The organism is Polyangium spumosum, assembly GCF_009649845.1.
In the GTDB taxonomy this organism is placed as follows: Bacteria; Myxococcota_A; Polyangia; order Polyangiales; family Polyangiaceae; genus Polyangium; species Polyangium spumosum.
In genome coordinates, this window is record NZ_WJIE01000009.1 from 230,686 (window position 1) to 288,356 (window position 57,671).

Below are 57,671 nucleotides of genomic sequence, written 5' to 3' on the forward strand. Positions count from 1 at the left end.
GTCTGGGACCACAAACCCTCCGCAGCAGAGATGCTCGAAGCGCGCCTCGCGCGTGGCTGGACCCCCACGCCCACCGCCACGCGGGACGGCCCCGTCATCCTCGGGTATGCCGCGTGCGCCGCGCCTCGTCGCTCTACGCCGCCCCGAGCAACGTGAGCACGGCCGTCTCGCCGAACTGCTCCCGCGCCAGCCGGGCGGCCTCCGCGTTCGACGGCACCTCGCGCAAGAGGCGCGTTTGTCCCTCCGGATCACGCACGTCCGCGCACTGCTCGCCGAGCAGCCCGAGCGCCGCGCGGAGCTCGTCCTCGAACGCGCCGACCTCGCCCGCGGCCCGCAGCGCCTCCGCCGCCGCGAGGCGCAGGTCCACCTCGATCGCGCCCACGCCGCCCGCCGCGCGCACCTCCACGAGCGCCGCGCGCGCGAGCGAGAGCGACTCCGCCCCCCGCCCGAGCCGCGTGAGGGCGCGGATCCGCGTCGCCGTCAGCGACAGGCGCCGGAGCCGCATCGGATCGACGAGCGCGAGCCCCCTGTCGACCTCCACGAGCGCCCGCGCCGCGTCGCCCTCCACGAGCGCCACCCGCGCCGCGATCCCCCACGCGAGCGCCACGTCGAACGGGTTGAGCCCCGCCTCCGCCACGAGCGCCTCCGCGAGCGCGCGCGCCTCCTTTTGCGCCTCCGGCGTCGACTGCTCGGCCAGGAACAAAGCACGCGAGAGCCGCACCGCGGCCTTCGTGCGCCTGTCATCGAGCTCGATCGCGAGCGCCTCCGCCTCCACGAGCCGCGCGAGGGCCGCCTCGTGCTCCCCGAGCGCCACGAGCGCCTCGCCCGCGCGCGCCGCGCAGACCACCTGCATCCGCGCGTCCCCCGCGGCCTCGAACGCGCGCATCGCGTCCTCGATCCGCTCGAGCTGCGCGAGCGGATCGTGCTTCGCGCTCCGACCGTACTCGTACGCCGCGAGCCGCGCCCAGCCGTGCGCGCTCGGATCCACCGCGCCCGTCTGCTCCAGCGTCTCACGCATCCGCGCGAGCACCCGGCTCGACGCGCCCCGATCGAGCCGCACCGCGAGCAGGCAAAGCAGCCGCCCGAGGCACTCGGCGTAGGCCCCCAGCGCCTCGAGATCCGGCGAGAGCGCGAGCAGCTCGTCGAGGTGACCCGCGAAGGCCTCCACGCCCGCCCCGAGCCCCGCGAGGGTACAGACGAGCCCGAGCACCCGGCAAAACCACGTCGAGCCCTCCGGCAGGAGCGGCAGCGCCTCCGTCCCCCTCCGGCGCGCCTCGTCCCAGGCCCCGTTCCAGTACAGGACGGAGCACGCCATGCCACGCACGAGCCCGAGCTCGGCCCCCTCCGCGCCGAGCTCCTCGGCCTTCGCCGCGTGCAGGCGTGTCCCTTCGAGGTCGTTCCTTTCGAACGCCTCGCGCGCCGCTCGCACGTGCAGCACCCGCGCGCGCGCCGCGTCGCCGCCGCGTCGCCAGTGGTCGGCGAGGCTCTGCGCGTCGCTCTCGCCCGCGGCCTCCAGGAACAGCGCCGCGCGCGCGTGCCCCAGCGCGAGCTCCTCCTCGCCGAGCAGCCCGTACGCCGCCTCCCGCACGAGCACGTGCCGGAAGACGTACTCCACGTCCCCCGCGAGCCTGCTCGTCCGTTGCTTCTCCAGAAGCTCCGCCCGCGTCAGCGCCGCGAGCGCCTGATCCACCGACGCCTCGTGCCCCTGCCGATCCATCAGCGCCACGACGCCGCCGCGCCAGAAGCGCGCGCCGAAGAGGCTCGCCGCCACGAGCGCCCGGCGCGCCTCCGGCCCGAGCCTGCCGAGCCGCGCTTGCAGCATCACCAGGAGCGTCGCCGGCGGCGCGCCCTCCTCGCCGCCCGTCGCCCGCGCCGCCCGCGCGAGCTCCTCCAGGAACAGCGGGTTTCCCGCGGCGCGCTCCACGATCCGCTCCACCACCACGTCGCTCGCGCCCTGCCCGAGCGCCGCCCGCGCGAGCTCCTCGGCGTCGCGGCGCACGAGCGGCGACAGCACCATCCGCTCCGCCCGATCGCCCCAGAGCCGCGGGTAGACGTCCTCGAGGTCCGGCCGCGCCAGCGCGAGCACGAAGAGCGGCTGGTCCGACAGCTCCACGAGCGCGCGCTCCACGAGCCGCACGCTCGGCGCGTCGCCGTGGTGCACGTCCTCCAGCGCCAGCACCACCGGCCGCTCCGCGCATACGCCGCGCAGGTCGTCGAGCAACACGCGCTCGAGCTGCGCGCGTGTCGCCGCGCGCCCCTCGCTCGTCGTGAGCTCGGCGAGCCCGCGCCCCCGGAGCGCGTCCGCCAGCATCGTGTAGGCCGGCGCTCCCAGCGGATCGCTGTGACCCACGAGGAAAAGCACGCCGTCCTCGCGCGCCTCGAGCCTCGCGCGGAGCTCCTGCAAGAGCCGCGACTTGCCCATGCCCGGCGGCGCCACCACCACGACCGCCCGCGCGAGGGGCTCCTCCCGCGTCGCCTCGAACGCGCGCAGCAAGAGGTCGAGCTCGCGCTTTCGCCCGACGAACGGCAGGGTTTCTCCGGGCCGGACTGCCCGCGTGAGCTCCTCGCCGGCGAGCAGGATCCGCCCGCCCTCGCGCGCCGTCGGGAACCGCCCTCCGACGAGCCCCGCCGTCACGGCGTCGACGATCACCACCCCACGCGGCGTGTCCTCCGCCGCGAGGGCCTCCGCCGCTTGATCCACGGCGCGCCCGATCGGCTGCTCCCCCGAGACGAACGCGGGCCCCGTCGCGAGCGCGATCGTCGCCCCTGGGGCGGCGGCCCGGATCACGAGCGCCGCGCGCGTGGCCGCCGTCGCTTGGTCCGTCGCGTCCCCGCCGAAACGCGCGAACGCCGCGACGAGGGTCCCGTCGGGCCTCTGGCCGCGCGAAAACGCCCCGTTTCGCGCGAGGATCGCCCCGATCTCCTCGGCGCCCGCGCCCTCCGGGAGCGAGAGCACGAGCACGCTCGAGAGCTCCTGCACGTCCCGCGCGAGGGTCGGGTAAAACGCCCCCTTGTGCGCCTCCAGATCGAGGTGCTCGGCGAGCCCTTCGAGGAGCGAGGCCGCGCTCGCCGGCCGCTCGGCCGGGTCTTTCCGCAGCAAGCTCTGCACGAGCGCCGCGACGGGCGGCGGCACCCCCGGGCGCGACGACAGGAGGCTCGGCGCCTCCGCGCTCAGGATCTTCGACATCACCAGCACCGGGTCCGTCGCGACGAACGGCGTCCGACCCGCGAGGCACTCGAACAGGATGCAGCCGAGCGAGAACATGTCCGAGGCCGGACCGACGGGCTCTTCGCTGCCCACCTGCTCGGGCGACATGTACTCGGGCGTCCCGATCGGCCGACCCGCCGCGGTGATACCCGTCGACGAGCCCATCGGCCGCGCGATGCCGAGGTCCACGATCGTCGCCTGGTCGATGTCTCCGCCGCGGAGGAGCACGTTCGAGGGTTTGAGGTCCCTGTGGACGATGCTCCTCGCGTGCAACGCGGCGAGCCCTTCGGTGATGCGCCGGAGCAGCAGCAAGGCCTCGCCCGTCGAGAGTGGCCCGCGCGCGAGCCGCTTTGCGAGGTCCTCGCCCTCCAGCCATTGCATCGCCAAAAAGTGCCGACCGTCCTCGTTCTGTCCGTGCGCCACGTACGAGACGACACGCGGATGCCGGATCAGGGACAGAATTCGTGCTTCCCGCGCGAAGCGCTCGGCGTCGACGGACGTCGCGTCCGTATGCAGGAGCTTCAGCGCGACCTCTTCGCCGGTCTCCTGATCACGCGCCCGGTAGACCTCGCCCATGCCGCCGCGGCCGGCGAGCGAGCGGACCACGAACCGCCGCGCGATCAGCGTTCCGGCGGGCAGGGGCTTGCTCCTCGGGGCCATGCGCGACCATTGGTTTCATACCCGGGCGCGCCTGCTGTCAAGCGCTTCGCCGCAGCGCGTCGGCCTTTGGCGCTTGCGAGAGCGTCGAAGCTTTGAGAAATTCATCGGCGTGTCGTGCCCCAAGCTCATCACCGAGCGCCTCGAGCTGGTCCCCATGTCGGTGGAGGTCGTCGAGGCCGTGCTCGATGGGCGCCGCAGCGATACCGAGGCGCTCCTCGGCGCGAAGATGCCAAACGCGTGGCCGGGCCGCGCGCTCGTCGAGCGGGCGTTCCTGGCGCGGCTCGACGCGGTCCGCGCCGATCCCGAGCATCGGCTCTGGGGTGATCGTGTGGCCCTGTCGCGCGAGGCTGCCCGGCGGGTCATCGGCAGCGTGGTATTTCACGGGGGGCCGGACGAGACCGGCCTCGTCGAGGTGGCCTACGGCATCGAGGAGGAATCGCAGCAGCAGGGCTTCGGCTTCGAGGCCGTGAGCGCGTCGGTGGCCTGGGCGCTCGCCGAGCCGCGCGTGCGCGCCGTGCGGGCCTCCACGTTCACCTGGCACCTCGCGTCTCGCCGCATCCTCGAGAAGCTCGGCTTCCGCGTGGTCGCCACGGAGGACGATCTGCTCGGCGAAATGCTCAAGTACGAGGTCGCCCCGAGCGCGTTCCGTCTTCGCTGACGCCTCCACGCTGGTTTTCCTGGGGAACCTTCCTGTAAGCTCCCCCGGAGCGGAGCGTTCATGCCGGACGACATGCTGATCTCGTATCCGAGGCGCGGGTGGCTCGTGGCTCTCCTCGTCGCGCTGGGCTCTTTTGCGGCGGGCGCGGGCCCCGCGTCGGCCCAGGAAGCCGCGGCCGCGCCGCCGATCGAGCCTGCCCCGATCCCGCCGCCGCCCGTCGAGGTCGCGACGGAGGAGCCACCGCCGCCGCCTCCTCCGCCTCCGCCGTACGTGCCGCCGCCTCCGCCGTACAGGCCGCCGCCTCTGCCGCCCAAGCCGAACCGCTGGTATTTCCTCCAGCCGGGCGTCTTTCCCGAGGCGGACCTCTTCGCGGGCATCGGGCAGCTCGGGCTCGTCACGCCCTCGGCGAAGCAATTTTACGGCGGCGTACAGGTGGGCCTCTTCGGCGCGACGGCCGAGCACTTCACGGGCCTCGCGCAGGTCGGCCTCGTGCACACCAACGCCGAGCGTGTCTTCCGGGGCGGCGTCGAGCTCACGCTCGGCAGGAACCTCGCGAAGGAGTTCTACGGCGGCGCGCAGGTCGCGCTCTACCGCAACGTCGTCAGCGATCTCTTCGTGGGCCTCGCGCAGGTCGCGGTCCTGCGCAACGACACGCGCCGCTTCGCCGGCCTCTTGCAGATGGGCGGGCGCAACGGGGCCGAGGCGTTCATCGGCGGCTTGCAGCTCGGCGCCTACAACGTCATCGGCGCCGGCCTCGACTGGGACGACGAATACGGATACGGCGGCCGCCGCGGCGGCGGCGGGTTCGTCGGGGCATTGCAGATCGGCGCATACAACAAGATCGACCACGGGAATTTCTCGGGCCTCCTCCAGATCGGCGGCGCCAATGCGGTGGAGGACGGCGCCTTCCGCGGCGTGGCCCAGGTCGGCCTCCTGAGCTACGTCGACGGCTCGTTTTACGGCGTCGGCCAGGTCGGCCTCCTGAACGGCGTCGACGAGTCGTTTCATGGGATCGGCCAGCTCGGCGCGGTGAACATCGCCGTCGACGATTTTTACGGCGTCTTCCAGGCCGGCGGCGCCAACGTGATCATCGAGGACGACTTCCACGGCGTCGGGCAATTCGGCCTCGCTTCGTACGTCGCCGAAGACTTTCGTGGCGTCCTGCAGACGAGCGCGATCTTCAACTACGTCGGCGAGGGCTTCGGCGGCGTCCTGCAGCTCGGCGGCATCTTCAACTACGTCGCCGACGATTTCCAGGGCGTCTTCCAGATCGGCGCCTTCAACGGCGTGCGCGAGGAGTTTTACGGCGTCTCGCAGATCGGCGTCGTGAACATGACCCGCGACGACCACGTCGGCGCGCAGCTCGGCGTGGTCAACATCGTCAAGGACCAGATCCACGGCCTCCAGGCCGGGTTCTTCTCGGGCGCCGACGAGGTCACGGGCGTGCAGCTCGGCGTGGCCAACGTGAGCAGTCGCCTCACGGGCACCTCGATGGGCCTCTACAACCGTACGAAACACGTCCGCGGGCTCCAGATAGGCCTCATCAACCAGACCGATCGCCTGCGTGGCGCGCAGATTGGCCTCATCAACCTCTCCAAGCAGGGCGGCCTCCGCTTCTTCCCCGTGCTGAACATCGGCCTCTGAGCCCGAGGGTGAGGACCAAAGGCCTCACCCGGCGCGGCGTCGAGGCATCGATGTAGGGGGGGCGCGCGACGCTCGCGGGCCCGCTCCTCGGCCATCTCGGGCCATTTGCGCATGGCATCTTCCTTGCTGTCGTGCCATGAACCGGGCGCTCCGCGACGAACGTCCGACTCGAATACCTCCGAGGAACCATGGCTCGACGTACACTTCTTTCGGCCTCGATGCTGGCCGCGATCCTCTCCGTGCCCGCCGCGTCTCACGCGCAGAACGTTGCCACCAAGCAATACGTGGACGTCGCCATTGCCGAGCCGCCAAAGCAGGACGGGCTCGAGATCACCATGAAAAACGGCGCCACCTTCTCGCTCGTGGATACCCGCGACGTGGTCGGCGTCACCCCCAATGGCTCGACCTTCACCGTGGGCCTCAAGTTCGACGGCGTGGCGACGTACCGGAGAGGCGGCCACGAGTGGCGCACGATGCTCGGCATCAACGAGGCGCTCACGAAGACGCCGGCCCTCGAAGACATCGTCAAGAGCGCCGACAATTTCAACGTGGAGAGCACCTATCTCTATTTCGTGCGCCCCTGGTTCGGCCCGTTCGCGCGCGTCACGCTGGGCACGCCGCTCTTCCGTGGCTTCGACGTCCGGCCCAACGACACGACGTACACGATCGCCCGCCTCTCCGGCGCGACCGAGACCGTCACCGCGCGGCGCCTCACGCTCACCGACCCCTTCCGTCCCCTCACGCTGAAGCAGACCATCGGCCCGTTCGCGCGCCCCGTCTCCGGCGATCGATTCAACCTGGAGACGCGCGTCGGCCTCGGCGGGTTGCAGACCTTCGCCGACGGGCAGCTCATCCTGAAGGACGACGCGGCCACGGCCGATCGCGTCGAGGTGCAGGAGCTCCGGGACGTGCTTCAGCTCGGCGTCGAGGGCTCGCTCGAGGTGTGGGGCGCGCTGAACGACAAGAAGATCGCCTACAAGCTCGGCGTCGGCGCGCTCATCCCGGCCTGGAACAACGACATGCCCGCGGCCGGAGAGGCCAAGAAGAGCGCGCTCTCGCTCACCAACCTGGACATCGGCGCGGCCATTTCGTTCAAGGTGGTCGAGTGGGCGACGCTCGATTACGAGCTCAAGCTCGTCCGCCAGCCCCAGCTCACCGAGCAATGGCAGATACGTAACGGAATGATGCTCACCCTCGGCCTCGGTTATTCCAGGAAGCCGCCTGCGCCGCCCGAGCCCGCGAAGCCCGCGGCCCCCGCCGCCGCGCCCGCCGCGCCCACGCCCGCTCCAGCGCCGGCCGCGAAATAGGCGTCATCGTTCGTGGCGGACGCCGGCCGGACCGCCGGGCACGTCGCGTGCAAACCCCCACCCGTCCGGGCACATCTGCGAAGCAGTGGGCCATGATCGACGGGGGGGAAACATTGAACTCCAACAAATACATCGTCCTCATCGCGGCGCTGCTCGCGCCAGCGTGCGCGCCTGACGAGCCTTCCACGCAGCCGGCGGAAAAGTCTCTCCTCGACGCGCCTGTCGGGGGTTCGGGCATTCAATACCGCATGACCTCCACGATCGCCCCGGGGGTCGAATCCTATGGTTGTCGCCTCTTCCAGGTGCCTCCCGAGGGGCTCGTGATCCGGGGCCAAGACGTCGCGTTCGGCCCGGGCGGACACCACGTCCTCCTGTACCGGACCCCATATCGACAGGTTCCGTCCCACGATGAAGAGGGCGTCGCTGTCGACGCGCTCACGGAGCACGATTGCTCCGAGGGCGCGACCGCGCGCTGGAAGGTCGACGCCGTGCTGGGCGGCTCCGAGAGCTTCGGCAGCGTGGGGCTGCTCCATCGATTGCCCGATGGCGTGGGCCTCGTCGTGGAGCCGAACGTGGTGCTCGTGATGAGCACCCATTACCTCAACACCACGAGCGCCCCGCTCGAGGTCGACGCCCGCATCAACGTCTACACCATGCCTCCCGAGGATCTCCGGATCGAGGCCGGCCTCCTTTACATGGACAACCAGGCCCTGCGCGTCGCCCCCAACAGCGAGGCCACGGCGCGCATGCGTTGCCCCGTGCCCGACGACGTGCACGTGGTGAGCCTGCAATCGCACATGCACGCGCGGGGCGCCTCGTTCGAGGCCACGCTGCTGCCGCCCGCCGGCGCGGCCACGTCCATTTATTCGACGACGTCCTGGCAGGAGCCGCCCGTACGCGAGCTCGACCCGCCGCTGCTCCTGCCCCGGGGGAGCACCCTCGAGATCCGCTGCGATTTCCGGAGCGGCGAGAGCCGGCCCATCACGTGGGGCCTCTCCTCGAACGACGAGATGTGCCAGCTCATCGGGCCGTACTTCCCGAAGAACCCCCATTTCGAGCGATGCGAGGACGAGAGCGGCGCGCCCGCCGCGACGTGGGTGGGCCACGGGAAGGCCGACGGCACGGAGACGGCCGCTTGCCTGAAGCAGGCGGTGTCGACCGAGGAGGGGGAGGGGTACGCGTACAACGATTGCGTGCTCGGCGCCTGCCCGGCCATCGCGGCCGAGGTCTCGGCGCTCGTGCGTTGCCAGAAGGCGAGTCGGGCCGGGGCTTGCGCGAATACGTGCCAGGGCGAGAGCCCCGGCGATTGCGCGTCTTGCCTCGCGGGGGCCTGCGCCGCGGAGGAGCAGGCCATGTGCGGCGCGAATTGCCCGTGACGTCTCGAGCTAGCGTTTCTTGACGCGCCCGACCGAGCCGTCGTAGTGGCCTTCCCTCCGGACGTAATACACGAAATAGAGCCACTGCTCGCCTTCCGCCGTACGGGCCAGGCTCGGCTCTCCGATGCCCACGATGTCGCCCGGCCCGTCGGGGGGCGCGTCGAGCCCGAGCGCGACCACGGGATCCCCGAACGAGGCCGGGAGCGCCGGATCGCCACCCGAATACGCGCTCGCCGCGATGTCGCGGAAGCCGCGCGAGAAATAGAGGAGCGAACTGGCCTCGTCCACGAAGGGCTGGAACTCCTCGACGTCGGGCTCGCTGATCGCCGCGACGACCGTCTCGGAGAACGAAGCCCCCGGGAAGGCGCCCGAGGGCCTGGCCACGAAGATGTCCTTTTCCACCGGCCCCTCGGTGTCGAACCAGACGTGGCCGTGACCAAACGCGGGATTCGATTGAAAGGGCTCCATCGGCGTGAGCGGGAGCTGCGTCGCGGGGAAGGGATCGGCGATCAGGAAGTTGTTCACGAACGAATACTTCCCGAGGCTCACGGGCGCGCCGAGCGTGATGTCCGCGTGATAAAGATCGGGCGCCGTGTCCGGGCCGTGCAGCGGGTCGAACGCGAAGAGCACGGGCGCCGCGCCGCCCTCCGGCGCGCCGAGGAAGGTGAACCCGAACGGCGAATACGTGAAGCCATTCATGTCGATGGCGATCACGAAAGGCTCGGCGAACGACCCGTCCGGCTGCTTGCGGAATCCATACGCGGCCACGGGCGGCAAGGCGAAGAGCGCCTGCGCGACGCCGAGCTCGGGGATGGTGTGGTCGATCTCGGTCGGCGAGAGGATCCGTCCGGCGCCGGGCATGTCGGGCCGCTCGGGAGCGGCGTACGGGCCGCGCGTCGTATTACATTCGGTCGCGGCCGGACTCGCGGCCTCGCCCGTGCAGCCGGGCAGATCTTTCCCGCCGATGCAGCAGAGCAGGTCGGCTGGCGAATACGTGCTCACGATCAGCCATTGCCCGTCCGGGCTCACCTCCGCCGAGTCCTCCGTGCCCGCGGTATTGACGAGCCCGGGGACCCGCTCCGGCTGGCCCCACGCCGCGCCCACGAAGGGCAAGACGACCGCCGTCCTCTCGGCCGAGAGATCCGCGACCTTCGCGCGCACCACCACTTCCCCCGCGTCCCCCGCGGCGATCGAGGGTTTCACGGTGGCCCGGTACGTGCCATCCCCGACGTCTTCGGCCGCGTCCGCCGTACCCCCCTCGGCCGTGATTTCCACCGCGAGCCCGGGCACGGGTTTGCCGTCGCTCGACGTCACGCGCACGGTGACCTCGATGGGATGCGGCGCGGGCCCGTCCTGCCGCGCGAGCTCGAGGGCGAGCGACGCGGGCGAAAGGGCCGCGGGGTTCGAGGGATCCGCCTCCGAACCGCAGGCGGCGAGGGCGAAAGGGACGAGGAGCGCGAGAGTCCGTCGGTATCGCATCGAGCCATTCTAGACGAGCTCGCCCCGTTTTGTCTTCGCCCGCGCCGCGGTGTAGAGTGCGCGCCATGAGGTTCGTCCGAATCGATGGTCTTCTCCGCTCTGCCCGCGTGTTTTTCGCGGGCCTCACCGTGTTCGCCGCGGGTTGCGGCGGCGCGCCTGCGCCCGAGCCCGGCGCGCCCACGCCGGCGAACACCACGCCCGCGACGGTCCAGACGTCCCCGTCCGAGGGCATGCAGGGCACGCTCTCCGAGGAGGCCTTCAAGGCGCTGCACCAGCTCAGCGCCGAGAAGGCCCCGCCGCCGCGCGGCGAGCGCGTCGCGATCGACGGCACGAGCGGCTACCTCAGCCTGCCCAGGGGGAAAACCGCGCCGCTGCCGGGCATCCTCGTGATCCACGAATGGTGGGGCCTGAACGAGCACATCCAGCACTGGACCGACCGCCTCGCGGAGGACGGGTATGCCGCGCTCGCCGTGGATCTTTATGGCGGGAAGGTCGCGAAGACGCCCGACGAGGCGATGGCCACGATGAAGAGCGTCGACAACAAAAAGGCGCTCGCCACGCTCGTCGCCGCGCACGATTTCCTGGAGAAGGATCCGCGCGTCCAGGCGACGCGCACCGGCGTGATCGGCTGGTGCTTCGGCGGCGCCTGGTCGCTCCAGTTCGCCATGCACGAGCCCGACCTCGACGCGGCCGTGATTTATTATGGCCACCTCGTCACGGATCCGAACGAGCTGAAGCCGATCAAGGCCGAGATCCTCGGCATTTTCGGGAACAAGGACAAGGCGATCCCACCCGAGGACGTGAACGCCTTCGACGCGGCGCTCGGGCAGGCCGGCGTCACGCGCACCGTCCACCGCTACGACGCCGACCACGCCTTCGCGAACCCCTCGCAACAATCACGGTACGACGAGAAGAGCGCGGCCGACGCCTGGGAGAAGGTGCGCGTGTTCTTGCGGCGGAAGCTCGCCGAGCAGAAATGACGCGGGACGCTCAGGGCGTGCTGCTGCGATAAAGGCCGTGCGCCCCGAGCGCGAATGTCGTCTCGCCGTCCGGGAGCCGCGCAATCTTGCGGAGCTCGTCGCCGCCGGGAAACTCGCGCGGCGACCACGATTGCCCACCGTCGTTTGTCATGACGAGGGAACGTGAGCCGCCTGGGGCCTCGACGACGGCGCTCGCGCGGGACGGCGTCGCGGCCGCGACCTCGACGATGGCGCCGCTCGACCCTCCCTCGAGCGATGACGCGGCCCAGGTCTCTCCCCCGTCCTCGGTGCGAAGCAAGAGCGGCTGCCCCGCGCTCGTGACGCCGCCGGCCCAGCCCACGCGGCTTTGGGGCGCGAAATCGACCGTGAGGAGCTTCTCCTCGTCCGGCCTCCCCCCGCGGCGGCTCGTGAACGATTGCCCCGCGTCGTCGCTCGTCAGAATGAGGCCGTTCTCGCCGACGGCGACGACGCGTTGCAAATCGAGGACACGCAGGTCGCGCACGAACGTCCCGGCCGGCAATGTCACCGCGTCGAACGTCGCGCCGCCGTCCGTCGACCGGTAGAGCGCGCGTGTATTCACCGCCCCGCGCGTGGTCGCGACGAACCCGAGGCCGCCCGGCCCGAGCGCGACCGCCGCGACCGGCTGCCCTTGTCCGGGAAAACCATCGGGCAGGAAGGTCCGGCCGCCGTCCTCGCTGCGCAGGAACGTCCGCTTCACGAATTCGCTCGGCAGCGCGAGCCACAGCCGATCTCCGTGCGCCGCCATGACGGGCGTCGGGATCCCTTCGTCCGTGAACGCGTCGAGATCACGCCCCTCGTCGAAATGAAGCCCGTCGTCCGTGCGGTGGAGCCGATATCGGAAGACCGCGGTCGTGTTCTGCATGGCGATCACGTACCCGCGCGCCTTCGTGGGGAAGAGCAAGGCCTTGTTTTCGTTCAGGCCGCCGGGCCAATCGGCCGCGAGGGCGTTTTCTTCGATCGGCTCCGAGCTCCGCGCGCCGTCGGTCGAGCGGAGCAGCCTGTGCGTGAGCAAGAGGCCGTGGTTCGGGGTCCCGAAGCTCATGCGGTTCGCGCCGCGCCATGAGCTCTCGAACTCGGCGCCCCAGGTGCCGCGCGTGAACGTCTCGCCGCCGTCGCGCGACGTCCAGACCTCGAAGGTGGTCGGCATGTCGACGGTGTTGCAATGCGTCATCACGTGAAAGGAGCCGGATCCACCCTCGATCTGCGGCCCCCGCGCGCATTCCGGCGCGATCGAGCCTCGCGCCTCGAACGCGCTCCCCCGCGACGTCGAGCAATGAATAACCATCCCGCCGACGTCCGTGTCCTCGGCCATCACGCAGGCGAGGAGCTCGCGGCGCGACACCCACAAGGAATCCACGTAGCCGGGGTAGCCGCCCGGCAAGACCGTATCTCCGTGAAAGGCGTCGAGGTCGGGGGCTTCCGTCGCGCGGATTCGCGTCGTCGATCCAGTCTCGGTCGCGACGACGAGATACCCGGGGCCGGCTTGCACGATCGTGCGCCCCGGATCGAGCGGCGCGTGTTCGAACGCCGCGGCGCCGAGCTCGAAATGGTACAGGCCGCCTTGCGCCGAGCCGCAGACCACGCGGCCGGAGAAGCGGAGGCAACGCGTGAGCTCGGCCGGCGCCTCGGGCGAAGGCTCGAACGTCCTCCCTTTGTCGAGAGAAACCCACGCGCGCCGCGCGGACGTCACGACGATCGCCGCCTCGTCCGCCCACACGAACGCGAGGTCCTCGCGGGTGCCGAGATCGACGCGCTCGAAGCGCTCGCCGCCGTCATCGCTGTGCAATACGAGCCCGCCTCGGCCCACGATCCACGCCTCGCGCCCGTCCACGTCCGCGACGTCGCTCATGCGCCGCGCGCTCGCGGGCAGCGGCGCGATCTCCGCCCAGAGAGGCGCTTCGCAGGCGTCGCCGCGCCGCACGAGCCCCGGGCCGCAGAGGGCCTTCGTGGGCTCGAGCGACAGGACGTCCTCGGATTCCCGGGGCTCGGGCCGGCAGGACGAGAGCGCGATCGTCGAAAGGACGATCCCGATAAACGCGCATTTTCCGGCGAGCATCGACGCCTCTCCTCGCCGGCGGGCGAGCAAGGCGCATGCCCTTGCCTTGCGCTTCGAGCCCGGCGATGATGCCGAGCATGAAGATCATGCTCAAGCTCGAAAACCTGAAGACAGGCGAGACGTCTTTCCAGGAGTTCCCGGACGAGGAGGCGACGACGGCGTGGCTCCGCGAGCGGCCGCGCTTCACGGACGTGCTCGGCGTGGTCTTCGAGGGCCTCTCGCGCGAGCAGAACGATCGCCTCAAGGGCGCGATGCGCCCGCTCGACGAGGAGGAGCGCGCGGCGGAGAAGGCCCTCGCCGAGGTGCGCGAGAAGGCCGCCGAGGCCGCGGCGCTCGCGCGCGAGAAGGAGAACGTGGCCGCGCGCGCGGCGCACCGCGAGGCGCAGAAGAACCTCGACCCGAACCGCCCGATGGAGGTCCGGTTCCGCTACGATACGGGCCTGCAGCTCGCCGATCCGGACGACCCGCGGGGCATCTCGGACGAGGTCCGCGCCGCATGCACCGCGTGGATCGAGGAGCGCAACGAGTGGGTCGCCTCGCGCGGGCAAATCGTGGGCGAAGCGAAGATCACCGTGCTCCCCGGCGCGCTGCCGAAGCCCGGCGCCGACCGCGTGCAACACGGCTCGTTCGTCCCGGTGACCGGCCCGAAGAAGGCCTGAGCGAGCGCCGTCCGCGGGAGGCGCGGGCCGTCCTCCCTGCAAGCGCGAATCCTCAGGCGACGCCGGATTCGACATTCAGGCTTTCGTCAGCTCGCGGTCGATTGCGTCGTCTGACAACATCCGTCGTTGCCTTCACCCAGGAAATCGCGCCGTCACGGCAAACGATGGAATCCGGGGGAGGACGCGGTCCTCGGGGCCTTCGTGTACGCGCTGCACGCCTGCAGGCGGCCGCGGGAGGTGGCGGCGGCGGTGGCCCGCGAGGGCGCGCGGGCCCTCGGGGCGACGTCGGGCGTGCTCGCGGTCCTCGTCGCCGACGAGCTCTCCGTCCCTGGTACGAATGATCCGGCCCCGCGCGGGCTCTCCGAGGCCCTCCGGGCGCCGGGGCCGACGCGGGTGCGTATGGCGGGGCGCGACGGGTGGGCCGCGCGGCTCGCCGTCGGGGACAGAGTCCTCGGCGTGATCGCATTCGAGGGGCTCTGCCCGCACGGGGCCACGAAGGCGCGTTTGTCCCGGCTGGCCAAGCATTGCGCTCCGGCCCTCTCGCGGGTGCTCGCGGAGGAGGCGGAGCTCTCGGCGTTGCGGCTCTCGCGGCAGCTCTTGCGCGCCGTCACCGAGGGGACGCACGACTGCGTCTTCGTCAAGGACCTGAACCTCCGGTACGTGATGATCAACTCGGCCGGCGCGCGTGTCTTCGGGCTCGAGCCGGAGGACGTCGTGGGCAAGGACGACAAGACGCTCTTCGCCCGGGAGGACGCCGACGAGATCGCGCAGCGGGACCGGGAGGTCATCACCCGCCGGCAGACGACGATCTACGAATGCTCGTCGACCACGAGCGGGGGGACCACGCGGTTCTGGCAATCGATGAAGGGGCCCTGGTACGACGAGGAGGGGCGGGTGATCGGCCTCGTGGGCATTTCGCGCGACGTCACGGCGCGCCGGCGCGCCGAGGAGGGGCAGCGGCTGCTCGCCGAGGTGAGCGGCGTCCTCGGCGCGTCGCTGGAATACGAGAGCACGCTCGCGGCCATGGCGCGGCTGCTCGTGCCGACGTTCGCCGAAGGGTGCACGATTCACGTGCAGGAGGCGGGCGAACGTTATTGCCTCGCGGCGCTCGGGCGAGGGGCCGCCTATGCCGAGCCATTGCTCGGCGTCGCGCCGCCAGGGCGTGCCTTCGGCTTGTCGGACCTCGACCTCGCCACGCGCGTGGAGCTCGAGGAGCGCGGCATTCATTCGCTGCTCATCGTGCCCATCGTGATGCAGGGGCACGCGTTTGGCCACATGACGCTGCTCGCCGGGACGCCGGGACGATACGTGACGGAGCCCGAGCGCGCGCTCGTGGACGAGCTCTCGCGGCGCGCGGCCATGGCGATCGATCGCGCTCGGCTCTATCGCGCGGTCCAGGAGGCGAGCCGGCTGAAAGACGAGTTCCTGGGGGTCATCTCGCACGAGCTCCGCACGCCGCTCACGGCGATCCTCGGATGGACCAGCATTCTGCGGCGCGACTCGGTGCCGGAGGCGAGCCGCGGCAAGGCCCTCGAGACGATCGAGCGGAACGCGCAGGCGCAGGCGCGGCTGATCGAGGATCTGATGGACACGACGAGCATGATCGCGGGCACGTTGCAGCTCGATTATGAGGACGTCGACCTCGTCGAGCCCCTCGGGCACGCCGTCCGGGTGATGCGCCCGCTCGCGGAGGTGAAGGGGATCGTGCTGAAGACCGCGTTCGAGGGGGGCGGCCCGCTGCCGGTCCTCGGCGACGACCTCCGGCTGCGGCAGATCTTCGAGAACCTCCTCGGCAATGCGCTCAAATTCACGCCGGCCGGCGGCACGGTGGAGATCGGCGGCCGTCGCGGCGACAAGGTGATCGTCTGGGTGAAGGACGACGGCGTGGGGATCCCGCCCCAGACCTTGCCGCACGTGTTCGAGCGTTTCCGGCAGGGCGACAGCTCGTCGACCCGCAGCCACGGGGGCCTCGGCCTGGGGCTCTCGATCGTGCGCTATCTCGTGGAGGCGCACGGCGGCGCGGTCGTCGCCGAGAGCCCGGGCAAGGGGCTCGGGGCGACGTTCACCGTCGAATTGCCATTACGCGTGGACACGAGCTTGGAGGTCTCCGCCGCGGAGGAGGCGCGCGCGCCGCGCCGCGAGGGCGTGCACGTGCGCGTCGTCGACGAGGCGCCGCAGCACCGCGAGCTCGTCACGGGGATCTTTCCGAGCGCGCGCCGCGGGGCGCCCGGGCCCGCCAACGACGAGCCCCGCGCGAGCAAGACCCGAGGAACCGTGGGGACATGAATCTCGATTCGTATCAAACCTCTTCGTCCGTGGGCGCCGCCTTCAGATAGGCCTGCCAGGCTTCGACGTCGTAGAGGCCGAGGTGCGCGATGGCCTCGCCGTATTTTCGGATGTCGTCCTCGAGCGAGGGGGCCGCGTCGTCGTCCTCCTCCTCCTCGTCCATTACGATCTGCATCCCGACCCAATCGACCCATTCGGTCTGGATGGGCGCGAATTCGCGGAAGTATGCCGTCTTCTCCTCGGCCGAGCGTCCTTCGGCCCAGTGCCACCAGATCGTCATGTAATCCTCGCCGTAGCCCATGCGCCAGCCGATGGAGTAGCGCGGGATCTCCGGATGGCGGATCCACGGGGGGAGGGGCGAGGTGCGCCCCTGTTCGCGGAGCACCCTCTCGAGGGATTCTTGACGGAACGCTTGCGGATCGAAGGAGTCATTGCGCGTCACGAGGACCTCCACCACGGCCGTTCGGGAGGGCGGCATTGTCGTCGCAGGGTCGTACGGCTGTCAAGCGGCGAGGCCCCGGCTCTCCAGGCTCCAGCGAACCCCGAAGACGCGGGTGAGGCAACCTTTCAAGGCAGGCGGACGCGCACGGGTTTCTCAGCGGATCGGGGTGGTCCTTGCTTTGCAGTGCCTGGAGGCGGTTGCCGTCATGGGCAGCCGGGAAAATCATAAGGACGGAGGGATTGGCCCATGCGTTCATTCACGATCGCGCGCGCCGCGGTTCTGCCTTTCCTCGGCCTCGCGCTCGCCGCTTGTGTGAGCGGTCCGGCGGAGGAATACGTGCTCGGAAAGGAGAGCGTGCCGAGCGTCGAGGAGGGCAAGGGGGCCCCGGAGGGCTCGCAGAGCGGCGCAGAAGAAGGCCTGCCGAGCGACGAGGCCGACGGGACGCAAAACGAGGCCGACGCGGGTCCGTCGACGGGCGAGCCGCTGGACGAGGGCAAGGAGATCGAAGCGCCTCTGCCGGGCGAGATCACGAAGGGGGAGATCTCGAAAGGAGAGATCTCGAAGGGCGAGGAGACGCCCGAGATCCCGGCAAAGGAGGGGCCGGAGGAGGGCGCGCCGGCCGAGCCCGCCGACGTCACGAAGGCGCCCGAGCCGACGGCCGAGCTCCCGTCGAAGGGCGAATTCGCGCCGGTCTCCCCGACCGCGCCGAAGGGCGAATTCGCGCCGATCCTGCCGAAGGGTGATTCCGGGGCCCTCACGCCGAAGGGGCTCGTGAGGCCCCGGATCGATCTCGGGGCGCGTCTCCCGCCGAGGCTCGATTACAGGCCGAGCGGCGATTCGCCGCCGAAGGGGGATCTCGCGCGCGGCGGTCGCGGCTGCCCGAATGCGCTGGCCCGGACGCCGGAGGTCGTCGGGGCGTGCGTGCAGGCAATCACGTACGCGAGAAACCCGGCGACGGGCGAATGCTGCGTGTACGCCACGCCTTGCGAGGTGCCGCACCGCTGGAACGCATCGTTCTCCCGGGACGACGTTTGCCGGTGACCTCCGGGCGCCGTCACGGTTGACGGAAGCGCGCATCCGCGCTTTCCTGGGCCGCGATGGAGCTCGTGAGCGTCGACGTGGGTGAGGAGAAGGTCGTGGAAGGCCAGCCGGGCCAGGCGTTCCTGGCGAGCGCTCGGGATGTCGATCGCGTGATCGAGGCCTCGTTTTCGAGCGGCGCGGGCTCTGCCCTCCTTTACGCGGCGAACCTGCCGGCGGCCTTCTTCGACCTGAGCTCGGGCGAGGCCGGAGAGATCCTGCACAAATTGAGGCTGTATCGAATCCGCCTCGCCGTCGTCTGCCCGCCGGGGAGCGTCAGCTATAGCAGCCGCTTCGGGGAGATGATGGCCGAGGAGCGGCGCGGCGCGTGGTTCGGGGCGTTCGAGACACGCGACGCGGCCCTCGAATGGATCGGCTCGCCTCCCTGAAGGCGCTCATTTCGACCCCACCCGAACGAACGACCCCCCCGTCCGCCCGAACGTCTCCGGCGCGTACATCTCCTCGATCCGCGTCGGCGGCGCCACGAATCGACCCACGTGGGCCGCGCGGGCGAGGTACCGATATCTCGAAATGCCCGCCGGCAAGGCGTCGATGAAATAAACGACGCGGTCGTCGCGCATTTCACGCCGCTCGGCCGGCGTCGCTTCGAGCTTCGCGAGCCAGGGGCCGCCCACGTCGCGGGCGAGGCGCAGCGGCTCGAGTCCGCCGGGGACCGGGTCTTCGAGGACGACGAAGCGGCGCGGCGCGGGCGTGACGACCTCGATCTCGCAGAGCACGACCTGCCCGGGATCAAACGCGGGCTCGCCGGAGAGAGGCGCGAGGACGGGGCCGCCGAGATCCGCGACGGGGCGGAAGGATTTTGTCACGTAAAACCCGGCGTCGAGCGGCTCGCGTGGCATGTCCTCGCGAGCGTAGCGGAGGACGGCCTCGTAATGGAGGTGGCCCCGAGACGTGGCCTCGAAGGTGAGCGGCGCGCCGCGGCTGCGGAGGAGATCGGACATCGAGACGAAGGCCGTCCGGCGGAGTTTTCCGGATTCGCCGCCGAGGCGCGCGTCCGCGAGCAGGGTATCTCCGAGGAAGACCCGCGCCTGCACGGGATCGGCGGGGGCGGGGTTTTTCTTGCGGAACGCGTCGAGCGCGAGCAGCGCCCAGCCGGCCTCGTGGGTCGTGCGGTAGGCGCCGCCGGCCCGCGCGTCCACGATGCCACGCGCGAGGCGGGCGGCGAGCGGGTGCGCGGGGTTCGTCGCGACGATCGCGAGCAGCCCCGCGGCATCGGTGCGCACGCCGGAGTCGAAATCACGAAATGGGGAGGGCCTCTCGGACGCGGCCACGAGGTGCGCCGCGGGGCCGTCGATCCGCATATTGGTTTCGAGGTCGCGGAGGAGCTCGCGGGCGGCGTCCTCGCCGCCGTGGCCCGAGACGGCGAACGCGTGGAGCAGGAGGGCGCGGGCGAACGGAGACATCCGGGCGCGCTCGTCGAAGAGGGCGCGCATGCGGGGTTCGTCGGGCCGGCGGGCCATGGCGAGGACGTCGAGCGCGAACGCGGATCGTTCGAGCGAGGAAGGGTTTGCCGCGGCGAACGGGGCCGCGAGGGCATTCGCGAGGGAACGAGCGGCGCGGTCGAGGGTCGCCTCGGGGACGGGTAGGCCGCGGCGGCGCGCCTCGTCGAGGCCCCAGAGCGCATACGCGGTGATGTAGGGGTCTCCCTCGGCCGAGCCGGGCCAGAGGCCGAAGCTGCCGTCCTTTTGTTGATGCGTGAGCAACCTGTCCACCGCGCCCCGGAGCGCGGCGTCGACCTCGCTGCCTTTTTGCGGTCCAGGTTGTCCGGGCACGAGAGGCACGCCGAGGGAATCGGCGAGGTCGCGCAGCGCGAGGAGCGGGACCATGCGGCTCACGGTCTGCTCGGTGCAACCATGAGGGTATTCGACGAGCTGCTCGATGCCGCCGGCGAGGCCCGAGAGCGGGGTCGAGGCGAGCGAGATCGAGAGCCCACCCGTATCCGCGCGGATCCCGGCGAGGTCCCCGAGGCGCTCGGCGACGGCCGCGGACGTCTCGCCGGTGAGGGCCGCGGTTTCGAGCGTCGTGGGCACGGAAATGTCCCTTTTGAGGTCGACGCCGTCGGTCTCCGGGCGGCCGCTCTCCTTCAATCGCGCCTCGAACGAGAGGTGGGCCTCTCCGGCGCGCTCGGCGCGGAAGGGAAAACGCAGGACGGCGGGTTCTTCGGGGTCGACCGTGGCCTCGCGGCGCATCGGGCCCGCAGGCGTGAGGCCGACTGCATTCGCGGTCACCACGGCCGAGCCGCGAGGGAGGTCGAGGGCGGAGAGGACGACGGAGGCCTCGAATCGATCTCCGGCGCGCAAAACCGCGGGGACGCTCGGGCGCGCCATGAGGGGCTTCGAGGTGACGACCGTCTCGTCATCGGAGCCCGTGCGGTCGTCCTCGGTGACCGCGACGGCCATGAATCGATAAGCCGTGAGGCCGTCGGGCAAGGTGACGCGGCGCTTGACGCGGCCCGCGGCGTCCGTGACGAGGTCTGGCAAGAAAAACACCGTTTGTCGAAAATCGCCGCGGTGGGGGGCGACGCTGGTCGCGCCCATGCGGACCTGGGGCGGCTTCGCGCGGTGGCCCCCCGAGAAGGTGCGGAGGAGGTCGTGGCGCGCGTCTTTCGTCCAGACGCTCGGATAACGTGTCGAATAGAGCGCAGCATGAGGCTCGGGCGTTCGGTACCACGTGAGCAAGAGCGAGCCCTCGTCCGCGGCCCACAACGTGATTTCGGCCCGCACGGGTTTGCCCGCGGCGTCTTTCGCGACGACCTCGACGTCGAGCGTCTCGCCGGGCGCCGCGTGGAGCTTGCTCGGGCGCACCTCGACGTCGAGCATGCGGGACCGAGCGCTGACCTCGATGGACGCGCGCTGTGACTCGGATCGAGGGCCCGAGAGCGTGGTGACCGTCACGTCGGCGTTTGGCATCATGGAGAACGTGATCGGCACCTCGACGGTCGTCTTTTTGCCGTGTGGTTCGAGGGTCACGACACGCTGGTAGAGCAGGCCCTCGCGCTCCATCGTGAAGAGGGCCGGGCTCGGCTTCGAATGCGGAGATTCGACGACGAAGCGGGCGGTTTGTCCGACCCGATAGTCGCTTCGTTCGAGGCGCAGGACGAGCTCCGGCGGAAGGGGCTCGGGGGGCGGCGGCGGGGGCGGCGGAGGCGGTGGCGGAGGAGGCGGCGCCGAGGGGGCGGGCGTGGTCGTGGGCTCGAGACGAATTGAATAGGAGGCCGCGGCGCGGCGGCCTTTGCCGTCCCGGGTGGTGGCGCGGACGATGAGCTCCACCTCGTCGTCGGCCCCGACGCCGAGCGTCGGGACCTGGAACTCACAGGAGACCGGCGTGGGGCCGGTCGTGACGTCGCAGGCGCTGATCGGGTGGTCCTCGACGACGTTGTTCTCGCGGCGGATGCGGCGCGAGAATTCGACGTGGACCGGGAGCGCGCGTCGCTCTCCTTTCGGCGTCACCACGAGGACCCGGGGCGCGAGTTTGTCCCCCGGCTTCAGCCAGTATCGCTCCTCCTCGGCGAGCGCGACGAGCACGTCGGCGGGGTAGACCGTGGCGCTCGCCTCGGCATATCGGCTCTCCCGGTTGAGGTCCATGATCTCGACCTTGCAGGCGACCGACTCGACCGTCGTTTGGCCGGGCAATACGGCGGGGACCCCGAGCGAGAAGGCGCCCTTCCCGTCGAGCTTGCCCGTGCCCTGCGCGATCTGCGCCTCGGACACCCGCAGGTCGTGCTCGCTGAACACGTGATCGTCGAGGCCGGGGACCTGGGCCTCGGCCGAGCGGCGGGTCACGACGAAGGAGGCGCGGCCGCCGGCCATCGGGGCGCCGTAGAGCATCTCGCCCCGCGCGGTGCAGGTCATCCGTTCACCAGGCTCGTAGACCGGTTTGTCGAGGCGCACGTCGGCCTTGCTCTCGACGGGGCGGTAATGGTCCACCGAGAAGCCCCAGTAGATCTTCTCGCCGTCGAGCTCGACCTCGACTCGATAACGCCCGAGCGGGGCCTCCTCGGCGAGGGGCACGAGCGTGGAGAACGTGCCGAAGCGCGAGAGCACGTGCCGCGAGGTGGTGATAGGGCGGCGCTCGGGATCGAGGACCCGGAGCGTGATCTCGCGGCCGCTCGGCGTCATGAGGCCCGCCGTGACGGGGACGCGGAGGATCCCTTTGAGCTCCACGCGTTCGCCGGGCCGATAGATTCCGCGGGCGGAGAAGACGCGGCCGACGGGCTCGGGCGCGGGCGGGGCTTCGAGGGTCTGGTACATCCAATCGTCGCCGCTCCGCGCGACGAGGGCGAGCGTGCCCGAGGGTCGCCCCGCCGCTCGAGGGGGCAGGCGCAAGGGAATGGCCGCCAGGCCTTTTTCGTCCACCTCGGCCGCGCCGAGGAGCGCGGGCGCGCCGCCGCGAGGCACGTGGTGGATCTCGACCCGCGCGCCTCTCGAGGGCGACGCATTCGAGAGGCGCGTGAGCCAGACGAGCGCCTCGTCCGGGGCGATCTTCGTCAGCGGTCCGAGGTCTGTCAATTGCATTTCCCGCGTGATCGTCCGGGGCGCCGCGCCGGGCGCGTCGCGATACGTGGCGCGGGCGAGCACGGGGCCGCTCTTCACGCCCGGGGGCAAGAGGTCCTCGACGACGAGGCGCGACCAATGGTCTTCGTTGCGTTTGCCCGCGGGGACCACGAAGCTCAGGGGAGCCGAGGGCGGCGGGAGCGGGATTTCATTGCCGGCGAGCCGCGCGAGGACCCCGCTCGGGTCGAGGGGGACCATCGAGATCGACGTATCGATCGCGTTCGTCACGCCGATCGGCAAGACGCGTTTTTCGGGGATCCAGTACGTGCCCGTGGCGCCGAAGACGACCTCGGCGGGCAGATCGCCGAAACGGACCTCGCGCCGCTCGTCGCGGAGGGGCTGGCCGTGGATGTCCTGGGAGGCGCGGCCGGAGGCGCGGGCGCGGAGCTCGACACGATAGGTTTGTCCGGGATCGAAGTCGGCGTGCACCTGAAAGCTGCGGCTCGCGTCGCCGTCCTCGTAGGAGCCGTGGACGGAGAGCGAGTCGGGGCGGGGATCGATGACGAGGGCGCGCTCGAGGACCTCGTCGGGCATGGGCGTCGCGAACGTGAGGGTGAGCGCGCGTTCGGTCGGATCGCAGCGGCCTTTTTCGACGGGGTGGGGGGGACAAACCAAAGAGGCGAGGCCGGCGGGGCCCAGGGTGCGGAATCGAATCTCCTCGGCCTTGCCCGCGGAGAGCTCACCCTCGGCGCCGCGGAGCGAGGCGTCGACGCGGACGCGGACGTCGGCGTCGCGCGGGAGCGGGGCGCGCGGGGAGAGGACGGCGCGATGGTCCTTCATCTCGGCGATCGAATACGCGACGGGGCGGCCTTTCGCCTCGATCGTGACGGCGCGCGAGAGCTCCGCGGCGCTGACGGGCTGCGTGAAAAACAGGGTGATCGTGGCGTCCGGGCGGATGCCGGTCGCGCCCTCGGCGGGCTCGCTGCCGGAGAGGGAGGGCCTCGGGGTCGAAAAAGAAAAGGCAAAGGGCTCGTCGAGGAGGCTGCCGTCGAGCGCGCGGGTGCCCGCGGGGACCTCGACACGAAAGGGCGTGGCGTGAGGCAATGGTTTTGCCGGGACGAACCGAAGCGCGGTCGAGCCGATCCAGGAGAAGGCCCCGGGGATCGCGGGGGTGAGGCGGACGGGGGCCTCGGGGGCGCGAGGATCCGATCCGAGCGCGCGTAGGGGTTTGTTGAAGACGATCGTGATCTCGGGGCGCTCGCCGGCCTCGCCGTTCGGGCCGGCGAAGACGACGCGCAGCGGGCCGGCCTCGGGCGCGCGCGGGGCGAGGGCCGGGCGAGGGGCGAGCTCGCCGCGGACGGGCGCCGAGGGCGGCCTGGGGGGGCGCGCGCCGGGCAAACAGGCCGCCGAGGCAGCGGCGAGGGCGACGAGCACGGCGGCGGCAGGCGAGGGGCGACGCAGACGCATGAGGAGGCCGGGATCGACAGGCGGGAATGTCGAAGGTTCCCCGGCTCATTCGTCTCTGGCAGGGCGGTAAAGCGCCACGCCCGACGCAGAGGTCATTCGTCGTCCTCTTCGTCCTCCGGCACGACCTTCCCCTCGTAGAGCGCAAAGGCGACCTCGAATCCATCGTCCTCGAACGACGTGACGACGTCGTCGAACGAGGCGTTCTCGTGATACCCGAAGCCGATCTGATCGGTCGGGCCGAGCACGGCCTGGAGCGCCTCGCTTTCGGCCGCGGCGAACGAGCGGAGGACGCCGAGCAGGGCCTCGGTGCTCGCGCGCGGCGCGGGCTTCTCGGGATGCCGCACGAAGAGCTCCATGAGGTCCGCGTCGTCCTCGATCAGGAACCAGACGGGCTTCTCGGCGTGCTTCTTGACGAGCGTGGCGTCGGCGAAGCCACGCAGATCACCGAATCGACCGAGGACGACCGTCGGGCCGAGCTCGTCGTCGTCCTCCTCTTCGTCCTCCTCGCCTTCGGCGAGCTCCTCTTCCTCGAGCGGCAGGGGCTCTGCTTGCTCGGGCGCTTGGCCTTTCGCCTTTGGGTCCCGTCGTTTGTCCATCGTGCTCTCCGGGGGCCTCTCTCTGCGTCGACGCTCGTGACGCGTGGGTCTCCCCGATGGCAGTGTCCATCGACACCCACGCGTGGCGTCGCTTTTTACCCCACCCCGCTCGCGTCCGCGACTAGAATGGTTCTTTGCCTCGCGCCGTCTCCTCGCTCCGCCGCGGAGGGCGTTCGCCGCGGGAGCCGCCCATGCGTTTCTCGCCTCTCGCCGATCCCCGCCTCGAGATCCTGGATTTGCTCGGTCACGCCGTGTGGATCACGGTCCCGGAGGAGGTCCGCATCGCGTGGGCGAACCACGCGGCCGTGGCCCTGTGGCGCGCCGCGGATCTCGACGAGCTCATCAACCGGGACCTGACGCCGTCGCCGACGATGCGCGCGACCGTGCAGCAGCTACGGGACCGCGTGGCGCAAGGCGAGCGCTTCGGGGCGGAGCGGACGATCTATCCGAAGGGAGAGGTCGTCCGTGTCTACATGAGTTACGCGCCATTCCCGCTGCCGGACGGCCGCGTATGGCTCCTCGTCGAGGCGACCGAGCTCCGGGACGCGCTGGACCCCGAGGTGGTGCGCGCCGCGGAGGCCGTGCGGTATGCGCCGCTCGTGGTGACGACGCACGCGCTCGATGGCTCGCTCTTGCAGGCGAATACGCGGGCGCGTGAGACGTTCGGCAATTCGTTTTCGTTCCAGGGGATCTTCGCCGAGCCCGGAGAGGGGGCGCGCGTGCTCGCAGAGGTCGCGGGAGGCGAGCCGTTCTTCGAGGACGTGGAGGTCGTGACGACCCAGGGGCGGCGGTGGTTCTCGGTGTCGGCGCGTCCCATCCCGGATCCGGTGACGGGCAACCCCGCCATTCTGGTGAGCGCGCACGATATGACGGCGCGTATCGAGGCGGAGCGCGCGAAGGACGAGCTCGTGAGCGTGGTGAGCCACGAGCTGCGCACGCCGCTGACGGCGATCCGGGGCGCGATCGGGCTCGTCGTGGGGGGCGTCGCGGAGGCGGAGCCGGAGCTGCGCGTCGAGCTCTTGCAGATGGCGTCGGAGAACGTGCAGCGCCTCGGGCGGCTCGTGGACGATCTGCTCGACGTACGAAAGCTCGCGGCGGGGGGCATTTCGTTGACGATGGCGGACACGGACCTCGCGGACGTGGTGCGGGGCGCCGTGGAGGCGCACGCGCCGGTGGCCCGCGCGAAGGACATCGCCGTGGAGACGGACGTGGCCGGGCCAATGCCGGTGTTCGTCGATCCGCAACGAATTCAGCAGGTGGTGCTCAATTTCCTGTCGAACGCGATCAAGCACTCGCCGGCCGGGGAGGTCGTGCACGTCCGCGCGCGCGTGATCCCGGAGGGGTTTCGCGTGGAGGTGGCGGATCGGGGGCCCGGGGTGCCGGCGGCATTTCGCGAGAAAATATTCCGGCGGTTCTCCCAGGCGGACGCGTCGAGCACGCGGAGCGTCGGCGGGACGGGGCTCGGGCTCTACATCGCGAAGACGATCGTGGTGATGCACGGCGGCCGCCTGGGATACGAGAACCAGGAGGCGGGGGGCGCGGTGTTCTTCTTCGAATTGCCCGCGAAGGCAGGCGATTAACGCGGGGACACGACGAGCTTCTCGGCCGGCGTTTTGTCGAGGAGCGCCTCGCGCAGGAAGGTGAGGAGGGCGCGTTTGTCGCCTTTGGACAAACCGAGCGGGCGCACGTCGGGGTCCTGGTTCGGGACGGCGATCCCGAGGGCCTTGCCGCCGCCCTTGTCGTAGAAATCGACGACCTCCTCGAGGGTGCGGAAGGCGCCGTGGTGGAAGTAGGGGGCGGTGCGGGCGAGGTTGCGGGTCGTCGGGGTCTTGAACGCGCCCTCGTCCAGGGCGCGCCCGGTGACCGCGCCGCGGCCGCGGTCGGGGTCGAGTTTGGCGCCGCCGGGTTTGTCGGGGACGCCGAGGACGGCGAAGACGGGGACGGCGAAATCGTGAGGACGGGAGCCGCCGAAGAAAGGCGGGATGTGGCAGCGAGCGCAGCGGCCCTTGCCAGCGAAGACGTCGAGGCCGCGGCGGCTCTCGGACGAGAGCGCGGCCTCGTCGCCGCGGGCGAACCGATCGATGGGGGCGTCGCCGGGGACGAGCGCCTCGGATTGAAAAGCGGCGAGGGCGCGGCCGACGTTGTCGGCGCTCACGCCGGGGGTGGGGAGCGCCTGGAAGAGGGCGCGTAGATCGGCGGCCGATTCGATCGCAAGGGCGAGCTCGCCGGGCTCGAGCCCCATTTCGGCGCGGGCATGAATGACCCCGAGGGCCTGGCGCTCGGGCGTGAGCGCGCGGCCGTCCCAGAGCTGCGCGGCGTGCAGGGGGGCATAAAGCAAGGTGGGGGTGTGGCGGAGCGTGACGGCCGGGTCGAGCGAGGGCGGGCGGGGGAGGCCGTCCGCATAACCCCGTTCGGGGACGTGGCAGGTGGCGCAGGAACGGACGTTGTTTTTCGACAAACGTTTGTCGAAGAAGAGCTTCTTGCCCAGCGCGGCATATTCGGCCTGGCTCGCGCCGTCCTTGCGGGGGCGGCTGCGCGGGGCGGGGAGGGTGAGGGCCGAGATGGGCTCGTCCGAGCCCCCGTTCGCGGCGGGGATCCGGGCATGATAAGGCACGCGGACGGGGAGGGCGGCGGCCGAGGCGAGGCGGCGAAGGGCGACGCCGAGGCGGCCGGCGCCGAGGACGAAGCTCGCGCGGTCGTCGAGGTCGTCGGCGGTCCTGGCGGCGTCGAGGCGGGCGCGGAGGGGCCGGGCGGCTTCCTGGACGGACGCGAGGGCGGCCGCGGCCCGGGCATTTCCCGTCGTCAGGAGGGCCTCGGCGGCATTCTCGATGAAATCGAGGGTGCCGCGGAGGTCGGCGAGCACGGCGGCGGAGCTCTCGGGGACGCCCTGGATCGATTCGAGCGCGAGGGCGCCGAGGTCGTACGCGGCGAGCGAGAGGGCATGCGCGACGGCCGGAGGGGCAGGCGGGAGGCGGCGGGCCTCGCCGAGGAAGAGGCGCAAGGCGCGCTCGAGGGCGACCCTTTCGGGGCGCGCGGCGGCGGCGTCGCCGCGGACGAGGGCGGCGTCGAGGCGGAGGAGCGCGCCGCCGCCCTCGTCGATCGAGCGCGGAGGGCCGAAGACGACGTCGCCGCCGAGGCTCTCGGGCCTGCGCCAGAGCGGCGCGCCCGCGGCCAGGGCGCGGCGGAGGTCGAGGTAATGGGGATCGGAGTCGCCGCGGCCCTCGGGCATCGCGGCGGCGAGGGCTTCGAGGGCGGCGATGCCGCGGCGCGCGGGTTCTTCGACGATATGCGTGAGCGGAGAAGAGGGAGGCTCGGGCGGGAGGGCCGCGGACGCGTCGCCTTTGGCGCTCACGTCCGCGGGGCCGGGGGCCAGCGGCTCGTCCGGGCAGCCGGCGAGGAGCAGGGCTGCGAGGAGGACGAGCGCGGAGAGGTTGTCAGGGCTCGAAGATCGCCTGGCAGGCATCGAGTTTGTCTTGGGCGACCGTGGGAATGGTGACCGCCGGCGGATCGACGTGCGGGGGATTCTCGAAATCGAACATCTCCCAGGGCGCCTCGGCGTTCGCGTCGCGGTTCGTCAGGGCCGGCATCTGGAAGCGGGCCTCGATGAAGCGGACGATCGAGGTGTGATCGTAGGTGCGGTGATCGACGAAATGTTTCTTCGCGTAGGGCGAGACGACGATGAGCGGGACGCGGACGCCGAGCGTGTCGAACCCCGCGGCGGTGTCGCCCTCCTTCAGATCCGGGGCGATGTCGTCGGGCGGGCAGGCCTTCGGGGGGACGACGTGGTCGTAGAGGCCGCCGTGCTCGTCGTACGTGATGAAGAGGGCGGAGCGCGGCCAGGCCGAGCTCTTCGCGAGGGCGTCGACGACGGTGGCGGTGAATTGCTCGCCGAGCATGGCGATCGCGGGCGGGTGCTCGTCGTTCTGCGCGTAACCCTCCCGCGCGATGCCCGGATCGACGAACACGACCTGGGGCAGGTTGCCCGTCTCGAGGTCGTGGAAGTAATTGTCGATCGGGACGTAATGCTCGTGCTCGTCCTTGCTGTATTCGAGGTATTTCTCGACGAAGACCGCGGCGCCGGGGGTGGTGGAGACGTAGACGCGCCAGGAGACCTGCCGCTGCTCGAGGTAATCGAAGAGGACCTTGTCGGGCGTCACGAACTGGTTGTGGACGGCGCCGAAGGAGCTCGCGGCGTAGAGGAACATGCGGTTCGGCCAGGTGGGGCCGGCGATCGAGGAGAAGTAGCGGTCCGCGATGGCGAACTCGTTCGCGAGCCAGTAATAAAACGGCAGGTCCTCCTGGGTGTAGTAGCCGAGGGCGCGGCTGCCGCTCAGCATCTCCAGGGTGCCGCCGGCCGGCTGCTCGTGGAAGCCGTGGCTTGTCTTGTAAAACCCGTCCATCTGGCCGCCGTTGATCTGCTCGTGCGTGCCGGTCCACTCGTGGTTCGTGTCCACGAAGCAGAGCTGGGTGTCGCGGAACGGGGCGACGGGGTTCCCATTCTCGTCGGGGTTCGTGTAGTTCTCGGGCGCGACGTCGACGTCGGACTGGCCAGCCTCGGGCAGCTTCTGGAAGTAATGGTCGAAGGAGCGATTCTCCAACATGAGGACCACGATGTGGTCGACGGGGATGTCAGCGCCGTAGGGGCGGGACTTCCCTTGCGTCTCGGCCGGGAGCATGCCGGCCTTGTACTCGCAGGTATCGCGCTTCGCCGCGGCCTCGTCGTCGCTCGGGGGGACGACGTCGCGGTTCCATTCGGCGGGGCCGGGGAGCGGGGGCGGCTCGGGCGGGCCTCCGTCGTCGGTCGTGCAGCCGACGAGGGCGAGGGTCGGGAGCAAAGCGAGGAGCAGAGAGCTTTCGCGGCGCATCAGCTCCATCATCACCCGCAGCGCCCTCGATGGCTACGAGAAAATCAGGGCGCAGGGGGCGGGAGCTCGGCCGGGGGAGGCTCCTTCGGCGCCTTCGGTGGCGCGGACTCCTTCGGCTTGGACGGCGCCGCCGCGGCGGCGGGCTTGCTCTCGTTCCGGAACGTCGCGGGTTTCGTCGGCCCGTTGTCGTCGGGCTTGGGCTCGTCGAGGTCCTCGCTCGGGGCGGGTTTGTCCTCGACGGGCGGCGCGACGGCGACGGCCTCGGCCTTGTCGTCCGGGGTCTCCTTCGGGGGCGGCGGCGCGGCCTTGGGGGCGGCGGGCTGCGCGACGTAGACGACGACTTTGTCACCCGGGGCGAGGGCGCTCGTGCGCGAGCGGTGGTTGATGCGCTCGAGCATGCCGAGGCTGAGATTGTATCGCTTCGACAAACCCCGCCAGGTGTCGCCCTCGGCGGCGGCGATCTCCAGGCGCTTTCGGCCCTTCAAGTTCTCGAAATGCGTGAAGAACTCGGTGGAGCCGACGGGCAGGACGCGGGCCTCGGCCTCCTCCAGGACGAGGACATGGGCGAGGGCACGCTCACGCGGGACGAAGACCTGCAAGGTCATGCCGTCATGAAGGGAGGCCGAGGGGTCGATGGCATTCCAGCGAGCGAGCTCGGCGGGGGAGACGGAGAGCGCGGCGGCGACCTCGCGGACGGTGTCGCCGGCGACGACGCGATAAAAGACGCGCCGACGATCGGGGTAGGAGAAGGCCTCGGCAGGGACGACGATGACGGGCTTCTGGCCAGGGGCGCCGGAGACGACGCTGGCGAGCGTGGGTTTGTCGGAGACGGCCTCGGGGACAAAAAGGACGGTGCCAGGGCGGACGTGCTCGCCCGAGCGGAGGCCATTCAAGGAGAGCAAGGTGCTCTTCGTGGTGCCGCGGAGGGCGGCGATGTCCTCGATCGATTCGCCCCAGCGGACGAGGTGGCGCTCGAGTTTGTCCTCGCGCTCGAGGAGCCTGGCCACGGTCTTGGCGGCGCGGGCGCCGGTGCCGGGCGGGACACGGACGACGAAGGAGGCGGCCTCCTTGGCGTCAGGGCCGAGCGGAGGCGTGCGGCCGACGGGGAGCTGGGGGTTCAAGGCGAGGACGGCGTCGAGGTCGGCGCCGGCAGCAGCCGCGACGGTGCGGAGCGCGACGCCGGAGCCGACGGCGACCTTGTCGAAGGTGACGGCGGGCTCGAGCTCGAGGCCGTCGCAGCCGAAGACGGCGCAGTTCTTGGCGACGATCGCGAGGGAGACGATCTTGGGGACGTAGAGCGCCGTCTCGAGGGGGAGGCCGGCTTCGAGGCGGCTGAGCTCCCAGAAGTCGTTGGTGTTGTACTTGCGAATGGAGGCGAGCAGGCCACCATAACCCATGTTGTAGGCGGCGAAGGCGAGCTCCCAGCCCCCGAAGCGGCGGTGGAGGTCGGCGAGGTAACGGGCGGCGGCGAGGGTGGATCGCTCGGGATCGAGGCGCTCGTCGATCCAGCGATCGACGGTGAGGCCATAGATACGAGCGCCCTCGGGCATGAACTGCCAGAGGCCGGCGGCGCCGACGGGCGAATGAATGGTGGGATTGAAGCCGCTCTCGACGAGCGCGAGCCAGACGATGTCCTCGGGCAAACCCTGCTCGCGGAGGACACGACGAATGGCAGCGGCGTACTTGCCGCTCTTTTTCATCCAGATGGCGACCATGGAGCGGCCGCGGGGGTTGTTCTTGTAAAACTCGAGGTAACGGATGACGCGCGCATCCCAGCGGACGGGGATGTCGGGGAGGTCGAGCTTCTTGAGGAAGGAGAGGTCGCTCGTCGGTGGGGGCGGCGAGAGCGGCGCAGGCAGCGGCGGCGAGGGGGGAACACCCGTGGCGAGGAGGACGGGGCCGCCGCGATCGAGCGAGGGCAAATCGTCCGAGGGCCAGGGGGCGCCCGCATGAGGCGCCGGAGAGAAGAGGGCGAGGTCGAGCTCGCGGAGGGCGCGGAGCTCGGCGGACTCGTCCACGGAGGGATGAGGGTTCGGAGGCACGCCCGCGATGGCGCGGCGGACGTTTTCGTCGGGCTGGCCAGGCTCACCGGGCTTACGCGTGAGGGGCTTCTTGGCGGCCGGCTTCCTGGCCGCGGGCTTCTTGGCCGCGGGCTTCTTGGCCGTGGGCTTCTTGGCCGTGGGCTTGGGCTTGGGCTTGGCAGCGGCGGGCGGGGGCTTGGCCTCGACGAGGCTCGCATGGGAGACGAGCGCGCCGGCGAGGAGCCAGCCGACCGTGACGAACACGCGTGCGGCCTTTCGAAAGCGCATGACCCGAAGGCGGGTGTCTCATGGTGGGGACGCGGGGTCAACTTTCCGCGGGAGGCGCGGATGGTTGCACACGAAAAGTCATGCGCGCCTCACGACGCGCTCCGACCGGAGCCCCGCACCGTTCACGACAATGCAGCGACCCAGTCCACGATCTGCGGCAGCCCCATCACCTCGTTCACCACGCCCGCCTTCACCGCCGCGCGCGGCATGCCGTACACGACCGCGGTCTCCTCGCTCTCGGCGATGATCGTCCCGCCGCCGGCCCGGATCGCGCGGGCGCCGGCGACGCCGTCGTCGCCCATGCCCGTGAGGATGACGCCGTAGGCCCGCGAGCCGACGGGCGCGAGGCTACGCAGGAGGCGGTCGGCGCTCGGGATGTAACGGTCGTGCTGCGAGGGAGGTCCGACACGCAGGCGGATCTCGTTCCAGCCCATGCCACTCGGGTTCTGCGAGACGACCGCCTCCATGCACATCTTGCCCGGGCAGATGAAGGCCCGGCGCGCCGTGACGAGGTCGCCGTCGACGGCCTCGGTCACGCGGATCGCGCTCTTCCTGTCGAGGCGCTCGGCGAAGGTGCGCGTGAACTTCTCCGGCATGTGCTGGGCGATGAGGATCGCCCCGCCGAACTTCTCGGGGACGCGGCTCAGGATCTCGAGCAGCGCCGTGGGGCCGCCCGTCGAGGAGCCGATGCCCACGATGAAGCGCGCCGCGATGTTGGCCACGGAGCGCGCGCTCGGCTGCTCGGGTTGCGGCGTCGAGAGGACCGGCGGGGTGGCCGTGGAGCGCGGGAGCGGCGGGATGGCGCTGTTTCGTTGGCTCATGGCGGCGAGCGGGCGCAGGTACCGGACGAGGAGGACCTTCTGCAAAATCTCGCGGCGCAAGGAGGTGTCGGGCGCGAGCCTTTGCGTGGGTTTGGCGACGAAGTCGACGGCGCCGAGCTCGAGCGCCTTGAAGACGTTCTCCTTGTGGCTGTAGCTCGACACCACGATCACCGGCGTCGGCTGCCGGACCATGAGGATGCGGAGGAAGGTGAAGCCGTCCATCCGCGGCATCTCGAGGTCGAGCGTGATGACGTCCGGCTTGAGGCTCAAGGCGAGGCGCAGCGCCTCCTCCCCGTCGCCCGCCTTGCCGACGACCTCGACCTCGTCGCTGCCGGCGAGGATGTCCGCGATGTTCCTGCGGTTGTAGGCGGAGTCGTCGACGACGAGCACCCGCAGCGGACCGGTCTTCACCACCGTTTCACCTCTGCTGACTCCCTTGCCGAAGTGCTCATGGTTTCCCCGATCCGAGCGTCCCGCCGTCCAGACCCCCCGGGGCGAACCGCGAGGCCGTGATGGGCTTCCGATAGACGAGATCGTCGCGCAAATGGACGAGCTCGAACGCGGTCGACACGTTGAGGAGCGACTCCGAGTGGCCGAGGAGCAAGAAGCCGCCCGGGAGGAGCCGGTCGTAAAACATGTCGATCACGCGGCGCCGCGAGACGTCGTCGAAGTAGATGAGGACGTTGCGGCAGAAGATGATGTCGACGCGGCCGACGACCGAGGCACGGACGGGATCGAGCAGGTTCAGGTGGCCGAAATGGCACCAGGCCCGGAGGTCGTCCTGCACGTGCATGCCGTCGGGCTTCTCGACGAAGTACTTGCGCTTCAAGTCGGCAGGGATCGCGCGGAACGACGAGGTGCCGTAGACGCCGCGGCGCGCGTGGGCCACGCAGCGCCGGGAGATGTCGCTGCCGAAGATGCGGAGGTCGCGGCGCCCGGACAAACCGGCCTCCCTCGCCGTGATGGCGATGGAGTAGACCTCCTCGCCCGTCGAGCAGCCAGCGCTCCAGATGGAGAGGCTCTCGCGGGAGAGCGGCGGGCGGCGGAGCATGGGGAAGAGCTCGTTGCGGAGCGCCGTGAGCTGATAGTCCTCGCGATAAAAGTAGGTCTCGTTGATCGTGACGAGATCGAGCGCCTCGTCGAGCTCGGCCCGGCCCCGGTCCGGCGAGCGGAGGAGCTGGTAATACTCGCCGAACGAGTGCAAGCCATGCACGCTGAGGCGCTCGCGCAAGCGCCGCTCGATGACGGGGCGCTGCTCGGGGCTCAGCGCGATGCCGCAATGCTGGTTGATGAGATCCCGCAAGAGGCGGAACTCGTCCGGCGCGAGGCGGATCTCATCCGGGAAGCGCATCACGACCCGAAGAAGCCCCTTTCCCCGCGCCAGCGGATCGACGAGAGCGCACCCTCGAGGGTGTCGCGCACGTCCCGATCGAGCTCGTGCGAAGCGCGCTGCGCGAGGCGCTCGCGCAAGGTCGTGTTGTCGCTCGCCGCGATCGTCTCGGCCGCGAGGAGCCGGACGTCGGGCGAAGGATGGTCGAGGCAACGAAGCAGCGCCTCCCCCTCGGGGCCACTCGTCTCGAGCTTGAGCATCGCCGCCTTGACGACCGCGGCGTCGGGGTGATCGAGCGCCGCGACGAGCGCCGCTTGCCTGCCTGCCGCGCCCCAGGGCAGGCGCCCGATGGACTCGGCAGCCGCGATCGCCACGACGGCCTCGGCCTCGCGGGCGAGGGGCGCGAGGGCCTCGATGAGCGCGTCCGCGGCGCGCTCCGCGGCCTCGGGCGGGATCGTGGAGAGGGCCTCGCCGAGCGCGCGGATCGCGGTGGCCACGAGCTCGGCGTCCATCGAGCGGCCCGCGATGTCGAGGATGGTGCGCAGGCTCGGCGTCGCGTTCGTCTCGGCCGAGGCCTCGCGCCGCCGCGCCGCCGCGCCGAGGTAGCCGAGCGCGCGCGCCGCGGCGAGCTGGACCTCGCGCTCCTCGTCGGCGAGCGCGAGCGAAAGGACGTCGAGCGCCGAGTCGCCGCCGATCTCGGCGACGGCGCCGATCGCCGCACGACGCGTGCGCACGTCCTCGGCCGCAGCCGCGCGCGCGAGGAAGCCGAGGTCGAAGGGAGACGGCGGCGGGCTCGAGGGGCTACGCGTGGCCGCGAGGGCGCCGAGGATGATCGCGGCGGCGAAGGCCTCGTCGCCGGGCTCGCTGCCGGCGCGGGTGACGAGGGCGTCGCCGAGCGCGCGCGCGGCCTTCTCGTGGCGGGTCGCGAGCGAGGCGAGCGCGCCCTCGGCGGCGTGGGCGACGGGGCGGAGCGGCGAGGCGACGAGGCGCGCGGCGAGCGCGAGGTCCTCCTCGGTGCCGAGCTTCGAGAGGGCGAAGAGGGCGCTCGTGGCGACGCGGCGCTCTTCGTCGAGCACGGCCGCGCGCAGGGCCTCGAGCAGCGCCGTGGGCCGCTCGGGCGCGCCGGGCGCGAGGGCGATCGCCGCGGCGACCTCGATGAGCGCGGCGCGCACGTCGGCCGCGAGCGGCGTCACGCCTTTCTCGGGGGCGATACGCGCGACGAGGCCGGGCAGCGCGGCAGGCCCGAGGAGGAAGAGCGCACGTTCGGCCTGTTCGGTGAAGGTCTCCTCGGCGAGCGCGAGGGCGGCCGCGTCGACGACGCCGGGCGCGCGCGCGACCGCGGCGAGCAGGAGCGCCATGGCGCGGTGGTGCGGGGGGTCGGTGCCCTCGGCCATGGCGACGCGCACGAGGCGCTCGCCGAGCTCGGGGCCTTCGGCCGCGAGGGCGCCCGTGACGGCGGGCAGGAGCGGTCCGTCGGCGAGGCGCGCGAGCGCGCTGATGGCCTGCATGAAGGTGCCGCCGCGCGCCTTGTGGAGCATGCGGGCGAGCGCCGGGGCGGCCGCGGGGCTCTCGGAGGTGGCGGCGGCCGAGAGGGCCGCGCCGCGCAGGGAGGGGTGCTCGAGCAGCGGCGCGAGGCGCTCCCAGGGGATCACGGCGCCGAGGGCGTTGAGGCCTTCGAGGGCGGCGAGCTTGGCGAAGGGATCGGCGCTGTCGAGGCAGCGGAAGAGGAGGCGCTGGACCTCGACGGGGGCGATCGGCCCGAGCTGCGCGATGGCCTCGACGGCGCCCTGGCGGACGTTCTCGTCGGCGTCGCGCAGGGCGCGCTCGAGGACGGCGAGGGCGTGGGGATCTCGCGTGAAGCCGAGGGCCTGGACGGCGAGCTTGCGGCCGTCGGCGTCGAGGCGCGCGAGCGACGCTTCGAGGGGCGCGGTGGCGGCGCTGCCGCAGCTCGCGAGGACCTCGATCGCGGCGTTGCGCAGGCCGACGTTGTCGCAGGGCTCGAAGGTCTTGACCATCGCCGCGATGAGGCTCGGCGCGGGGATGAACGCGCGCGCCGCGTAGGTGGCCTCCTTGCGCACGCGCCAGTCGGTGTCGCCGAGCGCGCGGACGAGGAGCGGCAGCGCGTCGTAGAGCGGTAGCTCGGCGGCGAGGGCGGTGGCCTGGCGGCGCTCCTCGGCGTCCGCGGCGTCGAGGGCGGCTTCGATCAGCGCAGGCGAGACGGTGCGGGTCGAAGGGGGGTTCACGGCGCGCTCCTCACAGGTCGTCGATCGGCGGAAGGACGTCGGCGATGTCGTCGACGAGCTCGGTGAACCGCTTCGTGTCGAGCACGAAGACGAGCAGGCCGTTGTGGTTCGTGACGCCCGAGATGCCGCGCAGATCGCGGCCGCCGCCGACGGGGGGCGTCGGCCGGATCTCGTCGGCGCCCGTGCCGAAGACCTCGGAGACGGCGTCGACGACGAGGCCCACCATGCGCGCGCCGGCGTCGACGAGGATCCACTTCGTCGAGCGCGTCGGCGACGTCGGCGGCAGGCCGAAGCGGATGCGCAGATCGATGACGGGCACCACGTCGCCGCGGTGATCGGCCACGCCCGAGACATCGGGGGGCGTGTGCGGGAGCGGCGTGACTGGCAAGGGGTTCACGATCTCGCGCACCTGGCCGATCCCGATCGCGTAGTGGACGTCGCCGACGACGAAGCCGACGAGGCTCTTCTGGGGATCGGCGCGGTGTCTCTGGCCATAGTCGGGCATCGCTTTCGTCATCTCCGAACGGCGACCTCGGGGTCAGGACGCGAGCACCACCTTCAAGTCGAGGAGGATGATCACGGACGCGTCGTGGCGCAGGCCGCTGGCGTTCCTCGCCTGGGCCTTCGCGTCCGCCTGGTTCTGCGCCTGCGCGGGGCGCGCGATGCCGGCGATGTAACCGGCGACCTCGCCTCCGAGCGCGGACGCGGTCTGCTCGATGTCGCTGTCGGCGAGGCGGTAGACCTGGAGGACCTCGTCGACGAAGAGCCCGAGCGTCTCGACGCCCATCGGATCGACGAGCAGGATGCGCGCCTTGCTCGTGACGGGCCCCTCGGAGAGGCGGAGGCGGCGCCTGAGATCGAGCACCGTGACGAGCTGGCCGCGGACGCTGATGATGCCCATGATCGACGAGGGCGCGCGCGGCACCGGGGTGATCGGGCGGAGCGTCAGGATCTCGCGGATGAGCGCGACGGGCGCGGCGTAGACGTTCTCGGCGAGGCGGAAGGCGAGGTACTTGGTGCCCTGTCCGCGGTCGCGGAGCTGCTTCTTGTGCTTCTGGCCCGCGACGACGACGGCGGAGTCGCTGCGGCGAGCGAGGTTAGAAGCCATGGGTGCCTCCGTGGGTCATCCGAGCGCGCTCGGAGTGGGCGAACATCTCCTCGACGAGCGCGGGCGCGTCGAGCACGAGCGCGATGCGTTGATCCGCGAGCTGCGTCGCGCCCGCGAAGCCGGCGATGTTCTTCAGCGAGGGGCCGAAGCCCTTGATCACGACGTCCTGCTGCCCGACGAGGGAGTCGACGACGAGGCCGAGCCTCCGGGTGCCGACGGCCGTGACGACCACGAACTTGCGCTTGGACCGCGGCGCGAGCGCGTTCTTCATGGCGTTGCTCACCGTCGACGTCTGCGCGGGCCGGTAGGGGAAGGCCGGCGAGTAGCCCTGCTGCCGCAGAGGCTCGCCGCGGAGCGACGAGCGCGCCCCCGGCGCGATCTGGCTGAGCTGCGGGGCGTCGAGGCCGAAGCCGTCGGTGCCGCTCACCTCGCTCGTGTCGGCGAGCCCGAAGAGCCGCGCGAGGTAGCAGAGCTGGAGCGTGTTGCCGCGCAGCGTGACGGCGTCGCGCCCGTCGATCACGCGCACCGCGGAGAGGTCGAGCCACACGGCCTCCTGCACGTTGGCGAGCGGGATCGCGAACTGCTGATCGCTGACCTTCACGATGAGCGCCTTCAGGATCGCGAGCGTGATCGGCAGCGTCACCGTGAACTTGGTGCCGATGCTGATCTCGCTCTGCACGTCGATGACGCCGCCGAGCTTCGAGATGTTCGTCTTCACGACGTCCATGCCGACGCCGCGCCCGCTGATCTCGCTCACCGACGTCTTCGTGGACAGGCCGGGCACGAAGATGAGGTTCAACACCTCGCGGCGGCTCATCGTCCGCGCGTCCTCCGGCCCCACGAGGCCCATCCGGATCGCCTTCTCGAGCAGGCGCTCCATCTCGATGCCCTTGCCGTCGTCCTCGATCTCGATGACGACGTGGTTGCCCTTCTGGAAGGCGTTCAGCGCGATCGTCCCGATCGCGGGCTTGCCCATGGCCTCGCGCGCGTCGCGATCCTCGATGCCGTGATCGATCGCGTTGCGCATCATGTGCATGAGCGGATCGCTGAGCTCCTCGACGATGAGCTTGTCGACGTTGGTCTCCGCGCCCGTGATGACGAGGTTCACCTGCTTGCCCGCCTGGCGGCTGATCTGGCGCGCGACGCGGGCGAGCTTGTCGAAGACCTGCCCGAGCGGCACCATGCGCACCTCGAGGATGCCGTCGCGCAGGCGCTTGACGTTGTGCCCGAAGTCGCGCTGGAGCCTCCGGAGGTTGTTCTTCACCTCGTGGTTCGCCTGCGCGTCGCGCATCTTCTCGAGCAGCCGATCGAGCTCCGTCCGCACGATCGACAGCTCGCCGACGTAGTTCATCAGGACGTCGAGCTTCTGGATGTCGACGCGCACCGTCTGCGCGACGCTCTTGATCGTGCCGAGCTCCTGCGCCTTCGGCGGGATGCTCGCGCTCGTGTCGAGGTGCGGCGCGGGGAAGGGGTGCGGCGCCGTCATGTCGAGCGGCGCGCTGCCCATCGGCGGCATCGGGCTCGGGGGCTCGCTCGGCGCGACCGGCGGCGGCGAGGGCGTGGGCGTGGGGATGTTCGTGTGCGAGAACGTCGACGCCGACGAGGCCGAGGCCGTCGACGAGGTGGGCGGGGGCGGGGGCATGGCCGCATGCGAGGGCCCTCCGCCCTGCCGCGGCAGCTCCTCGACCTCCACGCCGAGGTGGTTGAGCGCGTTTCGCAGCGTCGTCGAAGGCGCGCGCGAGCCCATCAGGATCTCGAGCGTGATCGAGTCGATGTCGTCGGTGTCGCTCGCGGGCAGGTACGTGATGATGTCGCCGTGCGGCTTCGCGGTCGCCTTGAGCTCGTCGAGCCCTTGATCGATCGTCGCGAGCTGGAACCGCACGCGCAGCCGGTAGAGCGTGTTGCCCTGCGCGATGTTCGTCTTGAGCTTGTGCTCCTCGAACTCCGTGAGCACCGCGAGCAGGTTCGGGTCGATGATGGGCCCGCCGCCGCCGCCGCCCGCGCCTGCGCCCGCGCCTCGATCGAGCTGCGCGAGCAGCTTGTCGAGCTCGGGGATCGGCTGATCGCGGCTCTCCTTCTCGGCCTGGAGCAGCTTGCCGTAGAGCTGCACCGAGGCGAAGAGCAGGTCGAGCACGGGGGCCGTGACGTCGACCTTGCCGAGGCGCAGATCGTCGAGCAGCTCCTCGAGCTTGTGCGAGAGGCTCGACATCCGCGTCGCGCCGAAGAGGCCCGCCAGGCCCTTCAGCGTGTGCACCGCGCGGAAGACGTCGTTGATGAGGTCCGGGTCGACGTGGCCGGATTTCTGGGCCTCGTCGAGCGCGAGCAGATCTCGCCCGAGCCCCTCGACGATCTCCTGCGCCTCGGAGAAGAACTCCTCGCGCGCGCGTTCGCTCTCGCTCGTCAACGCGACCCCTCGCTGGTCTCGGCCGGGGGAAGGGAGCTGCGCGCTTGCAGGATCGTCGTGATGGCGCGCTGCAGCGCCTCCACCGTGAAGGGCTTCGCGAGGAACGCGTCGGCGCCGAGCGCGAGGCCGCGCGCCCGATCCTTCTCGGAGGACTGCGTCGAGATGATGATCGTGGCGACCTTGCGGTGACGCTCGCTGTCGCGCATGAACCGCAGGAGCTCGAGCCCGTTGATGTCCGGCATGTTGATGTCGGTGATCACGAGGTCGTAGTGCCCGCGCGGCAGGAGGCGCAACGCGTCGAACCCGCTGGCAGCCTCGACGACCTCCACCTCGCCTTGCGCGTCGTCCGGGCTCGTCGCGAAGAGCCCCGGCGTTTCCTCGAGCGCCGCGCGGATGAACGCCCGGAACGCAGAGGAGTCCTCGACGACCAGGATACGAGCCATGTCGGGAGGTTAGCGGAAACGCCTCTCGATCAGGAGGTTTTTGGGCGACCTCCCCGGCCCCGGGGGGCCGCTGCCGTGTCGTGAAGGGGCAGGCGCCGATTTCTTGCCCGTATTTGCGCCTTCGCCGGGGGGCCGCGCGGGGGAAACAGGCCTTTCACGCGCCCCGTGGGCCGGTGTGGCGCTCGTGGTCACGGCGACGCCCATGCGGCCGCGAATTGACAGGCCCGCCGTGGTCCTGCCCTAATGCGTTCCGTGAACGACAGAAACAAGGCCGCGCTCGGCGCGGGTATCTCTTCCCATGCCCGGCCCAAGTGTGGGCTCCGCCTGATGCTCTTCTCGCTGCTCGCGCTCATGCTCGTCGCGTGCGGGGGCGGCTTGAACGTCCGGCTGATCAACTCCGCGCAGAAGAAGCCCAACAACGTCTGGGTCTTCTTCACGGTCGACGCGGGCAAGGACAAGCCCGTCGGCGGCCTCGTCGCCGAGGACTTCAAGATCTACGAGGACGGCGAGCTCGTCTCGGCCTTCGAGAGCAAGCAGACCATCCAGAACCCGGAGGTCGCGGCCGTCATGTACACGATGTTGCTCGTGGACATGAGCGGCTCGGTCACCGAGTCCGGGCAGGCGGACGCGCTCGTCGACGCGGCCAAGGCCTTCGCGGATCGTGTCGGCAAGACGCAGAAGGTCGGCGTGTACGGCTTCGACGGCTCCGAGAAGATCTTCTCGGTCGTGCCCTTCACCGAGGCGGCAGGATCGGTCGAGGGGGGCCTCGAGGGGCTGCGCAGCTACAAGCCGAAGGACCCGTCGACGAACCTGCACGGCGCCGTCGTCGAGGGCCTCGCGACGCTCAAGAAGGAGCTCGACAAGGACAAGCGCCCGCTCAAGTTCGGCTCCCTCGTCGTCTTCTCGGACGGCACGGATCGCGCCGCGCGCGTGACCCGCGACGAGATGAAGGACGCGATGGACAAGGAGGAGTACGAGAACTACGAGATCTACGCGATCGGCGTCGGCGCCGAGATCGGCAAGGCGAAGCTCGACGAGATCGGGCGCGACGGGACCGAGCTCGCGACGGATCAGGCGAAGGTCAAGGAGGCCTTCGACAGGATGGCCGCGCGCATCGAGTCGCACATGAAGCGCTTTTATCTGCTCTCGTACTGCACGCCGGCCCGCAAGGGTGAGCACGAGGTCACCATCGAGGCCATCAGCAAGAAGGACCCCGAGGGCTCGGGCTCCGTCGAGTACAAGTTCAACGCCGACGGCTTCGGGCCTCCGCCGGACTGCAACCCCAACGCGCCGCCGGCCTTCGAGCTGAAGGAGCCGGCGCCGAAGCCCGCCGAGGCCGCCAAGTAACACGCAAACGGTTCGTCGACACGAAAGGCCCGCGCGCATCCTGTATGCTCGCGGGCCTCGGCTTTTTCGAGGGGAACCACGCATGGCGGTTTCGAAGGTGCTGCTGGTGGACGACGAGCCGCATATCCGGCGGATCGGAGAGCTCAGCCTGAAGGGCGTCGGCAAGTGGAAGGTCGTGCTCGCGTCCTCGGGGCACGAAGCGCTCGAGGCCGCGGCGCGCGAAGCGCCGGACGTGATCCTGCTCGACGTGATGATGCCGGGCATGGACGGGCAGGAGACACTCGTCGAGCTCCGCACGCGCGAGGAAACAGCCGCGATCCCGGTCATCTTCATGACCGCGAAGGTGCAGAAGCACGAGGTCGACAGGTACCGCGAGCTCGGCGCCGCGGGCGTCATCCCGAAGCCCTTCGACCCGATGTCGCTGCCCGGACAGGTCCTCGACATCCTCGCCTCGTACGTGGGCGCACGCTCTTGATCGTGGCTCGCCACGTGCAAGGGAGAGGGGCGGAGATTTGATGAAAGCAGCCCCTCCCCCGAGCGACGAGATCGAGCGCCTCGTGGCGCTCAGCGAAGCGGCGATCCTCGACACGCCCCCCGAGCCTGCCTTCGATGATCTCACGCGCCTCGCGGCCGCGATCTGCCGCACGCCGATCGCGCTGGTCTCGCTCGTCGATCGCGAGCGCCAGTGGTTCAAGTCGAAGGTCGGGCTCGACGCGAGCGAGACGCCGCGCGAGGTGGCCTTCTGCGCGCACGCGATCCTCGGCGAGCAGCTCTTCCTCGTCCCCGACGCGCACGAGGACGCGAGATTTGCAGACAACCCGCTCGTGACCGGCGGGCCTCACGTGCGCTTCTACGCGGGCGCGCCGCTCGCGACCGCGGACGGTCACAACGTCGGCACCCTCTGCGTCATCGACCACGGGCCGCGGCAGCTCGACGACGCGCAGCGGGCCGCGCTCACGGCCCTCGCGCGCCAGGTGGCCGCGCAGATCGACCTCCGCCGCGCGAACGGGCGGCTCGCGAAGCTCAACGGCGAGCTCGTGGCGCGGGCGCGCGAGGCGCAGGCGCTGGCCGAGGAGCGCAAGGCCGTCGAGCGGGTCAAGGACGAGTTCGTCTCGACCGTCTCGCACGAGCTCCGGACGCCGCTCACCTCGATCCGCGGCGCGCTCGGCCTGCTCGAAGGCGGCGTGCTCGGCCCCCTGCCCGACGGGGCGATGGAGCTCGTCCAGATCGCCCGCACGAACACCGACCGGCTCGTGCGGCTCGTGAACGACATCCTCGATCTCGAGAAGATCGTGGCGGGCAAGCTCGAGCTTCACCCGAAGCGCGTCGACGTGCGGCGGCTCGTCTCGGGCCTCGTCGACAGCCTCGGCCCCGTGGCCTCGGAGGCCAGGGTCGAGCTCTTCGTGGACGTGCGGGGCGAGATCGAGGTCGTGGTGGATGAGGACCGCATCGCTCAGGTGCTCACGAACCTGATGTCGAATGCCCTCAAGTTCTCGCCCCCCGAGGCGCGGGTCGAGCTCGGCGTGGAGGCGAAGGCCGACGGGCGCGTGTGCTTCGCGGTCCGGGACCGCGGCCCCGGGATCGCGGAGGCGGACCTCGGGCGGCTCTTCAAAAGGTTCGAACAGCTCGAGGGCGAGGGCCGGCGCGAGCAGCGCGGCACGGGCCTCGGGCTCGCGATCTCGAAGGCGATCGTGGAGCAACACGGCGGGGCGATCGGCGTCGCCTCGAAGCTCGGGCAAGGCAGCACGTTCTGGTTCGAGTTGCCCTCGCCAAATGGAGAGGCGCGTCGAAATCCCGGGGCCCCTGCCGTCGGTTTCGCTTAAAATCGAGAGGTTTCATGGCGCAGACGAAGGACGACGAGATCCGAGCGGCGCTCCTGGAGTTACGCAAGGAGTACCTCGCGGAGCTGCCGGAGCTCTTGCGAGAGCTCGCCGAGATCGTGGCCGCAGCAAAAGAGGGGTCCAGGCAGGACGCGATGCGCGCCGCCGTGTCGAGGGCGCACGCGCTGCGCGGGACCGCGGGTTCGTACCGCTTCCAGGAGATCAGCGACGCCGCGGGCCTCGTCGAGGACGGGCTGCTCGGCATCCAGGGCGGCTGGCTCTCGGCGGAGCAAGCGTGGCCCGAGATCGAGCGCGCGCTCGCGGCGGCGCGGGCGGCGTGTGATCGAGCGGTCGTCGATCTTCTCTCGTGACGCTCAAGCCCAGCCGGCGCGCTCGACGATGCCCTCGATCGTGTCGACGAGGCGCCGCAGATCGATCGGCTTGGCCACGAACTCGCGCACGCCGAGGACGGCGAACTTCCAGCGCTCCTGCGGGCCGACGCGGCCGCTGAGGACGACGACGCGGGCGTGATCGCCGCGCGGCAGGGCGCGCAGGTGCGAGAGCGTGTCCACGCCGTCGAGGTCGGGCATGTCGAGGTCGAGCAGGACGAGATCGGGGGGCTCTTCGCGCGCGGCCTCGAGCGCGGCCTGGCCCGAGCGCGCGACGCGGATCCGCATCGATCGGCCCTTCATGGCGAGCTCGGCGGCCTTGGCGGCGAACTTGCCGAACGCGGGGTCGTCGTCGACCGTGAGCACGCGGATCGATCGCGTGGCGCTCTCGGCGGGTTGCCTGACGCTCGCGGGCGGCGGCGCGCTCGGCGACGCCTGGGCCTTGGGTGAGCCGGCGAGGACGAGGTCCCGCGCGAAGGCGCCGCAGCTCGTGTATCGATCGGCGGGGTTTTTCGCGAGGGCGCGCGAGAGCACGGCGTCGAAGGGCGCGAGCTCGGGGCGCACCGACGAGGCGAGGGGCACGGGCGCGCTGAAGTGCGCGTGCAGCAGCCGCACGAGGTCACGCTGGAGGTACGGCGTGCGCCCGGTGAGCAGCTCGAACGCGACACATCCGAGCGCGTAGACGTCGCTCCACGGGCCCACGGGTATCCCCTCGCCGGCGAGCCCTGCTTGCTCCGGCGCCATGTAGACCGGCGTGCCCTCGATCGTCTCGGGCCTCGACGCGGAGTGCTGCTGCGCGAGGCCGAAGTCGATGAGCACGGGCCTGCCGGTGTCCTCCTCGATGACGATGTTGCCCGGCTTGACGTCGCGATGGACGATGCCCCGGCCGTGCGCGGCGTCGAGGCCGTCGGCGATGCGCCCGAGGATGGTGATCGCGCGGTGCTGGGGCAAGGCGCTCTGGCGCTGCCGGTACTCGTCGAGGATCGCCTCGAGCGAGCGGCCCTCGACGTACTCCATGGCGAAGAAGTACGAGGAGCCGTGTCGGCCGAACGCGTAGACCTGCACGACGTGTTGATCACGCAGCGTCGCGAGCGCCTTCGCTTCCTGCTGGAGCCGCTGCTCGGCGAGCGCGTCGTCCCACGTCGGGGCGATGAGCTTCAGGGCGACCGTGCGATCGAGCCAGGTGTCGCGCGCGCGGTAGACGACCCCCATGCCGCCGCGCCCGAGCTCCTTTTCGACGCGATAGGTCCCGGCCACGATCATGCCCGGCTCGGGCGTGATCGAGGGGCGCGCGGGGGGATCGATCACGTTGCCGGATTCGTCGATCGACGAGGTGTCGCTCAAGGCTTCGCCGGATCTGTCAGGCGACGAAGGTGTGCTCATGATCGCTTGCCTGCGGAGGCCGAGAAGTGCCGGTCCATTTTCATTTTTAGGTCGGTAGCTTCGGCGTCGCGAGGGAAAACGTTCGTTCGGCGCGTCGCGCGCCTGCGAGCTGACCACAGGCGCCGCCGACGTCGCGGCCGCGGGGCCTGCGGACGAGCGTCGTCACGCCGTGCGACGAGAGCCGCGCGACGAAGGCGTCGAGCCGCTCCTGCGTGGGCGGGCGCAGCGAGGGATCGGGCCCGGGGTTGCACGGGATCACGTTCACGCGGCAGCGGATCGGGCGGACGTAGGCCGCGAGCAGGTCGGCGTCCTCGGGCGCGTCGTTCCAGCGGTCGAAGAGCACGTACTCGAAGAGCACACGGCGGCCGGGCGGGAGCGCGCCTACGATCGCGTCGCGCAGCGCCGCGAGCGGGAAACGCGTGTTGATGGGCATGATCGTTCGGCGCCGCTCGTCGTCCGGCGCGTTGAGGCTCACGGCGAGCTCGGCGCGCGTGCCGGCGAAAAACGCGGGCAGCTTGTCGGCGACGCCCACGGTGCTCACGGTGACGCGTGAGGGCGCGAAGCCGAAGGCGCGATCGTCGGTGAGCAGGCGGAGCGCGCGCAGCACCTCGGGCAGGTTGTCGAAGGGCTCGCCCATGCCCATGAAGACGAGGTTCGAGAGGGGCGGCGCGCCGCCGGCCTCGTGAAAGATCGCGCGGGCGAGGCGGACCTGGTCGATGATCTCGCCCGCGGCGAGCTGGCGCTCGAGCCCGAGCCGGCCCGTCTCGCAGAACGCGCAGGCGCGCGCGCAGCCGACCTGGCTCGAGATGCAGAGCGTGGTGCGGCCGGGGCCGGGGATGAGGACGGACTCGACGAGGGCGCCGTCGGCCCGCGCGCGAAATAGCAGCCGGATCGTGCCGTCCTCCGCGGGCGCGCGCTCGTGCAGCGTGAGGGCCGGCGCGGGATCGAGGGCGTCGAGCGCCTCGTGGGCCCAGGCGCCGATGCCGAGGTCGGCGAAGGTCGAGCGGCCCCAGGGGATCTCTGCGGCGTCGTCGCGGGAGAAGGCGTGCCGCACGATCCGGGCGGCGGCCGAGCGAGCGGCCGAAGGTGATCCGCCGCGCGCGACCAGGCGCTCGGTGAGTGAACCTGCGTCGTGCGAGGCGAGCAGCGTGTCGCCGCGGGCGGCGCGCGAGACGAGCGGGATCCCCCCGCGCTTGTCGAGAACGTCCACGGCCGTTCTGTTACTACGGCGAGGGCCGGCGCGGCAGCCCGCGTGTCCCAGCCGGATCGACCAGGCTGCCCGAGCCTCCCTCCGCAGCTTATCCACAGGCCTGTGGAGAACCTGTGGCGCGGCGGCGGACCGAGTTCTTCCGGCCGCGCGTGTCGTTAAGGTAGAGTTCGCCCGATGCTTCCCTCGGGCTTCGGTTTTCGCGCGGTGTTTTCGCTCGTCGCGTTCGGCTCACCGCTCCTCTGGGCTCTGCCTGCACGCGCGGCGGCGCCGAAGGACGCGCAGACCGAGAAGGCCATCACGCAAGCGATGGATGTGGACTACCTGGAGACGAAGTTCGACCAGGCTGAAAAGCGCTTGCGTACGGCGATCGACGCGTGTGGCGCGGACAAATGCACGCCGAGCGTGAAGGCGCGGGCGCTCGTGGCGCTGGGCGTGGTGCTCGCGGGCGGCAAGAAGCAGCTCGAGGACGCGCGCGAGGCCTTCGTCGAGGCGCTGACCCTCGACAGGGACACGAAGCCCGACGAGGACATGAGCTCGGCCGAGGTGAAGTACGCCTACGAGAACGCGCGCAAGCAGCTCAAGCTCGACGGCGCGGCCGCAGCGGGGGGGGCACCTGCGCCTTCGGGGCAAGGCATGACGCACGCGCCGCCGGCCGAGCAGCGCATCAACACGCCGGTGCCGCTCTACGTGCGGCTCGCGCCGGAGCTCCTGGAGGACGCGAAGAAGGTCACGGTCACGTACCTGGCCCCGGGCGCGGGCGACTGGAAGACGCTCGTGATGAAGAAGGTCGGCGAGTTCGGCTTCGGCATCAACGTGCCGTGCACCGACGTCACGAAGGAAGGCAAGCTCGACTATTTCATCACGATCACCGACGCGGACGGCGCGATCGTGACGGGCGCGGGCTCGCGCGCGCAGCCCTTGAGCACGGCGATCAAGCCGCGCATCGAGGGTGATCCGCCGAGCTGGCCAGGCTTCGCGCCGCCCGAGCTCTGCGTGAAGGTCGAGGCGGGGCCGAAGCAGTGCCTCGACGACAACCAGTGCAACGCGGGTTATTCGTGCGTGGGCGGCGAGTGCACGCAGAAGCCCTCGATCGTCGACGAGCCGAAGGACACGGGGCCGAAGAAGAACTGGGTGTCGATCTCCATCGCGCCGGACATCTCGATCTTCTCGGGCAAGGACGTCTGCGCGGTCGACGTGCAGGACCGTGATCACTTCGTTTGCGTGCGTAACGACGGCAGCCGCTACCTCGGCGCGCCCACGCCCGGCATCGGGAACAACGTCTCCGCGGGCCTCGCGCTCTCCACGATCCGCATCATCGCCGGCTACGACCGGCTCTTCATGGACAACATCCTCGCGGGCGTCCGCCTCGGCTTCGCGTTCCGGACCTCGAGCGACGACGACGCGAGCTTCCTGCCGGTGCACGCCGAGCTGCGTGGCACCTACGTGATCGGCAAGAACCCGTTCGGCAGCCTCGGCGCGCGCCCGTTCGTCTTCGCGGCGGCCGGGCTCGCGCAGATCGACACGCCCGTCGACGTGGAGGTGCTCGAGGACGGCGTGCGGTGCGGCGCGGCGAACCCGGCCGATCAGAGCAGCCCTTGCACGCAGCCGGGCAACCCCGAGTTCGAGGGCAGCCGCGTCGAGCCTCGGATCCAGTCCTTGAAGGCGTACAAGCAAGCCGGGCAGGGCTTCCTCTCGCTCGGCGGCGGCCTGCAGTATGCGCCGCTCGAGCGGGTCGCGATCAGCGTGGGCCTGCGGGCGAACATCACGCTGCCCGTCGTTACGTTCGTGCTCACGCCCGAACTCGGCGCCACGATCGGGTTCTAGGTTCCAGGCCGATGACAGAACAACCCAGCAAGCTCGACGCGGCCCTCGATGGGGTCCTCGCGGGTGGCCCCCTGCGCGGGCTGCTCGACGTGCTCGATCGCCACTCGAACCTGCCCGGCACGCGTCCGAACCTCGACTTCGCGCGTACCGTCGGCATCCTGATCGCCGCGCGCCGAGGCAAGGCCGACGCGCTCGTCCGCGCCCTGCTCGCCTCGCCCGGCGAGTATCCCGTGATCGTCGCGGCGCACGCGCTCGCGCAGCGGGCCCTCGCCGGTTTCGACGCGCGGGCGGCCATGACCACGCTGCACGACCTCGCGGACGAGCCGCGCCACCTCGTCCGCATGGGCATCGTCTCTGCGCTGCGCGAGGTGCTCCTCGTGCGGGGCGAGGAGGCGCTGCGTGAGCTCGTGACGTGGACCGACGGGTATTTCCACGCGCACGTCGTGCTCGCGGCGCTCGCGGATCGGGAGGTCCTCGATCGGCTGCGGGGCCCCGAGGAGGTGCTCGCGCGGCTCGAGGAGGCGTTCGTGCTGGCCGACGTGTCGCCTCGCGCGGCGGAGCGCTCCCAGGGCCTGCGCACCTTGCGTGAGGGGATGCCGGCCGAGGTCGCGGTGCTCGCGGCGCGTTTCCCCGAGGTCGTCGCGTGGCTCGAGGGCAAGACGTCGGCGAAGCGCCCGGAGACACGCGAGGTCGTCTCGCAGGCCATCGCGGCGCTGCGCCGGGGAGGCCTGAAGAACGCGGAGGCCGCGCGGATCGCGGGCCTCTTGGAGGCGAGCAAAAAGCCCCCGCGTGACGCGGCTCGGATCGTGCAGGGAACACGAAAGCGGAGCAAAGGGCGGCGTTGACGGCGCGCGCCCCTCGGGCGACGAAATCCGTCGCGGAGGGTGCCTGCGTGCAGTATGGAACCCGCCATGCGGCTCGAGAACAGGGTTGTCTTCATCACGGGCGCCTCCCGGGGCATTGGTCGCGCGGTCGCGCTCGCTTGTGCGCGGGAGGGCGCCGACGTCGTCGTCGCGGCCAAGTCGGAGGTCGAGCAGAACCCCCGGCTCCCGGGGACGATCCACAGCGTGGCGAAGGAGGTCGAGGCGCTCGGCCGTCGCGCCTTGCCGATCAAGCTCGACGTGCGTGACGCCGACGCGTGCGAGGCGGCGGTCGCGCAGGCGGCGGCGCACTTCGGCCGGCTCGACGTGCTCGTGAACAACGCGGGCGCGCTCTGGTGGGCGGACGTGCTCGGGACGCCGATGAAGAAGTTCGACCTCGTGATGGGCATCAACGTGCGTGCGTCGTTCGCGCTCGCGCGCGCGGCCTTGCCGCACATGATCGAGCGCAAGTGGGGGCACATCGTGATGATGTCGCCGCCGGTCGACGCGAATGCGGTCGCGCACCATGGGGCGTACGCGGTCTCCAAGTTCGGCATGACGATGATCGCGCTGGCGATCGCGGAGGAGGCGAAGGCGCACAACGTGACGGCGAACGCGCTCTGGCCGGCGACGGCGATCGAGAGCTACGCGACCATCAACTTCGGCCTCGGGGGCCCGGAGTTCTGGCGCAAGGCGGACATCCTCGCGGACGCGACGCTCGCTTTGATCACCAAGGAGCCTTCGGCGCGGCCGGGCAAGGCCTGGATCGACGAGGCGCTCTTGCGCAGCGAGGGCGTGACCGATTTCTCGAAGTACCAGTGCGCGCCTGGCCATGAGCCGCCGCATTTCCCGTTCTCGGCGCTCCCGACGACGACCGAGACCGTCGACAAGAAGAAGTGAACCATGGCCTCGAGCGACGATGACGACCGGACGATCGGATCGGGATCTACGTTCTCCGTGGATCCCACCCGGGAGATCTCGAGCGTGTTCGACGACCTCGAGGATCTTTTGAAGAACGGCGACGTGATCGAGGCGCTCTCGCAGAGGGGCGTGAACGCGAGCATCGCGCTCACGGCGATCGAGGGGCTAAGGGCCTACCTCGATGGGAAGAAGGCCGAGGCGGCCGAGGACTTCGCCATGGTGGCGGAGGAGATCCGGGGTCGCCTCGAGCTCGCCCGCGCTGCGGAGGGACCCAAGAACGGGCAAGGGGGACACTCGTGACCACGGTGGCGCCACCGCCCTGGTATCCATCCCCGGCGCTCTCGGGCGCGGGATACTCGGCGGCCGAGCTCGCGGAGAGCTGCGACCGCGTGTTTCTCCTGGATCAACGGGATCTCCCGGCGCGCGAGGTCTACGCGACGTTGCGCTCGGTCGAGGAGGTCGCGGAGGCGATCCGCGCGATGGTGGTGCGGGGCGCGCCTGCGATCGGGATCGCGGCGGCGTACGGCATGGTGCTGGCTGCGCGGGCGCTACGTCCGGCGGAGGCCTCGCGGTACGTGGCGGGCCTTCGCGCGGCGGCGAGCATGCTGGTGGCGGCGCGGCCGACGGCGGTGAACCTCTCGTGGGCGGTCTCGCGGATGCTCGCGTCGGCGGAGGCGCACGCGCACGAGCCGGCCGAGGAGCGCGTGGCGGATCTCGCGGCGCTCGCGCGACGTATCCACGTGGAGGACCTCGAGGCCTGCCGGCGGATGGGCCGGGTGGGCGCGGCGCGGATCCCGCATGGCGCGACGATCCTGACGCATTGCAACGCCGGCGCGCTGGCGACGGGCGGATATGGCACGGCGCTCGGGGTGGTCCGTGCGGCGGCGGAGGCGGGCAAGCAGGTGCGGGTCCTGGCGGACGAGACGAGGCCGTACCTGCAGGGCGCGCGGCTGACGGCGTGGGAGCTGTCGCAGGACGGGATCCCGGTCGAGGTGATCACGGACTCGATGGCGGGGCATTTCCTGCGTCGACGCGAGGTGACGGCGATCGTGGTGGGCGCGGATCGGATCGCGCGGAACGGGGACATCGCGAACAAGATCGGCACGTACGGGCTCGCGTGCCTGGCGAAGCACCACGGGGTGCCGTTTTACGTGGCCGCGCCGTGGAGCACGGTGGATCTGGCGACGCTCGACGGCGACCACATCCCGCTGGAGGAGCGGAGCCGGGACGAGGTTGTGCGGGTGGGAGGGTCGGTGCTGGTGCCGGAAGGTGTACCGGCGCGGCACCCGGCGTTCGACGTGACGCCGGCGGAGCTGATCACGGCGATCTTCACGGAGCGGGGCGAGTATGCCGCGGGGGAGATTGCGCGGGCGGGGGAGGCGGGGGCGTAGGTCTCAGGCGGGCGCTGCGGGCTGCGTCGCGGCGACGTCTTCGGCGAGCTCGCTCGACGACGTGCGCCGCGTGGTCTCCTTCTCGGCTGCGCGCAGCGGTCCGAGGATGGCGCTGACGATCACTTCGCTCGCGCCTTCGAGCTCGAGGGTCGTCTCGACGTGTCGCGCGACCTTGATCCAGAAGTTGCGCGCCTTGAGGGCGTCCATCTTCGACGGGCTCGTGGCGCCGGCGGCGGCCGTGCGTTTTTCCTTCTCATCTTCGAGCTGCCCGAGCTCGCGACCTGCTTCGAACCAGTCCTCGACGACGTTCCACGCCTTGCCGCCGGGCACGGGCAGCTTCTTCAGGAGCGCGCGTGTCTTCTCGGAGATCCGCGCCTCGGTGAGCTCCACGGCGCCGGCCTCGTCGTGATAACTCTCCTTCGTCGCGCTGAGCCCGTTCGGGAGGAGCTCGTCCCGCGCCGCGAGGATGGCCTCGGCGTCCTCTGGATCGTCGGCGGCCTCGGCGAAGCCGGTGAGCACGAACCAGGAAGCGCGGATCTTGCGGTCGTGACGTTTGTCGGCGGCGGCTTGTTTCTCGGAGAGGGCGGAGAGCTCTTTCGAGGCGGAGAGGTCTCTCTTCTGGGTGGAGAGCAGGCCTGCGTGGGCCGTTTCGACCTTGCCGAGGAGGGTGGAGCCCGAGGGGAGCGCTTCGATCGTGGGGCGATCACGCGCGGGGTCGAGCCATGCCTCGGTGATACGAACCATCCGGGCGGTGGAGATGTCCTTGAGGTTTCCCATCGACGTGCCTCCTTGAAGTAGGGGTGCGAGAGAAACGCTGCCGGACGGGAAAGATTCACGGTGGGCGTCCGTGGGAGCAGGGTTCGGACGGGAGGTGGATACGGAGGGGGACCGTGGCGGGGGCGTCGCGGGGTGGGGGAGCTACGGAGGAGGAGCGTGGAGGGGGCGTGGCGGGGAAGGGGGGCGACGGAGGGGGAGCGTGGCGTGGTCGTCGTGATGGCCGCCTCGACCTTCAGTGCCATCGAGCGGGAACGGCGCGACGGCGTCCGCGAACCCTACCCGATGCTGCGGTGGAATCCGGTCGAGATATTCATTCGGGTTCTTTCCGAGCCTACGCACGATTTCAATCTCTCACGCCGCCGAAAGCTCCGAATACCTCTTCGCCCCGTACACATGGAACGCGAGCACGATCCTCTCCGCCGCGATCCCACCCTGCACGAGCTCCGGCGCGATCCCATGCTCGATGCCATCCCGCTGGATGACCACGTCCTCCCCCACGACATCCACATGCACGAGGCACCCGTGCACCCGCTTCCTCCCCTCGCGTCCCACGATCATCAAGAGGTAGTGCCCGCGCTCCCGGTCGAACACCGTCTGCGTCTGCACGTCTCCGTGTGCGTACGGGATCGCGGCGTACTCCGACAGCACGCGCTCGATCACCTCTCGGTCGACTGCTCGGGTGTCCATCATCGGATGCTCTCCGGCTCCCTCCATCCGGAAGACCGATCGTAGTAGCCACGCGCTTCCCTCGGACAGCCGTCGCGTAAAACTTGTTTTCCCCGGGCTCCCTGGGCAAACGTCCCCGGTCATGCCCAAGCCACGCCGTCGGGGCCGTCTGCCCCAGCCGCACGACGCGCTCTTCAAGTGGGCGTTTTCCCAGCGCGAGCACGCCATCGGCCTGCTCCGGGCGGCGCTGCCAGCGGCGCTCTCCGCCTGGATCGACTGGAGAAGCTTGCGGCTCGAGCAGGGCAGCTTCGTCGACCGCGCGTTACGCCATCGCCACGGTGACCTCGTGTTCTCCGCGCGCATCCGCGGGAAAAGCGTGTACTTCCACGCCCTCGTCGAGCAGCAGCGCGACGTCGAGCCGCTCATGGTCTTTCGCATGGGCGTCTACATGATGCGGCTCTGGGAGCAGCTCGTCCGCGACGACCCGGCCTTGAAAGAGCTGCCGCCGATCATCCCCATCGTCGTGCATCACAGCGAGGCGGGCTGGACGGCGGCCACGGCGTTCCAGGACCTCGTGCCGATGGACGAGATCGTTCGGCCTGCCGTCCTCCCGTTCGTCCCGCAGTTCGAGGTCCGGCTGATCGACCTCGGCGGCGGGCGGGCGGGGGATCTCGTGGAGCAGGCGCTCACCTCGCTCGGACAGGTCGTGCTCTGGTGTCTGTCCGTGGCGGGCGACGATCTTCGGTTCGAGCGAGAGATCGATCGGATCGGGAAGGCGCTCGACGAGGTGCTCCTGGCCAAGGACGGCCTTGCTGCACTCGGCGTGTTGCTGCGGTATCTTGCAGCCACGCACGAGCGTATCGGCGCGGCGATGGTCGGAGAGATCCTGGAGAGCGCGACGAGCTCGAAGGTGGGAGACGCGATCATGACCTGGATAGACGAGATCGAAGAGCGGGGCGTCGAGCGGGGCCGCGTCGAAGGCCGCGTCGAAGGCCGCGTCGAAGGCCGCGTCGAAGGCCGCATGGAGGGGCAAGCGCGACTCCTGCGCAAGCTCCTCACCGCGCGCTTCGGCGCTCTGCCGGCCTCTGCCCGCGCCCGGATCGCCGACGCCGACGAGGCCACGCTCAGCCGCTGGGGCGTCCGGCTGCTCACGGCGGAGACCCTCGACGACGTGTTCGGCGAGGCGCGCCGCGCCCCGCTCGCCTCGAAGCCTCGTGGTCGCGTTCGGCGCAGCCCCGCATGACTGCACGCTCGTGGATCACGCGAGTCCCTTGCTCCCGCCTCGCCGTGGCCTAAGAACGGAATCCATGACCGCCGCTTCCCGCTTCGCCCCCAAGCCCCCCTGGCTCAAAGTCCGCGCGCCCGGCGGCGACACCTACCATCACCTCAAGCAGACCTTCCGCGAGCTCGATCTCCACACCGTCTGCGAGGAGGCGCGTTGCCCCAACGTGGGCGAGTGCTGGCGCGAGGGCACGGCCACCGTGATGCTGCTCGGTGACGTCTGCACCCGTGGCTGCCGCTTCTGCGCCGTCACCACCGGCAACCCGCGCGGCGCCGTCGACACCCGCGAGCCCGAGCACGTCGCGCGCGCCATCGCGCGGCTCGATCTCCAGTACGTCGTCATGACCATGGTCAACCGCGACGACCTGCTCGACGGCGGCGCCGAGCACGTGGCGCGCACCGTCCAGCGCTTGAAGGACCTCCGCCCCGACATCCTCGTCGAGACCCTCGTCGGCGACTTCTCGGGCCACCTCTCCGCCGTCGACACCGTCGTCGAGGCCAGGCCCGACGTCTTCGCGCACAACGTCGAGACCATCCGCCGCCTCACGCGCACCGTGCGCGACGTGCGATCGAGCTACGACCAGTCCCTCGCCGTGCTCGAGCGCGCGAAGACCCGCGCGAAGGCCGCGGGGATCGAGGGACAGTTGACGAAGAGCTCCATCATGGTCGGCGTCGGCGAGACCGACGACGAGGTCGTCGAGACCATGCGCGATCTTCGCGCCGTCGGCGTCGACGTCGTCACGATCGGCCAGTACCTCCGGCCCACGCCCAAGCACCACGACGTCTTGCGCTTCGTCCCGCCCGAGACTTTCGCGCGGTACGAGGAAGAGGCCCTCGCGTTGGGCTTCCTCTACGCCGCGTCTGGCCCGCTCGTCCGGTCGAGCTACCGCGCGGCCGAGGTCTTCCTGCGCAGCCTCTTGCGGGAAAAAGGCGGCGAGGGCGGCGACGTGCAGGCCGAGCTCGAAGCGCGGCTCGACGTCGCGCGTCGTGAGGCCGCGCGTGTCGCCCTGGAGCTCGGCTCTCCTTCGAGCGTCGAGATCCCGCTCGGCAAGAAGGCCGAGTCGGCGGGCCTCGTCCCGGCGGCGTCGCTCGTGCGGCGGTGAAGGCGACGGGCGCCGGGGCTTGGCGTTTCGTCCGGAGTGTGTGAAAAGGGGCGTCGAGGGAAGGTGTCCCGGCATGAGTGCCCCTGACGAGAAGTTCATCGAGCGCGTCACGCAGTGCATCGCGCAGCCTGGGCCGAACGCCCCGCGTGGCGTGCGGCACTCGATCCTGGCGCAAGCGGCGCGCCTCGCGCAGAGCCGTCCGGTCGGGGACGAGGCCACGGCTCCTTCCGGCTTCGATCCTGCGGCGGCGGCGCTCTTCGAGGGCACGGTCGAGAGCGCGTACCTCGTGGCCACCTCCGACGGCCCGATCACCACGACCGAGGACGCCGTTTTGCGGGCCATCGTGGGCATCGGCTGCGACGGCAAGGTCTCGCCCGAGCAGGTCGAGGCCCTCTTCGGCGAGCTCGCCTCCGCGCAGAAGCGCGAGAGCGAAGACGAGCGCGTCGCGCACATCGCGCAGATGATCACGCAGCGGGATCACCAGCGTGAGGTGCTGCGGATCGCGGCGATCATGGCGCGCGCCTCCGGCGGCGTCCGGCCTGCGGAGCGCGCCTTGCTCGAGCGGCTCGCGCAGCGCTTCACGCTCGGCGAGGCGGCGGTCGACGCGGCGATCGCCGAGGCCAGCGAGGCCCTCGGCACCGTCTGAGCTTTGGCGCTCGCCCCGCCTCTTTTATCTCGTTGCATCTCGTAGCATGCTGCAGGTGCAGCACGAATTCGCGCAATGATTGCCGGCGTGTTCTGTGGGCTTTTCGCAGTCGCAACAATCGCGACGCGGTGTGTTGTAAAATGCCGGGGAGCTCGCTTGTCCCCTGGCCATTCCGTCGCCCTTTGACTAGGGTCCGGGCGCCATCATGAGCACCGCCACCCAACCCGCATCGAGCCTCGCCTCCACTGCCTCGGGAGGCAGCACGGACGGCTCCGTTCACCCGGTCGCGCGGCATCCGCTCGACGCGCATGCGCCCGACGTCGTGCGTGTTCTCCGCGACGACGGCACCCTCGATCCGGCGAACGATCCTGGTCTTCGCAGCGACGAGGTGCTCACGCTCTACCGCGCCATGGTCCGCGCGCGTTTGCTCGACGAGCGCCTCGTCCTCCTGCAGCGGCAGGGGCGCATCGGCTTCCACATCGGTTGCCTCGGCGAGGAGGCCTCGATCCTCGGCAGCGCCTTCGCGATGCGGGAGAACGACTGGATCTTCCCGTGTTACCGCGAGTTCGCCGCGGCGCTCTGGCGCGGCATGCCCCTCCAGCGGTACGTCGACAACATGTTCGGCAACACGAACGACCCGGTGAAGGGTCGGCAGATGCCGGACCACTACACCTGGAAGCGCGGCAAGTTCGGCTCGGTCAGCTCGCCGATCGGGACGCAGATCACGCAGGCCGTCGGGTTCGCCTGGGCCGCGAAGATCCGCAAGGAGGACCTCACGGCGCTCGTGTACTTCGGCGACGGCGCCACGAGCTCGAACGAGTTCCACAACGGCATGAACTTCGCCGGCGTGTTCAAGACCCCGGTGGTGTTCTTCTGCCGCAACAACGGCTGGGCGATCAGCGTGCCGACCGAGCGCCAGACCGCGAGCGAGACCTTCGCGCAGAAGGGCGTCGCGTACGGCGTGCCCGGCGTGCGTTGCGACGGCAACGACCTCTTCGCGGTCATCAAGGTGACGCGTGACGCGGTCGCCCGCGCGGCGCGGGGCGAGGGCCCGACGATCATCGAGGCGCTCACCTACCGCCTCTCGGGCCACTCGACGAGCGACGATCCCAAGGCCTACCGGCCCGAGGCGGGCGTGGATCCCTGGAAGAAGCTCGATCCGATCCCGCGCCTTCGCCGCTACATCGAGCGCACGATCGGCTGGACCGACGCGCAGGACAAGGAGCTCGAGGCCGAGCTCGACGCCGAGCTCAAGGCCGCGATCGCGGTCTCCGAGAAGACGGCGCTGCCCTCGCTCGAGTCGATGTTCGAGGACGTCTTCGGCGAGCTGCCCTGGCACCTGCAAGAGCAGCGCGACGAGCTCTTGCGTGGCCCCCGCGCCAAGGGGCACGGCCACTGATCGGGGGATGCCCCCGCCCTCCTTTCGAGAAGGTCACGGAGAGATAGCACGATGCCTCAGATGAACATGGTCCAGGCCATCAACGACGCCCTCCGCCACGAGATGCGGCGTGATCAGCGCGTCGTCGTCCTCGGCGAGGACGTCGGGAAGGTCGGCGGCGTCTTCCGCGTCACGCAGGGCCTCTTCGACGAGTTCGGCGACGACCGCGTGATCGACACCCCGCTTTCCGAGGGTGGCATCATCGGCACGGCGATCGGCATGGCCCTCTACGGCCTGGTCCCGGTCCCGGAGATCCAGTTCTCCGACTTCATCTTCCCCGCGTACGACCAGATCGTCTCCGAGCTCGCGAAGTATCGGTATCGCTCGGGCGGCGAGTATCCGGCGAAGCTCGTCATTCGCACGCCGACGGGCGGCGGCATCCGCGGCGGCCATTACCACTCGCAGTCCCCGGAGGCGCAGTTCATCCACGTCGCCGGCCTCAAGGTGGTTTGTCCCTCGAACCCGGCGGACGCGAAGGGCCTCCTGCTCGCCTCGATCCGCGACCCGGATCCGGTCCTCTTCTTCGAGCCGAAGCGCATCTACCGCGCGGCGAAGGGCGAGGTCCCCGAGGGTGATTTCACGGTGCCGCTCGGCAAGGCGAGCGTCGTGCGCAAGGGCCAGAACGTCACGATCGTCGTCTGGGGCGCGATGCTCTACGAGGC

44 protein-coding genes (1 of these 44 running past the window's edge) are annotated in these 57,671 nt (G+C 70.7%); 24 read left to right on the top strand and 20 right to left on the bottom strand.

Annotation, left to right across the window (positions count from 1 at the left end; genetic code table 11):
- Positions 1-133 precede the first annotated feature (133 nt).
- On the bottom strand, positions 134-3,868 hold the full coding sequence (locus GF068_RS28845; RefSeq protein ID WP_153822706.1) for a serine/threonine-protein kinase: 3,735 nt from the start codon (positions 3,866-3,868) through the stop codon (positions 134-136).
- 109 nt (positions 3,869-3,977) lie between these two features.
- On the opposite strand from GF068_RS28845, the gene GF068_RS28850 reads away from it, so the two are divergent.
- From GF068_RS28850 to GF068_RS28865, 4 genes are all read left to right on the top strand, one after another.
- Positions 3,978-4,526, top strand: a complete 549-nt coding sequence (locus tag GF068_RS28850; protein ID WP_338046610.1) for a GNAT family N-acetyltransferase — start codon at positions 3,978-3,980, stop codon at positions 4,524-4,526.
- 60 nt (positions 4,527-4,586) lie between these two features.
- A complete protein-coding gene (locus GF068_RS28855) occupies positions 4,587-6,170 on the top strand; it encodes an LA_2272 family surface repeat-containing protein (RefSeq protein WP_153822708.1) in 1,584 nt (527 codons plus the stop codon).
- Positions 6,171-6,358: 188 nt separating this feature from the next.
- A complete protein-coding gene (locus GF068_RS44460) occupies positions 6,359-7,477 on the top strand; it encodes a hypothetical protein (protein ID WP_206079576.1) in 1,119 nt (372 codons plus the stop codon).
- Positions 7,478-7,590: 113 nt separating this feature from the next.
- A complete protein-coding gene (locus tag GF068_RS28865) occupies positions 7,591-8,853 on the top strand; it encodes a monooxygenase (protein ID WP_170319738.1) in 1,263 nt (420 codons plus the stop codon).
- Positions 8,854-8,862: 9 nt separating this feature from the next.
- Here GF068_RS28865 and GF068_RS28870 read toward each other — a convergent pair whose 3' ends face one another.
- Entirely contained in the window at positions 8,863-10,332 is a 1,470-nt protein-coding gene (locus GF068_RS28870) for an Ig-like domain-containing protein (RefSeq protein WP_153822710.1), read from the bottom strand.
- Between the two features lie 65 nt (positions 10,333-10,397).
- Here GF068_RS28870 and GF068_RS28875 point away from each other — a divergent pair, with 65 nt between their 5' ends.
- A complete protein-coding gene (locus GF068_RS28875) occupies positions 10,398-11,312 on the top strand; it encodes a dienelactone hydrolase family protein (RefSeq protein WP_153822711.1) in 915 nt (304 codons plus the stop codon).
- A 10-nt stretch (positions 11,313-11,322) separates the two neighbouring features.
- On the opposite strand, the gene GF068_RS28880 is transcribed toward GF068_RS28875, so the two are convergent.
- Positions 11,323-13,389, bottom strand: coding sequence for a YCF48-related protein (locus GF068_RS28880; RefSeq protein WP_153822712.1), 2,067 nt, complete (start codon positions 13,387-13,389; stop codon positions 11,323-11,325).
- A 77-nt stretch (positions 13,390-13,466) separates the two neighbouring features.
- Here GF068_RS28880 and GF068_RS28885 point away from each other — a divergent pair, with 77 nt between their 5' ends.
- The gene (locus tag GF068_RS28885; protein WP_153822713.1) at positions 13,467-14,048 is read left to right on the top strand and encodes a hypothetical protein; all 582 of its coding nucleotides are present in this window, start codon (positions 13,467-13,469) and stop codon (positions 14,046-14,048) included.
- A 201-nt stretch (positions 14,049-14,249) separates the two neighbouring features.
- On the top strand, positions 14,250-16,334 hold the full coding sequence (locus tag GF068_RS28890; RefSeq protein WP_153822714.1) for an ATP-binding protein: 2,085 nt from the start codon (positions 14,250-14,252) through the stop codon (positions 16,332-16,334).
- A 13-nt stretch (positions 16,335-16,347) separates the two neighbouring features.
- Here the strand turns inward: GF068_RS28890 and GF068_RS28895 are convergent, their stop codons facing one another.
- The gene (locus GF068_RS28895; RefSeq protein ID WP_153822715.1) at positions 16,348-16,812 is read right to left on the bottom strand and encodes a hypothetical protein; all 465 of its coding nucleotides are present in this window, start codon (positions 16,810-16,812) and stop codon (positions 16,348-16,350) included.
- Between the two features lie 210 nt (positions 16,813-17,022).
- Here GF068_RS28895 and GF068_RS28900 point away from each other — a divergent pair, with 210 nt between their 5' ends.
- Both GF068_RS28900 and GF068_RS28905 read left to right on the top strand, forming a co-directional pair.
- Positions 17,023-17,817, top strand: a complete 795-nt coding sequence (locus tag GF068_RS28900) for a hypothetical protein (RefSeq protein WP_153822716.1) — start codon at positions 17,023-17,025, stop codon at positions 17,815-17,817.
- 56 nt (positions 17,818-17,873) lie between these two features.
- Positions 17,874-18,242, top strand: a complete 369-nt coding sequence (locus GF068_RS28905; protein ID WP_153822717.1) for a DUF4180 domain-containing protein — start codon at positions 17,874-17,876, stop codon at positions 18,240-18,242.
- 6 nt (positions 18,243-18,248) lie between these two features.
- Here the strand turns inward: GF068_RS28905 and GF068_RS28910 are convergent, their stop codons facing one another.
- The gene (locus tag GF068_RS28910; protein WP_153822718.1) at positions 18,249-23,834 is read right to left on the bottom strand and encodes an Ig-like domain-containing alpha-2-macroglobulin family protein; all 5,586 of its coding nucleotides are present in this window, start codon (positions 23,832-23,834) and stop codon (positions 18,249-18,251) included.
- Between the two features lie 92 nt (positions 23,835-23,926).
- On the bottom strand, positions 23,927-24,430 hold the full coding sequence (locus tag GF068_RS28915) for a hypothetical protein (RefSeq protein WP_153822719.1): 504 nt from the start codon (positions 24,428-24,430) through the stop codon (positions 23,927-23,929).
- Between the two features lie 191 nt (positions 24,431-24,621).
- Here GF068_RS28915 and GF068_RS28920 point away from each other — a divergent pair, with 191 nt between their 5' ends.
- Positions 24,622-26,010 (top strand): sensor histidine kinase, encoded by a 1,389-nt coding sequence (locus GF068_RS28920; protein ID WP_153822720.1) that lies wholly within the window; start codon positions 24,622-24,624, stop codon positions 26,008-26,010.
- On the opposite strand, the gene GF068_RS28925 is transcribed toward GF068_RS28920, so the two are convergent.
- The 10 genes from GF068_RS28925 to GF068_RS28970 all read right to left on the bottom strand — a co-directional run bounded on the left by GF068_RS28925 (position 26,007) and on the right by GF068_RS28970 (position 39,953).
- Positions 26,007-27,893 (bottom strand): cytochrome-c peroxidase, encoded by a 1,887-nt coding sequence (locus tag GF068_RS28925; protein ID WP_153822721.1) that lies wholly within the window; start codon positions 27,891-27,893, stop codon positions 26,007-26,009. The two genes, GF068_RS28920 and GF068_RS28925, sit on opposite strands and share 4 nt — an antisense overlap.
- Positions 27,865-29,295 (bottom strand): phospholipase C, encoded by a 1,431-nt coding sequence (locus GF068_RS28930; protein ID WP_153822722.1) that lies wholly within the window; start codon positions 29,293-29,295, stop codon positions 27,865-27,867. The genes GF068_RS28925 and GF068_RS28930 overlap by 29 nt, the downstream gene beginning before the upstream one ends.
- A gap of 44 nt (positions 29,296-29,339) precedes the next feature.
- Entirely contained in the window at positions 29,340-31,604 is a 2,265-nt protein-coding gene (locus GF068_RS46490; protein ID WP_153822723.1) for a LysM peptidoglycan-binding domain-containing protein, read from the bottom strand.
- Positions 31,605-31,726: 122 nt separating this feature from the next.
- Complete coding sequence (gene cheB / locus GF068_RS28940; protein ID WP_338046611.1) at positions 31,727-32,836, bottom strand: chemotaxis-specific protein-glutamate methyltransferase CheB; 1,110 nt, start codon at positions 32,834-32,836, stop codon at positions 31,727-31,729.
- A gap of 37 nt (positions 32,837-32,873) precedes the next feature.
- A complete protein-coding gene (locus tag GF068_RS28945) occupies positions 32,874-33,776 on the bottom strand; it encodes a CheR family methyltransferase (RefSeq protein ID WP_153822724.1) in 903 nt (300 codons plus the stop codon).
- On the bottom strand, positions 33,776-35,998 hold the full coding sequence (locus GF068_RS28950) for a HEAT repeat domain-containing protein (RefSeq protein WP_153822725.1): 2,223 nt from the start codon (positions 35,996-35,998) through the stop codon (positions 33,776-33,778). Before GF068_RS28950 ends, GF068_RS28945 begins: the two co-directional genes overlap by 1 nt.
- Positions 35,999-36,008: 10 nt before the next feature.
- A complete protein-coding gene (locus GF068_RS28955; RefSeq protein ID WP_240807529.1) occupies positions 36,009-36,515 on the bottom strand; it encodes a chemotaxis protein CheW in 507 nt (168 codons plus the stop codon).
- 21 nt (positions 36,516-36,536) lie between these two features.
- Positions 36,537-37,106: a chemotaxis protein CheW gene (locus GF068_RS28960; RefSeq protein ID WP_153822726.1), complete on the bottom strand. Its 570-nt coding sequence runs from the start codon at positions 37,104-37,106 to the stop codon at positions 36,537-36,539.
- The gene (locus GF068_RS28965) at positions 37,096-39,510 is read right to left on the bottom strand and encodes a chemotaxis protein CheA (RefSeq protein WP_153822727.1); all 2,415 of its coding nucleotides are present in this window, start codon (positions 39,508-39,510) and stop codon (positions 37,096-37,098) included. The genes GF068_RS28960 and GF068_RS28965 overlap by 11 nt, the downstream gene beginning before the upstream one ends.
- A complete protein-coding gene (locus tag GF068_RS28970; RefSeq protein ID WP_153822728.1) occupies positions 39,507-39,953 on the bottom strand; it encodes a response regulator in 447 nt (148 codons plus the stop codon). Before GF068_RS28970 ends, GF068_RS28965 begins: the two co-directional genes overlap by 4 nt.
- Positions 39,954-40,205: 252 nt before the next feature.
- Between GF068_RS28970 and GF068_RS28975 the strand changes: the two genes are divergently transcribed.
- The 4 genes from GF068_RS28975 to GF068_RS28990 all read left to right on the top strand — a co-directional run bounded on the left by GF068_RS28975 (position 40,206) and on the right by GF068_RS28990 (position 43,491).
- The gene (locus GF068_RS28975) at positions 40,206-41,300 is read left to right on the top strand and encodes a VWA domain-containing protein (protein ID WP_338046612.1); all 1,095 of its coding nucleotides are present in this window, start codon (positions 40,206-40,208) and stop codon (positions 41,298-41,300) included.
- Between the two features lie 82 nt (positions 41,301-41,382).
- On the top strand, positions 41,383-41,775 hold the full coding sequence (locus tag GF068_RS28980; RefSeq protein WP_153822730.1) for a response regulator: 393 nt from the start codon (positions 41,383-41,385) through the stop codon (positions 41,773-41,775).
- A 40-nt stretch (positions 41,776-41,815) separates the two neighbouring features.
- A complete protein-coding gene (locus tag GF068_RS28985; RefSeq protein WP_153822731.1) occupies positions 41,816-43,123 on the top strand; it encodes a GAF domain-containing sensor histidine kinase in 1,308 nt (435 codons plus the stop codon).
- A 14-nt stretch (positions 43,124-43,137) separates the two neighbouring features.
- Positions 43,138-43,491: an Hpt domain-containing protein gene (locus GF068_RS28990; RefSeq protein ID WP_153822732.1), complete on the top strand. Its 354-nt coding sequence runs from the start codon at positions 43,138-43,140 to the stop codon at positions 43,489-43,491.
- Between the two features lie 3 nt (positions 43,492-43,494).
- On the opposite strand, the gene GF068_RS46495 is transcribed toward GF068_RS28990, so the two are convergent.
- Positions 43,495-44,853, bottom strand: a complete 1,359-nt coding sequence (locus tag GF068_RS46495; RefSeq protein ID WP_170319739.1) for a serine/threonine-protein kinase — start codon at positions 44,851-44,853, stop codon at positions 43,495-43,497.
- An 85-nt stretch (positions 44,854-44,938) separates the two neighbouring features.
- Positions 44,939-46,102 (bottom strand): 23S rRNA (adenine(2503)-C(2))-methyltransferase RlmN, encoded by a 1,164-nt coding sequence (gene rlmN, locus GF068_RS29000; protein WP_338046613.1) that lies wholly within the window; start codon positions 46,100-46,102, stop codon positions 44,939-44,941.
- A 174-nt stretch (positions 46,103-46,276) separates the two neighbouring features.
- On the opposite strand from rlmN, the gene GF068_RS43765 reads away from it, so the two are divergent.
- The 5 genes from GF068_RS43765 (at position 46,277) to mtnA (ending at position 51,098) form a co-directional block, all read left to right on the top strand.
- Entirely contained in the window at positions 46,277-47,926 is a 1,650-nt protein-coding gene (locus GF068_RS43765; protein WP_170319740.1) for a hypothetical protein, read from the top strand.
- Between the two features lie 11 nt (positions 47,927-47,937).
- Positions 47,938-48,771: a hypothetical protein gene (locus tag GF068_RS29010; RefSeq protein ID WP_153822734.1), complete on the top strand. Its 834-nt coding sequence runs from the start codon at positions 47,938-47,940 to the stop codon at positions 48,769-48,771.
- Positions 48,772-48,837: 66 nt separating this feature from the next.
- Complete coding sequence (locus GF068_RS29015; RefSeq protein WP_153822735.1) at positions 48,838-49,686, top strand: SDR family oxidoreductase; 849 nt, start codon at positions 48,838-48,840, stop codon at positions 49,684-49,686.
- Between the two features lie 3 nt (positions 49,687-49,689).
- The gene (locus GF068_RS29020) at positions 49,690-50,007 is read left to right on the top strand and encodes a hypothetical protein (protein ID WP_153822736.1); all 318 of its coding nucleotides are present in this window, start codon (positions 49,690-49,692) and stop codon (positions 50,005-50,007) included.
- Positions 50,008-50,096: 89 nt separating this feature from the next.
- Positions 50,097-51,098, top strand: coding sequence for an S-methyl-5-thioribose-1-phosphate isomerase (gene mtnA, locus GF068_RS29025; RefSeq protein WP_420814133.1), 1,002 nt, complete (start codon positions 50,097-50,099; stop codon positions 51,096-51,098).
- A gap of 3 nt (positions 51,099-51,101) precedes the next feature.
- On the opposite strand, the gene GF068_RS29030 is transcribed toward mtnA, so the two are convergent.
- Positions 51,102-51,875, bottom strand: coding sequence for a hypothetical protein (locus tag GF068_RS29030; protein ID WP_153822737.1), 774 nt, complete (start codon positions 51,873-51,875; stop codon positions 51,102-51,104).
- Between the two features lie 351 nt (positions 51,876-52,226).
- Positions 52,227-52,589: a XisI protein gene (locus tag GF068_RS29035; protein ID WP_206079577.1), complete on the bottom strand. Its 363-nt coding sequence runs from the start codon at positions 52,587-52,589 to the stop codon at positions 52,227-52,229.
- A 94-nt stretch (positions 52,590-52,683) separates the two neighbouring features.
- Here GF068_RS29035 and GF068_RS29040 point away from each other — a divergent pair, with 94 nt between their 5' ends.
- From GF068_RS29040 to GF068_RS29060, 5 genes are all read left to right on the top strand, one after another.
- Positions 52,684-53,784 carry an Rpn family recombination-promoting nuclease/putative transposase gene (locus GF068_RS29040; protein WP_153822738.1) on the top strand — a complete coding sequence of 367 codons (1,101 nt, stop codon included), beginning with the start codon at positions 52,684-52,686 and terminating at the stop codon, positions 53,782-53,784.
- 10 nt (positions 53,785-53,794) lie between these two features.
- Positions 53,795-54,925, top strand: a complete 1,131-nt coding sequence (gene lipA / locus GF068_RS29045; protein ID WP_338046615.1) for a lipoyl synthase — start codon at positions 53,795-53,797, stop codon at positions 54,923-54,925.
- 73 nt (positions 54,926-54,998) lie between these two features.
- Complete coding sequence (locus GF068_RS29050) at positions 54,999-55,571, top strand: tellurite resistance TerB family protein (protein WP_153822740.1); 573 nt, start codon at positions 54,999-55,001, stop codon at positions 55,569-55,571.
- Between the two features lie 205 nt (positions 55,572-55,776).
- Positions 55,777-56,970, top strand: coding sequence for a thiamine pyrophosphate-dependent dehydrogenase E1 component subunit alpha (locus GF068_RS29055; RefSeq protein ID WP_153822741.1), 1,194 nt, complete (start codon positions 55,777-55,779; stop codon positions 56,968-56,970).
- A gap of 51 nt (positions 56,971-57,021) precedes the next feature.
- Positions 57,022-57,671 carry the 5' portion of an alpha-ketoacid dehydrogenase subunit beta gene (locus tag GF068_RS29060; RefSeq protein ID WP_153822742.1) on the top strand. Its footprint extends 325 nt past the window's final position, so only the first 650 of its 975 coding nucleotides appear in the window; its start codon is at positions 57,022-57,024; its stop codon lies beyond the right edge, outside the window.

Coding starts and splice junctions, on each gene's coding strand:
- GF068_RS46490 (WP_153822723.1), bottom strand. CDS start 31,604: ATGCGCTTTCGAAAGGCCGCACGCGTGTTCGTCACGGTCGGCTGGCTC.
- GF068_RS29015 (WP_153822735.1), top strand. CDS start 48,838: ATGCGGCTCGAGAACAGGGTTGTCTTCATCACGGGCGCCTCCCGGGGC.
- GF068_RS28990 (WP_153822732.1), top strand. CDS start 43,138: ATGGCGCAGACGAAGGACGACGAGATCCGAGCGGCGCTCCTGGAGTTA.
- GF068_RS28955 (WP_240807529.1), bottom strand. CDS start 36,515: ATGACGAAAGCGATGCCCGACTATGGCCAGAGACACCGCGCCGATCCC.
- GF068_RS29030 (WP_153822737.1), bottom strand. CDS start 51,875: ATGGGAAACCTCAAGGACATCTCCACCGCCCGGATGGTTCGTATCACC.
- GF068_RS28960 (WP_153822726.1), bottom strand. CDS start 37,106: ATGGCTTCTAACCTCGCTCGCCGCAGCGACTCCGCCGTCGTCGTCGCG.
- GF068_RS28970 (WP_153822728.1), bottom strand. CDS start 39,953: ATGGCTCGTATCCTGGTCGTCGAGGACTCCTCTGCGTTCCGGGCGTTC.
- GF068_RS28880 (WP_153822712.1), bottom strand. CDS start 13,389: ATGCTCGCCGGAAAATGCGCGTTTATCGGGATCGTCCTTTCGACGATC.
- GF068_RS28945 (WP_153822724.1), bottom strand. CDS start 33,776: ATGCGCTTCCCGGATGAGATCCGCCTCGCGCCGGACGAGTTCCGCCTC.
- GF068_RS28980 (WP_153822730.1), top strand. CDS start 41,383: ATGGCGGTTTCGAAGGTGCTGCTGGTGGACGACGAGCCGCATATCCGG.
- GF068_RS28855 (WP_153822708.1), top strand. CDS start 4,587: ATGCCGGACGACATGCTGATCTCGTATCCGAGGCGCGGGTGGCTCGTG.
- GF068_RS29035 (WP_206079577.1), bottom strand. CDS start 52,589: ATGGAGGGAGCCGGAGAGCATCCGATGATGGACACCCGAGCAGTCGAC.
- GF068_RS29020 (WP_153822736.1), top strand. CDS start 49,690: ATGGCCTCGAGCGACGATGACGACCGGACGATCGGATCGGGATCTACG.
- GF068_RS28915 (WP_153822719.1), bottom strand. CDS start 24,430: ATGGACAAACGACGGGACCCAAAGGCGAAAGGCCAAGCGCCCGAGCAA.
- GF068_RS28985 (WP_153822731.1), top strand. CDS start 41,816: ATGAAAGCAGCCCCTCCCCCGAGCGACGAGATCGAGCGCCTCGTGGCG.
- GF068_RS44460 (WP_206079576.1), top strand. CDS start 6,359: ATGGCTCGACGTACACTTCTTTCGGCCTCGATGCTGGCCGCGATCCTC.
- GF068_RS28920 (WP_153822720.1), top strand. CDS start 24,622: ATGCGTTTCTCGCCTCTCGCCGATCCCCGCCTCGAGATCCTGGATTTG.
- GF068_RS28905 (WP_153822717.1), top strand. CDS start 17,874: ATGGAGCTCGTGAGCGTCGACGTGGGTGAGGAGAAGGTCGTGGAAGGC.
- GF068_RS28885 (WP_153822713.1), top strand. CDS start 13,467: ATGAAGATCATGCTCAAGCTCGAAAACCTGAAGACAGGCGAGACGTCT.
- GF068_RS28910 (WP_153822718.1), bottom strand. CDS start 23,834: ATGCGTCTGCGTCGCCCCTCGCCTGCCGCCGCCGTGCTCGTCGCCCTC.
- GF068_RS28930 (WP_153822722.1), bottom strand. CDS start 29,295: ATGCGCCGCGAAAGCTCTCTGCTCCTCGCTTTGCTCCCGACCCTCGCC.
- GF068_RS28870 (WP_153822710.1), bottom strand. CDS start 10,332: ATGCGATACCGACGGACTCTCGCGCTCCTCGTCCCTTTCGCCCTCGCC.
- GF068_RS29010 (WP_153822734.1), top strand. CDS start 47,938: ATGACAGAACAACCCAGCAAGCTCGACGCGGCCCTCGATGGGGTCCTC.
- GF068_RS28895 (WP_153822715.1), bottom strand. CDS start 16,812: ATGCCGCCCTCCCGAACGGCCGTGGTGGAGGTCCTCGTGACGCGCAAT.
- GF068_RS28845 (WP_153822706.1), bottom strand. CDS start 3,868: ATGGCCCCGAGGAGCAAGCCCCTGCCCGCCGGAACGCTGATCGCGCGG.
- GF068_RS28900 (WP_153822716.1), top strand. CDS start 17,023: ATGCGTTCATTCACGATCGCGCGCGCCGCGGTTCTGCCTTTCCTCGGC.
- GF068_RS28925 (WP_153822721.1), bottom strand. CDS start 27,893: ATGCCTGCCAGGCGATCTTCGAGCCCTGACAACCTCTCCGCGCTCGTC.
- GF068_RS29055 (WP_153822741.1), top strand. CDS start 55,777: ATGAGCACCGCCACCCAACCCGCATCGAGCCTCGCCTCCACTGCCTCG.
- GF068_RS29040 (WP_153822738.1), top strand. CDS start 52,684: ATGCCCAAGCCACGCCGTCGGGGCCGTCTGCCCCAGCCGCACGACGCG.
- GF068_RS28875 (WP_153822711.1), top strand. CDS start 10,398: ATGAGGTTCGTCCGAATCGATGGTCTTCTCCGCTCTGCCCGCGTGTTT.
- GF068_RS43765 (WP_170319740.1), top strand. CDS start 46,277: ATGCTTCCCTCGGGCTTCGGTTTTCGCGCGGTGTTTTCGCTCGTCGCG.
- GF068_RS29050 (WP_153822740.1), top strand. CDS start 54,999: ATGAGTGCCCCTGACGAGAAGTTCATCGAGCGCGTCACGCAGTGCATC.